Annotated in this window: 44 protein-coding genes, 1 tRNA gene and 1 pseudogene (3 of these 46 cut by a window edge); 13 read left to right on the top strand and 33 right to left on the bottom strand. The window is 72.2% G+C overall.

Annotated elements, in window-relative coordinates:
* From Aru02nite_RS01290 to rpsA, 5 genes are all read right to left on the bottom strand, one after another.
* Positions 1-1110 carry the 5' portion of a sensor histidine kinase gene (locus Aru02nite_RS01290; protein WP_203654168.1) on the bottom strand. It extends 9 nt beyond the left edge of the window, so only the first 1110 of its 1119 coding nucleotides appear in the window; the start codon lies at positions 1108-1110; the stop codon falls past the left edge of the window.
* A gap of 35 nt (positions 1111-1145) precedes the next feature.
* Positions 1146-1859: an ABC transporter permease gene (locus tag Aru02nite_RS01285; RefSeq protein WP_203654167.1), complete on the bottom strand. Its 714-nt coding sequence runs from the start codon at positions 1857-1859 to the stop codon at positions 1146-1148.
* The gene (locus tag Aru02nite_RS01280; RefSeq protein WP_203654166.1) at positions 1859-2758 is read right to left on the bottom strand and encodes an ABC transporter ATP-binding protein; all 900 of its coding nucleotides are present in this window, start codon (positions 2756-2758) and stop codon (positions 1859-1861) included. Before Aru02nite_RS01280 ends, Aru02nite_RS01285 begins: the two co-directional genes overlap by 1 nt.
* 1712 nt (positions 2759-4470) lie before the next feature.
* The gene (coaE, locus tag Aru02nite_RS01275; RefSeq protein WP_203654165.1) at positions 4471-5652 is read right to left on the bottom strand and encodes a dephospho-CoA kinase; all 1182 of its coding nucleotides are present in this window, start codon (positions 5650-5652) and stop codon (positions 4471-4473) included.
* A 113-nt stretch (positions 5653-5765) separates the two neighbouring features.
* Entirely contained in the window at positions 5766-7292 is a 1527-nt protein-coding gene (rpsA, locus tag Aru02nite_RS01270) for a 30S ribosomal protein S1 (RefSeq protein WP_203654164.1), read from the bottom strand.
* A 613-nt stretch (positions 7293-7905) separates the two neighbouring features.
* On the opposite strand from rpsA, the gene Aru02nite_RS01265 reads away from it, so the two are divergent.
* From Aru02nite_RS01265 to Aru02nite_RS01255, 3 genes are all read left to right on the top strand, one after another.
* Complete coding sequence (locus Aru02nite_RS01265; protein ID WP_203654163.1) at positions 7906-8703, top strand: class I SAM-dependent methyltransferase; 798 nt, start codon at positions 7906-7908, stop codon at positions 8701-8703.
* 281 nt (positions 8704-8984) lie between these two features.
* Complete coding sequence (locus Aru02nite_RS01260) at positions 8985-11006, top strand: MFS transporter (protein WP_239076265.1); 2022 nt, start codon at positions 8985-8987, stop codon at positions 11004-11006.
* Between the two features lie 24 nt (positions 11007-11030).
* The gene (locus tag Aru02nite_RS01255) at positions 11031-11855 is read left to right on the top strand and encodes a M55 family metallopeptidase (protein ID WP_203654161.1); all 825 of its coding nucleotides are present in this window, start codon (positions 11031-11033) and stop codon (positions 11853-11855) included.
* A gap of 81 nt (positions 11856-11936) precedes the next feature.
* Here Aru02nite_RS01255 and Aru02nite_RS01250 read toward each other — a convergent pair whose 3' ends face one another.
* The 11 genes from Aru02nite_RS01250 to Aru02nite_RS01200 form a co-directional block, all read right to left on the bottom strand.
* The gene (locus Aru02nite_RS01250) at positions 11937-13598 is read right to left on the bottom strand and encodes an APC family permease (RefSeq protein ID WP_203654159.1); all 1662 of its coding nucleotides are present in this window, start codon (positions 13596-13598) and stop codon (positions 11937-11939) included.
* A gap of 1459 nt (positions 13599-15057) precedes the next feature.
* Positions 15058-17814: a DNA polymerase I gene (gene polA, locus Aru02nite_RS01245; protein WP_203654158.1), complete on the bottom strand. Its 2757-nt coding sequence runs from the start codon at positions 17812-17814 to the stop codon at positions 15058-15060.
* A 64-nt stretch (positions 17815-17878) separates the two neighbouring features.
* On the bottom strand, positions 17879-18631 hold the full coding sequence (locus tag Aru02nite_RS01240; RefSeq protein ID WP_203654584.1) for an amino acid ABC transporter ATP-binding protein: 753 nt from the start codon (positions 18629-18631) through the stop codon (positions 17879-17881).
* Between the two features lie 77 nt (positions 18632-18708).
* Positions 18709-19674: an amino acid ABC transporter permease gene (locus Aru02nite_RS01235; RefSeq protein WP_203654157.1), complete on the bottom strand. Its 966-nt coding sequence runs from the start codon at positions 19672-19674 to the stop codon at positions 18709-18711.
* A 5-nt stretch (positions 19675-19679) separates the two neighbouring features.
* Positions 19680-20606, bottom strand: a complete 927-nt coding sequence (locus Aru02nite_RS01230; RefSeq protein ID WP_203654156.1) for an ABC transporter substrate-binding protein — start codon at positions 20604-20606, stop codon at positions 19680-19682.
* A gap of 41 nt (positions 20607-20647) precedes the next feature.
* Positions 20648-21358, bottom strand: a complete 711-nt coding sequence (locus Aru02nite_RS01225) for an ABC transporter ATP-binding protein (protein WP_203654155.1) — start codon at positions 21356-21358, stop codon at positions 20648-20650.
* Complete coding sequence (locus tag Aru02nite_RS01220; protein ID WP_203654582.1) at positions 21348-22088, bottom strand: ABC transporter ATP-binding protein; 741 nt, start codon at positions 22086-22088, stop codon at positions 21348-21350. Before Aru02nite_RS01220 ends, Aru02nite_RS01225 begins: the two co-directional genes overlap by 11 nt.
* A 52-nt stretch (positions 22089-22140) precedes the next feature.
* Positions 22141-23187 (bottom strand): branched-chain amino acid ABC transporter permease, encoded by a 1047-nt coding sequence (locus Aru02nite_RS01215; RefSeq protein ID WP_373324836.1) that lies wholly within the window; start codon positions 23185-23187, stop codon positions 22141-22143.
* Positions 23188-23282: 95 nt separating this feature from the next.
* A complete protein-coding gene (locus tag Aru02nite_RS01210; RefSeq protein ID WP_203654153.1) occupies positions 23283-24233 on the bottom strand; it encodes a branched-chain amino acid ABC transporter permease in 951 nt (316 codons plus the stop codon).
* A 145-nt stretch (positions 24234-24378) separates the two neighbouring features.
* On the bottom strand, positions 24379-25539 hold the full coding sequence (locus Aru02nite_RS01205) for a branched-chain amino acid ABC transporter substrate-binding protein (RefSeq protein WP_239076263.1): 1161 nt from the start codon (positions 25537-25539) through the stop codon (positions 24379-24381).
* Between the two features lie 229 nt (positions 25540-25768).
* Positions 25769-26422, bottom strand: coding sequence for an ANTAR domain-containing response regulator (locus Aru02nite_RS01200; protein ID WP_203654149.1), 654 nt, complete (start codon positions 26420-26422; stop codon positions 25769-25771).
* Positions 26423-26579: 157 nt separating this feature from the next.
* Between Aru02nite_RS01200 and Aru02nite_RS01195 the strand changes: the two genes are divergently transcribed.
* From Aru02nite_RS01195 to Aru02nite_RS01180, 4 genes are all read left to right on the top strand, one after another.
* A tRNA-Leu gene (locus Aru02nite_RS01195) sits at positions 26580-26666 on the top strand.
* Positions 26637-27476, top strand: coding sequence for a sigma-70 region 4 domain-containing protein (locus Aru02nite_RS01190; protein WP_239076262.1), 840 nt, complete (start codon positions 26637-26639; stop codon positions 27474-27476). The genes Aru02nite_RS01195 and Aru02nite_RS01190 overlap by 30 nt, the downstream gene beginning before the upstream one ends.
* Before the next feature lie 97 nt (positions 27477-27573).
* On the top strand, positions 27574-28536 hold the full coding sequence (locus Aru02nite_RS01185) for an ATP-binding cassette domain-containing protein (protein WP_203654148.1): 963 nt from the start codon (positions 27574-27576) through the stop codon (positions 28534-28536).
* Positions 28533-29324, top strand: a complete 792-nt coding sequence (locus Aru02nite_RS01180; RefSeq protein ID WP_203654147.1) for an ABC transporter permease — start codon at positions 28533-28535, stop codon at positions 29322-29324. The genes Aru02nite_RS01185 and Aru02nite_RS01180 overlap by 4 nt, the downstream gene beginning before the upstream one ends.
* On the opposite strand, the gene Aru02nite_RS01175 is transcribed toward Aru02nite_RS01180, so the two are convergent.
* On the bottom strand, positions 29325-32552 hold the full coding sequence (locus Aru02nite_RS01175; protein ID WP_203654146.1) for an ATP-binding protein: 3228 nt from the start codon (positions 32550-32552) through the stop codon (positions 29325-29327).
* Between the two features lie 456 nt (positions 32553-33008).
* Here Aru02nite_RS01175 and Aru02nite_RS01170 point away from each other — a divergent pair, with 456 nt between their 5' ends.
* Complete coding sequence (locus Aru02nite_RS01170; RefSeq protein ID WP_203654145.1) at positions 33009-33701, top strand: hypothetical protein; 693 nt, start codon at positions 33009-33011, stop codon at positions 33699-33701.
* Between the two features lie 52 nt (positions 33702-33753).
* Here the strand turns inward: Aru02nite_RS01170 and Aru02nite_RS01165 are convergent, their stop codons facing one another.
* Together Aru02nite_RS01165 and pyk are read right to left on the bottom strand one after the other, a co-directional pair.
* The gene (locus Aru02nite_RS01165) at positions 33754-34728 is read right to left on the bottom strand and encodes an acyl-CoA thioesterase (protein WP_203654144.1); all 975 of its coding nucleotides are present in this window, start codon (positions 34726-34728) and stop codon (positions 33754-33756) included.
* A gap of 1 nt (position 34729) precedes the next feature.
* Positions 34730-36163: a pyruvate kinase gene (gene pyk / locus Aru02nite_RS01160; RefSeq protein ID WP_275408567.1), complete on the bottom strand. Its 1434-nt coding sequence runs from the start codon at positions 36161-36163 to the stop codon at positions 34730-34732.
* Between the two features lie 308 nt (positions 36164-36471).
* On the opposite strand from pyk, the gene Aru02nite_RS01155 reads away from it, so the two are divergent.
* Positions 36472-36771, top strand: coding sequence for a CD225/dispanin family protein (locus tag Aru02nite_RS01155; RefSeq protein ID WP_203654141.1), 300 nt, complete (start codon positions 36472-36474; stop codon positions 36769-36771).
* 385 nt (positions 36772-37156) lie between these two features.
* On the opposite strand, the gene Aru02nite_RS01150 is transcribed toward Aru02nite_RS01155, so the two are convergent.
* From Aru02nite_RS01150 to Aru02nite_RS01140, 3 genes are all read right to left on the bottom strand, one after another.
* Complete coding sequence (locus tag Aru02nite_RS01150; RefSeq protein WP_239076260.1) at positions 37157-37522, bottom strand: UCP033725 family protein; 366 nt, start codon at positions 37520-37522, stop codon at positions 37157-37159.
* A complete protein-coding gene (locus tag Aru02nite_RS01145; protein WP_203654139.1) occupies positions 37519-38508 on the bottom strand; it encodes an SseB family protein in 990 nt (329 codons plus the stop codon). The genes Aru02nite_RS01150 and Aru02nite_RS01145 overlap by 4 nt, the downstream gene beginning before the upstream one ends.
* Before the next feature lie 151 nt (positions 38509-38659).
* Positions 38660-39922 (bottom strand): APC family permease, encoded by a 1263-nt coding sequence (locus tag Aru02nite_RS01140; protein ID WP_203654137.1) that lies wholly within the window; start codon positions 39920-39922, stop codon positions 38660-38662.
* 103 nt (positions 39923-40025) lie between these two features.
* On the opposite strand from Aru02nite_RS01140, the gene Aru02nite_RS01135 reads away from it, so the two are divergent.
* Complete coding sequence (locus Aru02nite_RS01135; RefSeq protein ID WP_203654135.1) at positions 40026-40487, top strand: Lrp/AsnC family transcriptional regulator; 462 nt, start codon at positions 40026-40028, stop codon at positions 40485-40487.
* 43 nt (positions 40488-40530) lie between these two features.
* Here the strand turns inward: Aru02nite_RS01135 and Aru02nite_RS01130 are convergent, their stop codons facing one another.
* Complete coding sequence (locus tag Aru02nite_RS01130; RefSeq protein WP_203654133.1) at positions 40531-42003, bottom strand: glutamate synthase subunit beta; 1473 nt, start codon at positions 42001-42003, stop codon at positions 40531-40533.
* Complete coding sequence (gltB, locus tag Aru02nite_RS01125) at positions 41996-46576, bottom strand: glutamate synthase large subunit (RefSeq protein WP_203654132.1); 4581 nt, start codon at positions 46574-46576, stop codon at positions 41996-41998. The genes Aru02nite_RS01130 and gltB overlap by 8 nt, the downstream gene beginning before the upstream one ends.
* Before the next feature lie 343 nt (positions 46577-46919).
* Here gltB and Aru02nite_RS01120 point away from each other — a divergent pair, with 343 nt between their 5' ends.
* Together Aru02nite_RS01120 and Aru02nite_RS01115 are read left to right on the top strand one after the other, a co-directional pair.
* Complete coding sequence (locus Aru02nite_RS01120) at positions 46920-47744, top strand: GNAT family N-acetyltransferase (protein ID WP_203654131.1); 825 nt, start codon at positions 46920-46922, stop codon at positions 47742-47744.
* A gap of 105 nt (positions 47745-47849) precedes the next feature.
* Positions 47850-49022, top strand: coding sequence for a phospholipase D-like domain-containing protein (locus tag Aru02nite_RS01115; protein WP_203654130.1), 1173 nt, complete (start codon positions 47850-47852; stop codon positions 49020-49022).
* Positions 49023-49050: 28 nt separating this feature from the next.
* Here Aru02nite_RS01115 and Aru02nite_RS01110 read toward each other — a convergent pair whose 3' ends face one another.
* Positions 49051-49881, bottom strand: coding sequence for an LLM class flavin-dependent oxidoreductase (locus Aru02nite_RS01110; RefSeq protein ID WP_203654129.1), 831 nt, complete (start codon positions 49879-49881; stop codon positions 49051-49053).
* An 81-nt stretch (positions 49882-49962) separates the two neighbouring features.
* Complete coding sequence (gene lgt / locus Aru02nite_RS01105; protein ID WP_239076258.1) at positions 49963-51060, bottom strand: prolipoprotein diacylglyceryl transferase; 1098 nt, start codon at positions 51058-51060, stop codon at positions 49963-49965.
* Positions 51061-51179: 119 nt separating this feature from the next.
* Here lgt and Aru02nite_RS01100 point away from each other — a divergent pair, with 119 nt between their 5' ends.
* Positions 51180-51635: an NUDIX hydrolase gene (locus Aru02nite_RS01100; protein ID WP_203654127.1), complete on the top strand. Its 456-nt coding sequence runs from the start codon at positions 51180-51182 to the stop codon at positions 51633-51635.
* Positions 51636-51651: 16 nt separating this feature from the next.
* Here the strand turns inward: Aru02nite_RS01100 and trpA are convergent, their stop codons facing one another.
* On the bottom strand, positions 51652-52470 hold the full coding sequence (trpA, locus tag Aru02nite_RS01095) for a tryptophan synthase subunit alpha (RefSeq protein ID WP_203654125.1): 819 nt from the start codon (positions 52468-52470) through the stop codon (positions 51652-51654).
* The gene (gene trpB / locus Aru02nite_RS01090) at positions 52467-53690 is read right to left on the bottom strand and encodes a tryptophan synthase subunit beta (RefSeq protein WP_203654123.1); all 1224 of its coding nucleotides are present in this window, start codon (positions 53688-53690) and stop codon (positions 52467-52469) included. The genes trpA and trpB overlap by 4 nt, the downstream gene beginning before the upstream one ends.
* A gap of 8 nt (positions 53691-53698) precedes the next feature.
* Positions 53699-54502: an indole-3-glycerol phosphate synthase TrpC gene (gene trpC, locus Aru02nite_RS01085; RefSeq protein ID WP_203654579.1), complete on the bottom strand. Its 804-nt coding sequence runs from the start codon at positions 54500-54502 to the stop codon at positions 53699-53701.
* 220 nt (positions 54503-54722) lie between these two features.
* The gene (locus tag Aru02nite_RS37520; RefSeq protein ID WP_203654121.1) at positions 54723-55643 is read right to left on the bottom strand and encodes a Trp biosynthesis-associated membrane protein; all 921 of its coding nucleotides are present in this window, start codon (positions 55641-55643) and stop codon (positions 54723-54725) included.
* A complete protein-coding gene (locus Aru02nite_RS01075) occupies positions 55643-57175 on the bottom strand; it encodes an anthranilate synthase component I (protein WP_203654119.1) in 1533 nt (510 codons plus the stop codon). The genes Aru02nite_RS37520 and Aru02nite_RS01075 overlap by 1 nt, the downstream gene beginning before the upstream one ends.
* Before the next feature lie 122 nt (positions 57176-57297).
* Positions 57298-57671, bottom strand: a pseudogene (gene hisI / locus Aru02nite_RS01070) (phosphoribosyl-AMP cyclohydrolase) (its annotated part continues 43 nt past the right edge of the window); the annotation flags it as partial.
* A protein-coding gene (locus Aru02nite_RS01065) for a hypothetical protein (protein WP_203654115.1) crosses the window boundary here: on the bottom strand, positions 57669-57671 show its final stretch. It continues 861 nt past the right edge of the window; the window shows 3 of its 864 coding nt (coding positions 862-864); its start codon lies beyond the right edge, outside the window — the gene reads right to left on this strand; it ends in the stop codon at positions 57669-57671. The pseudogene hisI and the gene Aru02nite_RS01065, both read right to left, overlap by 46 nt.

Below are 57671 nucleotides of genomic sequence, written 5' to 3'. Positions count from 1 at the left end.
GCCGGCCGGCAGTTCGGCGCGCAGCCGGTACCAGCCGTCGGCGCGCTCGGTGACCAGCGTGCCGCCGGCGGCGGTGACGCGCTCGCGCAGCCCGGTCAGGCCGTTGCCGTACCCGGTGTCGGGGCCGGTGCCGCGGCCGTCGTCGCTGACCTCCACCACCACCGTCGCCCCGGTACGGACGACGATGCGGGCGGTCGCCGCGCGGGCGTGCCGTACCACGTTGGTGACGCCCTCACGGACCACCCAGCCGGCGACGTCGGCGGTCCGGGCGGGCAGCTCCCCCGCGTCCGGCGCGGACAGTACGCAGTCGACGCCGGCCGCGGCCAGCAGCGACCGCGCGGTCGACAGCTCACCGGGCAGCGACGAGTCGCGGAAGCCGGACACCGTCGCCCGTACCTCGTCCAGCGCCTCGCGCGCGATCCGCCCCGCGTCGGCCATCTCGGCCGCCGCCCGCTCCGGATCCGCCGGTACCAGGCGGCGCGCCAGGTCCGACTTGAGCGCCACCGCGGCGAGCCGCTGGCCGAGTACGTCGTGCAGGTCGCGGGAGATGCGCAACCGTTCGTCGGCCACGGCCAGCCGGGCCAGCTCGGCCCGCGCCCGCCGCAGCCGCACCATCGCGATCAGCATCCAGTAGAACATCGAGACGAACAGGCCGACCGCGCCGACCGACGCCACGTACCCGGCGAGTCCCGCGCCCCGGTCGCCTTCGTAGACGGCGACGGCGGTCGCGACGGCCAGCACGGCCAGCTCCGCCGGCACCCACCAGCGCTGCGGCAGGTGCCCCGGCAGCGTCGCGATCAGGTAGTACGGGAAGGCGTAGCGCCAGGGCGCGCCGATCGGCACCGTGAGCAGCAGGCTCACCGCGACCAACCCGACCAGCGCGTACGGCGCGGCCAGCTGGAACGGGCGGACCATGCCGACCGACACGAGCCGCACGTACAGCAGGACGAACACGGCCAGCCCCAGCACACCCAGCGCCAGGTTCGCCGTCGACGGCGGATCCGTCACCATCGCCACGATCACCGGGACCAGGTAGCCCAGCCAGCAGCAGGCCAGTACGGTGGCCAGCCGGCGCCGCCGGGGCGTCCAGTCGAAGTGGTCGATCGTCATCGCGGTCAATGGTGCCCCACCCCTGTCACGGCCGGTCAGGACGCCCGGCGGAAACGCCACCCGGCCAGCGCCAGCAGCGCCACCAGCCACCCGGCGAACACCAGCGCACCCGCCCCGAACGGCTGGTGCCCGTCCAGCACCCGCCACGCCAGCTCGCCCGCCCGGTACGACGGGAGGCCCTTCGCCACCGCCGCCAGCCAGCCCGGGAACAGCTGCACCGGCATCCACAGCCCGCCGCCGATCGACAGCGCGAACAGCAGCACGATCGACACCCCGTTCGCGACCTCGTCGCGCGCCGAGTACCCGATGGCGATGCCGAGCGCGGTGAACGGCAAGGTCGCCAACCACAGCAACGGCACCAGCAGCAGCCACGTCGACACCGGCAGGCGCACCCCGTTGACGGCGAAGCCGGCCAGCATGACCAGCAGGATCACCGGCAGCGTCAGCAGTACCGAGGCGGCCAGCTTGATCACCAGGTACCCGGCGGGGCGCAGCGGCGTCAGCGCCAGCGTGCGGGTCCAGCCCCGGGTCCGTTCGGTGGCGATGCGGGCGCCGACCCCCGTCAGACCCGCGCCCATCGCCCCGTACAGCGCCATCGACACCATGTACTGCGCCGCCCAGTTGCTCGCGCCACCCCCGAACACCTGCGTGAACAGCAGGTAGAAGCCGACCGGGAAGCCGACCGTGTACAGCAGGAACGGCACGCTGCGCAGCGTCCGCCGGACCTCCAGCAGCAGATAGGTACCCATCAGTGCGCCTCCGCGCCGGTCAGCTCCAGGAACGCGTCCGTCAGCGCCGCCGCGTTCACCTCGACGTCATGAGCCAGCGGGTACGCCGCCAGCAGCGCCCGCAGCGTCGCGTCCGAATCGTTGCTGCGCAGTACGACCGCCGCGCCGTGCACCTCGACCGACGACACTCCGGGCAGATCCCGCAACGCGTCCGGGTCGGCGTCCGGCAACGTGCACCGCACCTGCCGCGCCGACCCCATCGCCCGGATCGCCGTCGTCGGACCGTCCGCCACCACCCTCCCCCGGTCGATCAGGACGATCCGGTCCGCGACCTCGTCCGCCTCCTCCAGGTAGTGCGTACTGAACAGCACCGTCCGGCCCTGCCCCGCGTACCGCCGCACCCCGGCCCAGAAGTCCCGCCGCGCCGCCACGTCCAGCCCCGCCGTCGGCTCGTCCAACACCAGCAGGCTCGGATCACCCACCAGCGCCAACGCGAACCGCACCCGCTGCTGCTGCCCGCCCGACAACCTGTCCGTACGCCGGCGCAACAGCTCCGACACCCCCGCCGCGGCCGCCACCTCCGCCACCGGCAACGGATGCGGCTGCAACGCGGCGATCGCCCGCAACAGCTCCCCCACCGTCGCGTTCGGCAGCAACGCACCCGCCTGGAGTACGGCGCCGACCCGGCCCTCGTCCAACGCCCGGCGCGGCGCCATGCCGTACAACGACACCTCGCCCGCGTCCGGCGCCCGCAACCCCACCATGATGTCCACCGTGGTCGACTTGCCGGCCCCGTTCGGACCCAGCAGCGCCACCACCTCGCCCGCCGCGATCGTCAGGTCGACGCCGGCCACCGCCGTCACGTCGCCATACCTCTTCCGTACGCCGCGCAGTACGACGGCGTCACCGCTCCCACTCACGCCCACCAGCGTCCCGTCCCCGCCGTACCCGAGGTAGTGCCGTACCACCACCGATCCCCCATGACATCTGTCAGATCCGCGTACGGGCCGACGCGGACGCGGGGTCGGCGTGGGCGGCGTGGGCGGCGCGGGGCCGGCGGGTCGGCGCGGGCGGTGCGGGCGCGGGGCTGGCGGGTCGGTGCGAGCGCGATCGGCACGGGCGCGGGGTCGGCGTGGGCGGCGCGGGCCCGGACGCGATCGGCACGGTGCCGGCCGGCGCTCGGCGCGGTCGACGTGGGCGCGGGGTCGGCGCGGTCGACGCGGGCGCGGGGCCGGCGGGTCGGCGCGGGCGCGATCGGCGCGGTGCCGGCCGGGTGGGTGCGGGCAGTCCGGCGCAGGCCGGGTGAGTTGGTGAAGTTCCGTGGGCGGTTCTGCGGGCGCCGCTCTGGTCGGGACTGCGGGTGGGCGCCGCGGTGCGGTTGTACGGCGGCGCCGCGGCCCGGTCGCGATGCTGTGGGTGCGGCGCTGCTGGTGTGGCGCTGCCGGTGTGGCAATGCGTGCCCGGCCTTGCGCACGCGACGCTGCGGGTGCGCCTCTGCAGGTACAACGCTCCGGGCGTGCTCTGCGGATGGGGTGGCATGGGTGTAGGCGGAACGGTGCTGTGGTCTCGGGCACCGCACTCACGGGCTTTCTAGGTAGCTGGTTTCATGTCCGCGGCGCGTGCGGCGTGCAAGCCACCGCACCACCGCACCACCGCACCACCGGGCCGCCGGGCACCGGGCCACCGGGCCACCGGGCCACCGGGCCGTAGGAACGACGATCCGAGCCGGCGCCATCAGCCAACGGTCCCCCGCATCACAGCGATTCCCGAAACCGTTGGCATCAACCGGCGCGGCGAGACCCGCGCCTGCCTGCCGGTGAAGCCGCGTGAAGCGGCGGAAACGTTGCCACGAAGCCGAACCAGCCCGCGCAAGGGCACGACGGGGCCGCCTCGTTCACGAAGACCGGACAGATTAGCCAGCACCAGATCATCGGAGCCCGCTGGTAGACCGAACCGAACTGGCGCCGCGCAAGGCCAGCCATCGCCGCCCACCGGAATCGGCACGAGACGGCGTCCGCAGTCCGCCTGTGACCAACCGAGACGGTGTCCGCAGTCCACCCGTTGCCGAACCCGCGACGGCACCACCCAGAACCAGGCCACCACGTCCTGCACGCAGACCGAACCGGGACGACGCCACCCAGAACCCGGCCACCACGTTCTACCCCCAGACCGAACCGGGACGGCGCCACGCGATACCAGGCCACCACGTCCTGCCCGCAGACCGAGCCGGGTCGGCGCCACGCACGGGCATGACAATGCTGCCGAACCGAAGTACTTCCTCGCGCCCGGCCGGTTGCACGACCGGCTCGTCGCGGTGGCGCGGGACAGCGGTGCGGTGGCAGTGGCCGACCGCGTACGTTCCTCCACAGTGGACCAGGGCGACCGGCGGTGCGCGGCCACCTCGGGTGGATCCCAAGCCAGACAGGGGATCCGTGTCCCGTCCGACGAGGGCACGCCCCGCAAACACCGCGCCCACCCACGGCCCAGACCCGAAGGCGCCACGCCGCGCCACAGCGCCCCGGCACAGCCCTAACCGACACGGCCGTACGACCAGCGCACCGACACACCGAGCCATGCCGTACCCGGGCGACGCGGCGCACGGCCGGGCCCGGGCAGTACCGGATGACGGTGGTCAGGCGGACCAGGCGGTCTCGGCGGTCCAGCGGTCGAGTTCGGGCAGCGCCCGGGCGAACCAGGGATCCTTCAACTCGGCGTACTCCGTGGTCGTGGCGCCGGTGTCGGCGAGCCGGCGTTTGAGCGCGGCGTAGCTGGCGAGGGCGGCGGGTTCGGCGCGCAGCCAGTCGCGGAACGCCAGCGCGTACCGCCAGGCGGGTGACGCGGCGGTCCGGACGTGCAGTTGGACGAGCCGGCCGGGGTCGGCGGAGCCATGGAATCGCTTGACCAGCAAGGCTTCCGGGGCACCGCCGGGTGGCGGGCCGTCCCACCAGTCGCCGGCGTACCGCGGGAGGCCGGTGGCGGCGAGCAGGTCGGCGAGGTCGTCGGCGGCGGCGAGGTCCGGTACGACGAGTTGCAGGTCGAGCACGTCCTTGGCGGCGAGTCCGGGCACGGAGGTGGAGCCGATGTGGTCGAGCCGCAGGTACCGGTCGCCGAGCGCGTGCCGGATCCGGGCGGCGACCCGTTCGTACTGCTGCGGCCAGGTCGGATCGGGTTCGGCGATGTGCAGCGTCTCGGGCCGGCGCACGGGGTTGCGTTCCCGCACGTTCCGCTCGTACGGCACCAGCCGCGTCGACCACAGCGTGTCCACCGCCGCGGCCAGCGCCTCGCGGGTACCGGAGTTGTCGAGCAGGACGTCGGCGGCGGCGGCGCGTTGCGCGTCGGTGGCCTGGGCGGCGATCCGGGCGTCGGCCGCCTCGGCGGTCATGCCGCGCGCGACCAGCCGTTCGCGCCGCACCGCCGGGTCCGCCGCCACCACCAGCACCAGGTGGTACGTCGGCGTCAGCCCCGTCTCCACCAGCAGCGGTACGTCGTTGACGACGACCGCGTCGGCCGGGGCCGCGGCGATCAGCTTCGCCGCGCGGGCACGGACGAGCGGGTGCACGATCGCCTCCAGCCGGCCCCGCGCGGCCGGATCGGCGAACACGATCTGCGCCAGCCGCGCCCGGTCCAGCCCGTCCGCACCGACCACGTCCGCACCGAACTCGGCCGCCACCGCCGCGATCCCCGGCGTACCGGGGGCGACGACCTCGCGCGCCAGTACGTCGGAGTCGACGAGGACGGCGCCGCGCGCCACCAGCAGCCCGGCCACCTCGCTCTTGCCGGCGCCGATCCCGCCGGTCAGTCCCACCCGCAGCACGGCCGCAAGTCTGCCAGCCGTCGCCGTGGGGCCGCCGCCGACTCCCCCGGACACGACGGAGCCCCGCCGGACCAGGTCCGACGGGGCTCCGCTTCGTACGTGCTACCGGCCGATCAGCCCTTGCCGCCGGCCAGCTTCTCGCGGAGCGCGGCCAGGGCCTCGTCCGTGGCCAGCGTGCCCGCCGGCTCGGCACCACCCGCGGCCGGGGCGCTCTGCGCCGGCGCGCTGCTGGTGCTCGCGCCCGCGCTCGCCGCCGGGGCCTCGGCCGCCGCGGCGGCCTCCGCCTCGCGCGACTCCGTGATCTGCTTCATGTGCTGCTCGAACCGGGTGTGCGCCTCGGCGTACTCCCGCTCCCACGTCTCGCGCTGCGAGTCGTAGCCCTCCAGCCACTCGCCGGTCTCCGGGTCGAAGCCCTCGGGGTACTTGTAGTTCCCCTCGGCGTCGTACTCGGCGGCCATGCCGTACAGCGTGGGGTCGAAGTGCTCCTCGCCGGTGTCGACGAAGCCCTCGTTGGCCTGCTTCAGCGACAGCGAGATCCGACGGCGCTCAAGGTCGATGTCGATGACCTTGACCATGACCTCCTTGCCGACGGTCACGACCTGCTCCGGCACCTCGACGTGGCGCTCGGCCAGCTCGGAGATGTGCACCAGGCCCTCGATGCCGTCGTCGACGCGCACGAACGCACCGAACGGAACCAGCTTCGTGACCTTGCCCGGCACGATCTGGCCGATCTGGTGGGTCCGGGCGAACTGACGCCACGGGTCCTCCTGGGTCGCCTTGAGCGACAGCGACACGCGCTCGCGCTCCAGGTCGACGTCCAGCACCTCGACCTCGACCTCCTGGCCGACCTCGACGACCTCGGACGGGTGGTCGATGTGCTTCCAGGACAGCTCGGAGACGTGCACCAGACCGTCCACGCCGCCCAGGTCGACGAACGCACCGAAGTTGACGATCGAGGACACGACGCCCTTGCGGACCTGCCCCTTCGCCAGCTTGTTGAGGAACTCGGTGCGCACCTCGGACTGGGTCTGCTCCAGCCAGGCGCGGCGCGACAGAACCACGTTGTTGCGGTTCTTGTCCAGCTCGATGATCTTCGCTTCGAGCTCGCGCCCCACGTACGGCTGGAGGTCGCGCACGCGCCGCATCTCCACCAGGGAGGCAGGCAGGAAGCCACGCAGACCGATGTCCAGGATCAGGCCACCCTTGACCACCTCGATGACGGTGCCGCGAACCACGCCGTCCTCGTCCTTGATCTTCTCGATCGTGCCCCACGCCCGCTCGTACTGCGCGCGCTTCTTCGAGAGGATCAGCCGGCCCTCCTTGTCCTCCTTCTGGAGAACCAGGGCCTCGATGTGGTCACCGACCGACACGACCTCGTGCGGGTCCACATCGTGCTTGATGGACAGCTCGCGGGAGGGGATCACGCCCTCCGTCTTGTAACCGATGTCGAGCAGGACCTCGTCCCGGTCGACCTTGACGACGGTACCTTCGACGATGTCGCCGTCATTGAAGTACTTGATCGTCTCGTCGATGGCGGCGAGGAACGCTTCCTCGGAACCGATGTCGTCAACGGCGATCTGGTTGCCGCCGGCCTTGCTGGCCGCGGCGATGTTCGAGGTGGCCTCGACACTGCTCGTCATGTGGGAGATTGCTCCGTCGGGTGGGTGTTCGGTCGGTCTGCGCGCCCCGAGGTCAGTCCAACCGGACGGACGATCAGCAGCCGACGTACGAGATCATGATGGTGAGGATCCCTTTGTGACCACCGGACCGGGCTCCGGATGACGCGGGCCTGCTCCCTGCCGAGACACGCAGACCCCGAGCGCATCCGCCAGCCTACCGTGCGCCATACCATAAGGTCCAACCCTCCCCCAAAACCCCAGCTCCACGTGATCCGGATCGACACCGGATCCGCCCAACCAGGCCGGATCCGCGTACCACGGGAGTGTCGGACGCGGGTGTCCGCCGGGTGTCCGCCGACCGGCATGTTCCACCGAATCCGGCATTCCGCCCCCGGGTACGACGCACGCGGCACCGCGACGGTGTGCGCGACGACACGTTCACCGGCGACGAGGCCACACGGGACGATTCCGTACATCCGTGGTGTTCCGGACCGTGGCGGCCGATCGGACACCGCGCGCCGTGGGCGTCGATGTCCACTGTGGACGGTGCCGGCGACCTGAATCCGTCCACAGTGGAGCGTCGGCCCGGTGGGTTGGCCGGCGTCGGCGCGCGGGCGGGCTCTACGGTGGGCGGGTGGCAGATCGGGTGGGACGGCGGGCGGTCGGCAGTGCGGCGTCCCGACGGGCGAGCCGGCACTGGTGGGACGCCGACGCCGCCAGCTACCAGGCGGAACACGGCCGGTTCCTGGGCGACGCGGACTTCGTGTGGTGTCCCGAGGGCCTGACCGAGTCGTCGGCCGGGCTGCTCGGCGACGTCACCGGCCGGCGGGTACTGGAGGTCGGCTGCGGCGCGGCGTCCTGTTCGCGCTGGCTGGCGCGGCAGGGGGCGTACCCGGTGGCGTTCGATCTGTCGGCCGGGATGCTGGGCGAGGCGCGCGCCGCCGCCGGGCGTACCGGGACGCGGGTGCCGCTGGTACAGGCCGACGCGGAGGCGCTGCCGTTCGCGGACCGCAGCTTCGACGTGGCGGCGACCGCCTTCGGCGCGGTGCCGTTCGTGGCCGACCCGGGTGCGGTCATGCGCGAGGTGTACCGGGTGCTGCGGCCCGGCGGACGGTGGGTGTTCGCCGTGACGCACCCGATGCGCTGGATCTTCCTCGACGACCCCGGGGAACGCGGCCTCGTCGCCGTCCACTCGTACTTCGACCGCACGCCGTACGTGGAGTACGACGAGCGCGGGGTTCCGACGTACGTGGAGCACCACCGGACGCTGGGCGACCGGGTACGCGACCTGGTGTCGGCCGGGTTCACGCTGACCGACGTGGTCGAACCGGAGTGGCCCGACGGGCACGAGCAGCTGTGGGGGCAGTGGAGTCCGCTGCGCGGCCGGCTGTTCCCCGGTACCGCGATCTTCGTGGCGCACCGCCCGGACTGAGCGCACCGCCCGGGCTGAGCGCATCCCGGGCTTGGGCGCACCCCGGGCTTGGGCGCACCCGGCGCTGGGTGCGCCGCCCGGACTGAGCGCGGCGCCGGCCGGCAGGAGTCGGCGCGTCCGCGGCGATCCCCGCCGTACCGGGGGGGTCGGGGTGGGACGGCGCCGGCACGGCACTGGTGTCGGGGATCGGCGCGGGTGGATGCGGGCGGGCCCGGTGGCAGGTCGCTTGCTGTTCCGCCGATTCCGCCCGGACCGGACCCGCGCGTGGCTACCGTGAGCGCGTGAGTGCCGACACGGCGGAAACCGTCGCCCCGCCCGAGATCACCGGGAGTCGACGGTGGCTGATCATCAGCGGCCTGCTGGCCTGCATGCTGCTCGCCGCGCTGGATCAGACGATCGTGTCGACCGCGCTGCCGACGATCGTCGCGGACCTGGGCGGCGTGGCGCACCTGTCCTGGGTGGTCACCGCGTACCTGCTGGCGGCGACGGCGACGACGCCGCTGTGGGGCAAGCTGGGCGACCAGTTCGGGCGCAAGCGGCTGCTGCAGGTGGCGGTCGTGGTGTTCCTGATCGGCTCGGCGCTGTCCGGGCTGAGCCAGAACATGGGGATGCTGATCGCGTTCCGGGCGTTGCAGGGGCTCGGCGGCGGCGGGCTGATGGTGCTGTCGCAGGCGACCGTCGGCGACGTCGTACCGCCGCGTGAACGTGGCCGGTACCAGGGTGTGTTCGGGGCGGTGTTCGGCGCGTCGAGCGTGATCGGGCCGCTGCTCGGCGGGTTCTTCGTGGACAACCTGTCGTGGCGCTGGGTGTTCTACATCAACCTGCCGATCGGGGCGCTCGCGCTGGTGATCACGGCGCTGGCACTGCCGGCGCACCTGACGCGCGACCGTCCCGCGATCGACTACCTCGGCATCGTACTGATCGCCGGCGCGGCGGTGTCCCTGGTGCTGTTCACCAGCTGGGGCGGCACCGTGTACCCGTGGGCGTCGTGGCAGGTGATCGGCGTGGCCGTACTCGGGGTGGCGTTGATCTTCGCGTTCGTCGCGGCGGAACGCCGGGCCCGGGAACCCGTACTGCCGCTGCGGCTGTTCACCACCCGGGTGTTCTCGGTGGCGTCGGTGATCGGCTTCGTGGTCGGCTTCGGTATGTTCGGCGCCATCACGTACCTGCCGATCTACCTGCAGGTGGTGACGGGCGTCGGGCCGACCGAGTCGGGGCTGCGGATGCTGCCGATGATGGTCGGCGTGCTGCTCACGTCGATCGTCAGCGGGCAGCTCATCACGCGCACCGGCCGGTACAAGGTGTTCCCGGTGGCGGGGACGGCGATCATGGCGATCGGCCTGTACCTGCTGTCCCGGCTGGGCGTGGACACCGGGTTCTGGGCGGCGTCCGGCGCAATGTTCGTGCTGGGGTTCGGGCTGGGCATGGTCATGCAGGTGCTGGTGCTCGCCGTACAGAACGGCGCGGACTACAAGGACCTCGGCGTGGCGACTTCCGGCGCGACGTTCTTCCGGTCCATCGGCGGCTCGTTCGGGGTGGCGGTGTTCGGCGCGGTGTTCGCCAGCGCGCTCACCTCCAACCTGGCGAAGTACGTGCCGGCCGGTGCGCTGCCGGGCGGCAGCGAGCAGGCGGCGGCACCGTCCCGGGCGGCGCTGTCGAAGCTGCCGCCGCAGATCCTCGACGACGTGGTCCACGCGTACGCGCAGAGCATCCACACCGTGTTCCTGTGGGCGGTACCGGTGGCGCTGCTGGCGTTCGCGTTGACGTTCCTGCTGCCGGAGGTGCCGCTGCGGGCGACGAGCCGCGCCACCGACCCCGGCGGTACGCCGAACGCCCGGGACTCGTGGAACGAGCTGGAACGCGCGCTGACCGTACTGGTGCACCGGGAGGACGCGACCAAGGTGTACGGCTGGCTCGCCGACCGGGCGGGGCTGGCCGTGTCGCCCGGCGCGTGCTGGCTGCTGTGCTGGCTGGGCCGGCATCCGTCGCCGAGCCCGGCGGAGCTGCCGCGGCGCGAGTCGCTCGGCGCCGGCCGGGTCACCGGCTGGCTGGGCGAGTTGCAGGACGCCGGCCTCGTACGGATCGGGCACGCGGTCACCCTCACCACCGACGGCCGCGACGCGCTGGACCGGCTCGCCGACGCCCGCTGCGCCGGCCTGGAACAGCTGCTCGACGGCTGGGAGCCCGACCTGCACCCGGACCTGCGCGCACGCCTCACCGTACTGGCGCACGACCTGCTCGGCGCCGAGTCGGGCCGGTCCGTCTCGCCGGCCGAACCGGGCGAGGTCGCGACCCGCCCCTGACCGCCGCGAGGGGACACTGTCGACATGAAGGTATTCGTGTCGGTGGACCTGGAAGGTGTCGCCGGGGTCGTCGACTGGGCGCAGATCACCCGCACCGGGGAGGACTACGCGCTCGGCCGCCGGCTCGCGCTCGCCGAGGTGAACGCCGCGATCGAGGGCGCGCTCGCCGCCGGCGCCACCGAGATCCTCGTCAACGACGCGCACTCGGTGATGCGCAACCTCGCCCCGGACGAACTTGCCGGGCAGGCCAGCTACCTGTCCGGCCGGTACAAGCCGCTGTACATGATGCAGGGGCTCGACGCGAGCTTCGACGCCGTGCTGTTCCTCGGGTACCACGCGGCGATGCCGACGCCGGGGATCCTGTCCCACACGTACAACCCGGGTGCGGTGCACGACGTGCGGATCAACGGGACCGTGGCCGGCGAGTCCGGGCTCAACGCGCTCGTCGCGCAACACCACCGGGTACCGGTCGCGGTCGTCACCGGCGACCAGTACGTGGGGCCGGAGGCGGCGCCGTTCTGCCCGGGCGTCACGCCGATCGTGGTGAAGGAGTCCACCAACCGGTACGCCGCGACCAGCCTGCACCCGGAGCGGGCCCGGCGCGCGATCCACGACGGCGTACGCGCGGCGCTGGCCGGCCTGGCGGGGCTCACGCCACCCGCGATCGACCTGCCGGTACGGATCGAGGTCGACCTCGTCTCCCCCGACATGGCCGAACAGTCGGCCTGGATCCGCGGCGTGACGCGCACCGGCACCCGCACCGTCGCGTACACCGAGGACGACGCGCTCACCGCGTTCCGCACGTTCATGACGCTGGTGTACCTGACCCGGTCGCTCGTCGAACGCTGACGCCCGGCCGGGCGCGCGACGGGGGCGTACACGCGGACGGCCCCGACGCGAACGCCGGGGCCGTCGCAACTGCGCGCCGGGTCAGGCCATGCCGACCTCGACCTCGTCGTGCGGGGTGTCGCTGATCATCGACTGCATCCGCTCCCGGGAGAACCGGGTACGCCAGGCCAGCCAGTAGATGAACACGCTCCACACGGCGTTGACCGCGAAACCCCAGCCGAGCGCGATGATGCCCAGGCCGTTGCCGTAGTCGCCGATGAAGCTGATGAAGGCCAGACCGGCCAGCCACACGATCGTCCAGTAGCCGTGCTTGAGGTCCAGGCCGCCGATCGGCTTGATCTGCTTGGTCGCGGTGAACACCGCCAGCAGCACCAGACCGATCAGGATCGCGACGAAGAACTTCCAGTTCGTCGACCAGCCCGCCCAGTACACGATCAGGTTGGACGAGTAGAAGGCGAGCAGCGGGATGACGTGGCCGCCCGGCACCTTGAACGGGCGCTTCGCGTCGGGCAGTTCGGTGCGCATCGCCGCCCACACCAGCGGGCCGGAACCGAACGACAGCACCGTCGCCGAGGTGACCAGGCCGACCAGCTGCTGCCAGCTCGGGAACGGCAGCAGGAAGATCAGACCGAGGACGAACGTCACGATCGTGGCCACCCACGGCACACCGTTGCGGTTGATCTTCGCCAGACCGGACGGCGCGTTGCCGTTCTTCGCCATCACGTACCCGAGGCGGGAGGTGACGGCGTTGTAGATCAGGCCGGTGTCACCGGGCGAGACGATCGCGTCGATGTACAGCACGACGGCCAGCCAGCCCAGGCCGATGATCGTGGCGATCGCGGCCAGCGGGCCGAAGTCGTTGGCGAACGCCAGCTTCGCCCAGCCGTCGGAGTGCATCAGGTCGCTCGGCCGCACCGCGCCGATGAACGCGACCTGCAGGCCGATGTAGATGATCGTCGTGATCACCACGGAACCGATCACCGCGAACGGCACGTTCCGCTTGGGGTTGCTGGTCTCACCGGCCAGCTCGATGCCCTGCCGGAAACCCAGGAACGAGAACGTGATGCCGGCCGTGGCGATCGCGGTGAAGATGCCGTGCGCGCCGGCCGGTGCGAAGTGGTGGCTCGTGAAGTTCGCCCCGTGGAAGGCGGTCACCGCGAACGCGACGATCACCAGCACGATCACGGCCAGCTTCCACCACACCATGACGTTGTTGATCTGCGCGAAGAACTTCACGCCGATCACGTTCACCACGCAGAACAGCGCCAGCAGCAGGATCGCCACCACGATGCCGATCGGCTTCAGCGTGTGCACCGTCTCGCCGTTCACCATGTGCTCGGCGGTGAAGCCCGAGTAGTACTTCGTCGCGTACTGCAGGACACCGGTGACCTCGATCGGCGCCACCACCGCCGCCGCGAGCCAGGTGATCCAGCCCATGGTGTAGCTCGCGAACGAGCCGAACGCGTACTGCGGGAAGCGGATCACGCCGCCGGTCACCGGGTACATCGTGCCCAGCTCGGCGAACGTCAGGCCGATCAGGATGATCATCACGCCGGCGATCAGCCAGGAGAAGATCGCCGCCGGGCCCGCCTGCTGCGCCGCGTTCAACGCGCCGAACAGCCAACCCGAACCGATGATCGATCCGATCCCGGTGAACAGCAGACCGATGCGCCCGATGTCCCGCCTCAGATGGTGCTTTGTCGCCGTACCGCTGTCCGAAGACGGCTCAGCCGCTGTCGTCACCTACGACCTCCTCTACCAACCGGCGCCGTCGTTGGCGCCGGCGACCCGGGTACTGCCGCCCACCTCGGCCCACTGCCCGGTTCGACCGTTCGTACCTGCCGGCGGGGTCGGCTCGTCGCCGAAGCGAGATGCCCCCTTAGCCGATCTTGTCGCACCATACTGCGATTCGTGCGGCCCGCCAGATCCCGGGGACACCCATCCCGCAACGACTCGGTAACGCCATCGTCATCGCGTACCCCGGCCAGGCCCCCGGCATTCCTCCGTACGACCAGCAGAAACCACCGGCACCATCGCGCACACCACCCGTGACCGGACCACACCGCCCGTCACCCTCCGGTACGCCAGCGCATCGTCACCGCGCACGTCTCGCCCAGGTAACAGCCCGCGCGACCCGCCCCGAACCGGACACGGGCGCTGCCGTACTGCCTGGTTCGGGCGGGAACGGACCGCCGCGGGACCAGCCGGCACCGACCGTCGGTACGGGCCCGCCCCGCGAACTGGGCCCGACGCGGCCAGCGCGCCGACACCTTGGTGCGATCGCGCGGCCACACGGCACGGCGGTTCGCGACGGAACGCGCGGCCCGGGCGCGGCGGCATTGTGCGGTGCCCGCGGAGTGCGCCCGGCGAACGCCGATACAGCGCGCTGCGGACGGACGGTGCGGCGCAACGGAGTCGGCCACCGCCGCCCGACTGCGCGCGGGCACCCGATCAAAGGCTGCCGACGCGGCGCGAGCGGCGCGGCGCAACAGAATCCGACCACGGACGCACGACTGCGCACGGGCGCCCGAATGCGCGCGGGCACCCGAACAACGGCGGGCCACGCCGCGCCACCCGGCTGAAAGGCGCGCGGTGACGTGCGAACGTTGCGGCCCAACGGAACCCGACCACCGTCGCGCAACGTGGCAACGCAACCGCCACCGCCACGCAAACGTGGCGGCACAACGGAACCGACCACCGTCACGCGAACGTGGCACCTCACCGGCGCCCGGCCACCGCTCCGAAAACGTTGCGGCGCAACGGAATCCGGCCACCGCCACCCGACTGCGAGGGCGCAGTCCGGACGCACGGCGCGCAGCGGCGTGCGAACGTCTCCGGCCCAACCGAACCCGACCACCGCGCGAACGTGGCAAAGGAACCGGCCACCGCCCACGCGAACGTGGCAGTGCACCGGCACCCGGCCATCGCTCCGAAAACGTTGCGGCGCAACGGAATCCGGGCACTGACGCCCGAATACGCACGAACACACGAACAAAGGCGGGCCACGCCGCGACACCCGGCTGTCGACCCTACGCACGTTGCGGCGCAACGGAATCCGGCCGCCGCCGCACGACTGCACAGGAGGTGTCCGGACACGGACTGCGCCCCGATGCGCGGACGGTGCGGCGCAACGGCCACCGCCGGCGCGTCGGCGGTGACGTGCCCGCGCGTACCAAGGAGAGGTGTGTGCGCGGGCGAGGTGTCAGTGGCCGGCGGTGGCCCAGTCGGATCCGGAGCCGACGGAGACCGAGAGCGGTACGGACAGCGCCTGCGCCTCGCCCATCTCCGCGCGGACCAGGGCTTCCAGCTCGGCGCGCTCGCCGGGTGCGACGTCGAAGACGAGTTCGTCGTGGACCTGGAGCAGCATCCGCGAGGTCAGCCCGGCTTCCCGGATGCGGCGGTCGACGCGCAGCATCGCGATCTTGATGATGTCGGCGGCGGAGCCCTGGATGGGCGCGTTGAGCGCCATCCGCTCGGCCATTTCGCGCCGCTGCCGGTTGTCGCTGGTCAGGTCGGGCAGGTAGCGGCGGCGGCCGAGCATCGTCTGGGTGTACCCGTCGCGGCGGGCCTGGTCGACGACGCCGCGCAGGTAGTCGCGCACGCCGCCGAACCGTTCAAAATACTCGTCCATCAGGCCGCGGGCCTCGTCGGCGGTGATGCCGAGCTGGCCGGACAAGCCGTACGCGGACAGCCCGTACGCGAGGCCGTAGTTCATCGCCTTGATCTTGCTGCGCTGGTCGGGCGTGACCTCGGCGGCCGGGACGGAGAAGACCCGGGCGGCGGTGGCGGCGTGGAAGTCAGCGCCGGTGTTGAACGCCTCGATCAGGGCCTCGTCGCCGGACAGGTGCGCCATGATGCGCATCTCGATCTGGCTGTAGTCGGCGGTGAGCAGCTCGTCGAAGCCGGAGCCGACCACGAACGCGCGGCGCAGCCGCCGGCCCTCCTCGCTGCGGATCGGGATGTTCTGCAGGTTGGGGTCGGTGGACGACAGCCGGCCGGTCGCGGCGACGGTCTGCTTGAACGTGGTGTGGATGCGGCCGTCGTCGCTGACCGACTTCAGCAGGCCCTCCACCATCGACCGCAGCTTCGACACGTCCGCGTAGCGCAGCAGGTGCGGCAGCACGGGGTGCTGGGTCGTCAGGTACAGCGTCTGGAGGGCGTCGGCGTCGGTGGTGTAGCCGGTCTTGGTGCGCTTGGACTTGGGCAGCCCCAGCTCCTCGAACAGCAGCTGCTGCCGCTGCTTCGGCGACCCCAGGTTGAACTCGCGGCCGACCACGTCGTACGCCGCCTGGGCGCTGGCCTTCACCTCGCCGGCGAAGTGCGCCTCCAGCTCGCTGAGGTAGTCGGTGTCGGCGGCGATGCCGGTGCGCTCCATGGCCGCCAGTACCCGGCTGAGCGGCTGCTCCATGTCGGTCAGCAGCTCCAGGCCGCGGCTCACGCCGTCGTCGCCGGCCTGCGCGGCCAGCTCGGTACGCAGCGCCTCGGCGAGATCGAGGGTCGCGCGGGCGCGCAGCATGAGCTGCTGTTCGGCGGCCCGGTCGCCGAGCGCGTCGCCCAGCCCGTCGAGGGTGAGCTGGCCGTTGTCCGGCTCCTCGGCGCGCAGCTCCCGGTGCAGGTACCGCACGGACAGGTCGGCGAGGTCGTAGCTGCGCTGGTCCGGCCGCACCAGGTACGCCGCGAGCGCGGTGTCGGTGGCCAGCCCGGCCAGCTGCCAGCCGTGCGCGGACAGCGCCAGCAGCACCGGTTTCGCGTCGTGCAGCACCTTCGGCCGGTCCTCGTCGGCGAGGAACGCGGCGAGCGCCGCGTCGTCCGACTCGTCCAGCGTCGTCGGGTCGATGTGGCAGGCCGCGGAACCCTCGTCGACGGCCAGCGACAGCGCGGCGAGCGTGCCCGTGCCGCGGCCGAACGCGCCGGACACCGCGACACCCACCGGCGTACCCGGTGTGGCGTGCGCGGACAGCCACCCGGCCACCTCACCCGCGCCGAGTACGCTGCCGGTCAGGTCGAAGCCCTCCTCGGCCTCCGGCTCGGGCGCGGCGAGGTAGTCGTACAGCCGCTCGCGCAGCACCCGGAACTGCAGCGTGTCGAACACCTGCGCGACCTGCTCGCGGTCCCAGCCGTGCCAGGCCAGGTCGTCCGGCTCGACCGGCAGCGGAAGGTCGTCGACCAGCCGGTTCAGCTCGTGGTTGCGCAGCACGTCGGCCAGGTGCGCACGCAGCGACTCGCCGGCCTTGCCCTTGATCGCGTCGACGGACGCGACGATCCCCTCGATCGACGCGTACTGACCGATCCACTTGGCGGCGGTCTTCGGGCCGACGCCGGGCACCCCGGGCAGGTTGTCGCTGGACTCCCCGACCAGCGCGGCCAGATCCCGGTACCGCTCGGGCGGCACACCGTATTTGTCCTCGATCGCGGCCGGCGTCATCCGGGCCAGCTCGGACACGCCCTTCTTCGGGTACAGCACGGTGACGTGCTCGTCGACGAGCTGGAACGCGTCCCGGTCACCGGTACAGATCAGCACCTCGAAGCCGGCCGCCGCGGCGCCCCGGGCGAGCGTCGCGATGACGTCGTCGGCCTCGTAGTCCTCCTTGGTCACCTGGACCACCCGCAGCGCCTGCAGCACCTCGCCGATCAGGCTGACCTGGCCGTGGAAGTCGGTCGGCGTCTCCGACCGCCCCGCCTTGTACTCCGCGTAGCGCTCCGTACGGAACGACCGGCGGGACACGTCGAACGCGACCGCCAGGTGGGTCGGCTGCTCGTCACGCAGCACGTTGATCAGCATCGAGGTGAAGCCGTAGACCGCGTTGGTCGGCTGGCCGGTGCTGGTCGAGAAGTTCTCCACGGGCAGCGCGAAGAATGCCCGGTAGGCGACGGAGTGCCCGTCGATGAGCAGCAGGCGCGGCCTGGTCGTGTCGGACGCGGCGGTCGGTACCCGGGAGTCGCTGGCTGGTGCGGTCACCCCGTGACTCTAACGTCGACCCCCGACGAAACCGCCGGGCACCACCGCACATCGACGGGCGTCGTCAGAGCACCTTCGACAGGAACGACTTCGTCCGCTCGTGCCGCGGGTTGGCGATCACCTGGTCCGGCGGCCCGGCCTCGACGACGACCCCGCCGTCGATGAACACCACGGTGTCGGCGACCTCCCGGGCGAACCCGATCTCGTGCGTCACCACCACCATCGTCATACCCGACCGGGCCAGGTCCTTCATCACGTCCAGGACCTCGCCGACCAGTTCCGGGTCGAGCGCGGAGGTCGGCTCGTCGAACAGCATCAGCTTCGGGTCCATCGCCAGCGCCCGGGCGATCGCCACCCGCTGCTGCTGACCGCCGGACAGCTGCGCCGGGTACGTCTCGCCCTTGTCGGCCAGGCCCACCCGGGCCAGCAGTTCGTCGGCCCGCGTCCGCGCCTCGGTCCGCCGTTTGCCCTTGACCTGGCAGGGCGCCTCCATCACGTTCTGCCGGGCGGTCAGGTGCGGGAACAGGTTGAACCGCTGGAACACCATGCCGATCCGGCTGCGCTGCTCCGCGATGTCCCGCTCACGCATCTCGTGCAGCCGGTCCCCCGACTGCCGGTAGCCGACCAGTTCGCCGTCCACCCAGACCCGACCGGCGTCGATCTTCTCCAGGTGGTTGATGCAGCGCAGGAACGTCGACTTCCCGCCGCCGGACGGCCCGAGCACGCACGCCACCGACCCGGCCGGTACGGCGAGGTCGATGCCGCGCAACACCTCCAGCCGCCCGAACGACTTGTGCACGTTGTCGGCCAGCACCATGCAGTCGGCTGGCGGGGGCAGGTCGGTCGACCCGGCCGGGCCGGGCGGCTCGGGCTGGTCGGACACTTCGGCATCGCTCATTCTTCGACGACCCCTCCCGGCGCGCCGGCCCCGCGCGTCCGCAACCGCATGCGGGCCCGCCCCGTCGCACCGAACCCGCGGGAGAACCGCTTCTCCAAGAAATACTGCCCCACCATCAGTACCGACGTCATCGCCAGGTACCAGATGCAGGCGGCGACCAGCATCGGGAAGATCAGGTACGTCCGCGCGCCGATGTGTTGCAGCTGGAAGAACAGTTCGTTGGTGACCGGCACGTACGCCACCAGCGAGGTGTCCTTGAGCATCGCGATCGTCTCGTTGCCGGTCGGCGGGACGATCACCCGCATCGCCTGCGGCAGTACGATCCGGCGCAGGACGGTCGGGCGCCGCATGCCCAGCGCCTGCGCCGCCTCCGTCTGCCCCGGGTCGACCGCCTGCATGCCGGCCCGCACGATCTCCGCCATGTACGCGCCCTCGGACAGCGCCAGCGCCAGCAGCCCGGCCACGAAGCCGTAGATCAGCGACGACCAGTTCAGCCCGAAGATCCGGGCGTGGAAGTCGGTCACCCCGAACAGCTGCCCGATCTGGTGGTCGAACGGCAGCCCGAACTCCAGCCTGCCGTACAGGATGCCCAGGTTGCCGAACAGCACGCACAGCACCAGCCGCGGAATGCCGCGGAACGCCCAGATGTACAGCCAGGCCGCGCTGGAGAGCACCCGGTTCGGCGAGAGCCGCATGATGGCCAGCACCACGCCCAGCACGATGCCGATGACCATCGCGCAGATGGTCAGCTCCATCGAGGTCAGCGCCCCGCGCGCGACCGGCGTACTCAGGATGTTCTGGGCGATGAAGTCCCAGTGGAACGCCGAGTTCGTCACCAGCATGTTGACGAACATGGCGGTCAACAGCACGATCACCGCGACCGCGATCCACCGGCCGGGGTGACGGACCGGAACCGCCCGGATGGCTTCCGGGCGGTTCCGGATCGATGTCGTGGAGGACATCCGGGTTATCCCGTGACGCTCGGGTTGACCGTCGGGTTGTCGATCTTGCCGTCCTGGACACCCCAGTTGGTCAGGATCTTCGCGTACGTCCCGTCCGAGATCAGCTCCTTCAGCGCGCCCTGGATCGCCTCGGCGAACGCGAGCTGGTCCTTCTTCACGACGTACCCGTACGGCGCGGCCTCGTAGATCGAGCCCAGCTTCTCCATCTGGCCGCCGGTCTTCTTCACCGCGTACGCCACGACCGGCGAGTCGGCCAGCATGGCGTCGTCCTTACCGGACACCACCGACGCGGTCGCCTGGTCCTGCGCCTCGTACTGGTCGATCGAGATCGCCTTCTTGCCGGCGCTCACGCACTTCTTCGAACGGGCCGTGATGTCGTCGACCTGCACCGTGTCGGTCTGCACCGCCACCTTGTGCCCGCACGCCGTGTCCTGCGTGATCTTCGACGGGTTGCCCTTCTTGGTGGCCCACCAGGTGCCGGCCGAGAAGTACGACACCATGTTGGCCTGCTTGAGCCGGTCGGCGTTGATCGTGAACGACGAGACACCCGCCGTGTACTTCCCCGACTCCACGCCCGCGATGATCACGCCGAACTTCGCCGACTCGTACTTCGCCTTCAGGCCCAGCTTGGCCATCACCGCGTTGAACAGGTCGACGTCGAAACCCTGCACCGTCTTGCCGTCCGCGGCCAGGAACTCACTCGGCGCGTACGTCGAGTCGGTGCCCACGGTGACCGTGCCGGCCTGCTTGATCGCCGCCGGCACCTTCGCCGACAGCGCCTTGTCCGCGGTCACCTTCGGTGCCGGCGACTTCGGGCCACTGCTGCTGTTGCTGCCGGTCGAGCCGTTGCCGCAGCCCGCCACCAGGGCGAGCGCGACCATGGCCGCGCCCGCCACGGCAAGCCGGACACCGGATCCGGTCTTCCCCCTCATGACACCCTCCACATGTTCGTCGCAGTCCGCCGGCCCGCCGCTCACGCGACCCCGAGATACGCCTCCTGTACCGCGGGGTCGGCGAGCAGTTCCTCCCCGGTGCCGGACCGTACGATACTTCCGGTCTCCAGGACGTATGCGCGGTGCGCCAGGGAAAGTGCCTGTTGGGCGTTCTGCTCCACCAGAAGCACCGTGGTGCCCTGGCCGTTGATCTCCTTGATGATCGCGAAGATCTGCTGGATCAGCATGGGCGCCAGACCCATCGACGGCTCGTCCAGCAGCAGGATCTTCGGCCGCGCCATCAACGCCCGGCCGATCGTCAACATCTGCTGCTCACCGCCCGACATCGTCCCGCCGAGCTGCTTACGCCGCTCCGCCAGCCGCGGGAACAGCGTGAACACCCGCTCCCGGTCCTCTGCGATCATCGCCGCGTCCCGCCTGGTGTAGCAGCCGAGATCCAGGTTCTCCATCACGGTCATGCCCGGGAAGATCCCCCGGCCCTCCGGCGCCTGCGAGATGCCCTGCACCACGCGCCGGTCGGCCCGCATCCGGGTGATGTCCCGGCCCTCCAGGAAGATCTTCCCCCGGTGTGCCGCCCGCAGTCCGGAGATCGCGCGCATCGTCGTGGTCTTTCCGGCACCATTCGCACCGATCAGCGCCACGATCTCACCCTGCTCGATGCCCAGGCTGATCCCGTGCAGCGCCTCGATCCGGCCGTACGACACGACCAGGTCCTGCAACTCAAGCAGCATCTTCGGGCACCCCCAGGTAGGCCGCGACGACCTTCGGATCGGCCCGGACCGCGGCCGGCGCCGCGTCCGCGATCTTCCGGCCGAACTCCAGGACCACGATCCGGTCCGTCACGCCCATCACCAGGCGCATGTCGTGCTCGATCAACAGAACGGTCTGGCCCCGGTCCCGGATCCGCCGGATCAACGCCAGCAGCTCCTCCTTCTCCGCCGGGTTGAAGCCCGCCGCCGGCTCGTCCAGGCACAGCAGCTCCGGACCCGTCGCCAGCGCCCGCGCGATCTCCAGCCGCCGCTGGTCACCGTACGGAAGGTTGCGCGCCAACGAGTTCGCCGCGTGCGGAATGCCCATGAAGTCCAGCAACTCGAACGCCTGGGTCCGACCGTCGCGTTCCTCCCGGCGGTGCCGCGGCAGCCGCAGCAACGCACCCGGCACGCTCGTCCTGTGCCGCGCGTCCCCGCCGACCTGGACGTTCTCCAGCGCCGTCATCTCCGGGAACAACCGGATGTTCTGGAACGTCCGGGCGATGCCCAACCGCGTGATCTGGTGCCGGCTGCGGCTCACCAGCTTCTGACCGTTCAACCGCACCTCGCCCGAGGTCGGCTGGAACACGCCGGTCATCACGTTGAAGCAGGTGGTCTTGCCGGCACCGTTCGGCCCGATCAGGCCGAGGATCTCGCCCCGGCGTACCTCGAAGCTGATGTGGTCCAACGCCGTCACGCCACCGAACTGCATCGTGACGTCGTCCACCTCCAACAACGGAGGCCCGGCCACACCCGTCGTCGCGTCAGGCACCCGCGGTCACCTCCTCCTCGGCCTCCCGTTTACGGTCGGCCAGTTCCACCGCGCGTCTCCGACTCGGGATCAGGCCCTGCGGCCGGAAGATCATGATCGCGATCAGCGCCAACCCGAAGAACAGGAACCGGTACTCCGCGGCACCGCGGAACCGCTCCGGCAGGTACGAGATGAGCACCGCACCCAGCGTCACGCCGGCCAGGTTGCCCGCACCACCGAGTACGACCGCCGCCACGAACAGCACCGACGTCAGCACGTCGAACGAGTTCGAGTTGATGAAACCCTGCCGGCTGGCGAACAGCGCGCCGGACAGGCCACCCAGCCCCGCGCCGATCGCGAACGCCCACAGCTTGAACTTGAACGACGGCACGCCCATCAGCTCGGCCGCGTCCTCGTCCTCCCGGATCGCCAGCCACGACCGGCCGACCCGGCTGTTCTCCAGCAGCTTCACGCCGAACATGCAGATCAGCACGACCGTCAACGCCAGCCAGTAGAACGGGCGGGTGTCGATCACGCCGAACAGCGGCGACCCGTCCGGGAACTTGCCGGGCGGCGCCGGCACGTTCGGGATACCGATCTGGCCGTTGGTGATCGACCAGTTCACGGCGATCAGCCGCACGATCTCGCCGAACCCCAACGTCACGATCGCCAGGTAGTCACCGCGCAGCCGCAGCGTCGGCCCACCCAGGATCACGCCCGACACCATCGACACCGCGATCGCGATCGGGATCAACATCAGCCACGGGTACTTCGTCGCCAACGGCGACGCCGGTGAACCGAAGATCGCCACCGAGTACGCGCCGACCGCGAAGAACCCGATGTACCCCAGGTCCAGCAGGCCGGCGAGCCCGATCACCACGTTCAGACCCACCGCGACCAGCACGTACACCGCGACCGTGAACAGCACCGACGCGAAGTTCGTGTCCGGGGTCGGGATCAGCGGGATGGCCAGGTTCGGCAACAGGTAGAAGAACACCGCGACCGCGGCAAGCGCCGCGATCCGTACCACCAGCGGAAGTGCCCGCCAGCGCGACCGGATACCGGCCAGGCCGGCCACCCGCCGCTCGTCCACCGTCCGCAGACCGTCGACGAACCGGCCACCCGCGCTCCGCCGCGGAGCGTCGCCACCCGTACTCATGCGCGCGCCTTTCCGAGCGACTCACCCAGCAGACCGGTGGGCCGGAACATCAGGATGATCACCAGCACCGCGAACGCCACGACGTCCCGCCACGACGTACCGAACAGGGCGGAGCCGTAGTTCTCCACCAGGCCCAGCGCCAGGCCGCCCAACAGCGCACCGCGCAGATTGCCGATACCACCGAGCACCGCCGCGGTGAACGCCTTGATGCCCAGCAGGAAGCCGATGTCGGCGCGGGTCACGCCGATCTTCAGGTTGTACAGCAGCGCCGCCGCGCCGGCCATCACGCCACCGAGCACGAACGTCAGCACGATCACGCGGTTCTTGTTGATACCCATCAACGCGGCGGTGTCGGAGTCCTGCGCCACCGCGCGGATACCACGACCCAACCGGGTCCGGTTGATGAACTGGTCCAGCACCACCATCATCACGATCGCCGCGACGATCACGCCGAGGTCCAGGTTCGTGATGTGCGCGTCGCCGATCGTGACCAGCGTCGTCGTCTTGAACAGGTCCGGCATGCCGAACTGCTGACGACCCGTCGCGATGCCGACCGCCTCGCTGATGGCCAGCGACGCGCCGATCGCGGTGATCAGGAAGACCAGCCGGGGCGCGTTGCGCCGACGCAACGGCCGGTACGCCACGAACTCCACGGCCAGCGCCGTGACACCCGACCACACCGCCGCACCGACCAGACCGACCAGCAGGTACACGATCATCATCGGTACCGAAGGGATCGGGTTGTTCTCGTGCAACCCGACGAGCTGCCAAGCGAACAGCGCACCGAACGTCCCCATCATGAAGACCTCGGAGTGCGCGAAGTTGATCAGCTTGAGCAACCCGTACACCAGGGTGTAGCCCAGGGCGATCAATGCGTAGATCGCACCTTGGGAAAGACCGGTGACCGTCAGATCACCGATGTTGGCAAAAAGGAACTCGAAGTTCACCTACGCTCCAGGGCGGCAGGGCACCCGGTGCCGACCGGCACGCGCGTACGGCGTCCGGCCGGACCGGATCCGACCGACGCGCGACGAGCCGGCACCACGGGCACAGAGGGGCCGTGGGGCCGGCGGCTCGCCGGCCCCACAACGATCAGCTCGTGGCCTTGATTTCGGTGTCCTTGACGATCTCGCCGCCCTTGATCTGGTACGACCAGATCACGATCTCGGACTTGGCGATCTCGCCGTTCTTGTCGAACTTGATGTGCTTGGTGACGCCGTCCTTGTCGTACGAGTTGACGAAGCTCAGCATCGCCGCCCGCGACGTCTTGCCGGCCTTGATCCCGTCCAGGAACACGTTCGCCGAGTCGAACGCCTCCGGACCGTACGTGCCCGGCTCCTTGCCGAACTTCTTCTTGTAGTCGGCGAAGAACGTGCCCTTGGCCTCGTCACCCGGAATGCACGGGCAGGTCACCACGGAACCCTCGGCCGACGCCTTACCGGCACCCGCCACGAAACCCGGGTCCTTCACGCCGTCGTCCGACACGAACTTGGCGTTCACGTTCGCCGCACGCAGCTGCTTCACGAACGGGCCCGCCTCCGCGTAGTACCCGCCGTAGAAGATCGCGTCCGCCTTCGACGCCTTCACCTTCGCCACGGTCGCCTGGAAGTCCGTCTGCTTCGGCTGCACCGTGTCCGTACCGCCGACCATGCCGCCCAGGCTCTTCTTCACCTGGTCCGCCAGACCCTTGCCGTACGCCGTGGTGTCGTCGATGACGAAGACCTTCTTCGCCTTCACCGTGTCCTTGATGTACGACGCCGCCGCCGGACCCTGCGACGCGTCGTTACCCAGCATCCGGTGGAAGACCTTCCACCCCTTCTGGGCCAGCGTCGGGTTCGTCGCCGACGCCGTGATCAGCGGCAGGTTGCCCTGCTCCAGGATCCCGTCCGCCGCCTCCGACTCACCGGAGAACGCCGGGCCGACGACGCCGACCACCTTCGGGTCCTGCACCAGGTTCTGCGCCAGGGCCGGCGCCTGCTTCTCGTCGCCCTGCGAGTCCTTCTGCACGAGCGTGACCTTGCAGTTGGAGTTCTTCGCGTTGTACTGGTCCACGGCGAGCTTCGCGCCGTTGTAGATGTTGATGCCGAGGTTCGCGTTCGGGCCGGTCAGTGCGCCGAAGAAGGCGATCTTCGAATCGCACTTGCCGGAAGCGGTGGTGGTGCCGTTCCCGTTGTTCGAACACGCCCCCATGGCACCGGCAACGAGCAGCGCCACCGGTAGCACCGCAAGCGACCGCTTGATCCTGCTGTTCAAGGCTCCCAGTCCTCCTCCGTCGGCGCCCCGATCACGCCCGGGCCCGAAGGCCACTGGACACGATGCGAGACGCTGCGCCCACATACAGCCTGTGGCGCGGAAAGCTATCCCAGTTCCACGCCCCGCGGTAGGGAACACACCCCCGCGACGTACCAAACCGTTATCTGGACGCGGCCCCGACGGACGCGCAAGACCGCAGGTCAGCGGCCTGCCAAGCCGGAAACCAAGGTCATTGTGTAGGGGAGGTAACGGTGGAGGAGGAACCAGACTCCGGACCGTCGGTCGCGCCGTCACCCTCCGCCATGATCCGCTCGGCAACCTGACGCATCGTCAGCCGATGATCCATCGCCGCACGCTGGATCCACCGGAACGAATCCGGCTCGGTCATCCCGTACCGGGTCATCAGCAGACCCTTCGCCCGATCGATGACCTTCCGGGACTCCAACCGGTCCGACAGCGAGGCCACCTCGGACTCCAGCGCCGACAGCTCCGCGAACCGCGACACCGCGATCTCGATCGCCGGCACCAGGTCGCTCTTCTGGAACGGCTTCACCAGGTACGCCATCGCACCCGCCGCGCGCGCCCGCTCCACCAGGTCCCGCTGGCTGAACGCGGTCAGGATGACCACCGGCGCCAACCGGTCGCCGGCGATCTGCTCGGCCGCCGCGATGCCGTCCATGATCGGCATCTTCACGTCCAGGATGACGAGATCCGGCCGCGTCTCCTGGGTCAACCGCACGGCGGTCTCGCCGTCCCCGGCCTCCCCGACGACCTCGTAGCCCTCCTCGGCGAGCATCTCCGCGAGGTCCAGCCGGATCAGCGCCTCGTCCTCGGCGATCAGCACCCGGCGCCTGCGGACCTCGCCCGCATCCTGCCCACTCACGACTCGGCCTACCTCCGGTCCCGGTCAAGTCCCCGACGCACCCGGCGTCCCCACCGGCCCCGTCGGCCAAGCCCACAGCCTAGCCGGTACGCTTGTGCCGCCTGGATCTGAGGATCCGGGACACAAGCAGGTAACATGTCCGGTCAAACGGACACATGCCGAGATGGTGGAATAGGCAGACACGAAAGCCTCAAAAGCTTTTGTCCGAAAGGGCGTGCGGGTTCGAGTCCCGCTCTCGGCACCACCGAACCGACCGGAATCGTCAGACCCCGGTGCGACCATCGCTTTCGTGCATCCCCCCGAGAAATACGCGAGCGCCATTCTCCTGCGCGATTCCGGGACGCCGCTCGCCGAGATAGCCCGACAGCTCGAGGTACCGAAGGGCACCGTCGCGCATTGGCTCTACGGCGTCCGCGCCCGGCAGATGGCCGCGCGGCGGAGATCGGCGCCCGTACGCCGCTGTGCAGGTTGTTCCGGTGATCCCGCGCACCTGGCCGACGCGCCGGCGTACGCCTACCTGCTCGGGCAGTACCTCGGGGACGGGCATCTCGTGACGAGCGCCCGGGTGCCCGTGTTGCGGGTGTACTGCGCGCTCGACTATCCGGACATCATCGACGAATGCCGGCGCGCGATGCTGCGGGTCCACGCGAGGTCGGTCAGCGTCGTGCCGCGGCGGGGATGTGTTGCGGTGCAGAGCTATTCGACGCACTGGCCGTGTCTGTTCCCACAGCACGGTCCGGGCATGAAACACCAGCGCCGAATCGAACTGGCCGACTGGCAGCGGGGCGTCGTCGACACCTGGCCGGAACCGTTCCTGCGCGGGCTGATCCACGCGGACGGGTGCCGTTCACTCAACACCGTGGTCACCCGCGGAAAGACGTACCGGTATCCGCGGTACTTCTTTTCGAACGAGTCGGTGGACATTCTGCGGATCTGCGGTGAGGCGTTGGACCGGGTGGGGGTGGAATGGCGGTTCACGCGGCGGAACTGTCTGTCGGTGGCGCGCAGGGAGGGTGTGGCGCGGCTGGACTCGTTCGTCGGCGCGAAGAGCTGAGCGCCGGGCTCAGCCGGATGTGCGCGCGGTGTCAGCGGTCGGCGCGATGGTGGCGTGGTGACGACCGAGGGAGGCGCGGCGGTGCGCGGGTGCGGCGATGTACGCGATTGAGGCCGAGGGGCTGGTGAAGCGGTTCGGCGCGACGACGGCGCTGGACGGGGTGGACCTGTTCGCGCGTTCCGGCACGGTACTGGGTGTGCTGGGGCCGAACGGGGCGGGCAAGACGACGGCGGTGCGGGTGCTGGCGACGTTGTTGCGGCCGGACGCGGGGTCGGCCCGGGTGGCCGGGTTCGACGTGGTGCGCCAGGCGCACGAGGTACGCGGGGTGGTGGGCCTGACGGGGCAGTACGCGGCGGTGGACGAGGAGCTGACGGGCACGCAGAACCTGCTGCTGGTGGGTCGGTTGTTGGGGCTGTCGCGGCGGGACGCGCGGCGGCGGTCGGCGGAGCTGCTGGAGCGGTTCGGGCTGGCGGACGCGGGTGGCCGCCGGGCGAAGACGTACTCGGGGGGCATGCGGCGGCGGCTGGACCTGGCGGTGAGCCTGGTGGGGCGGCCGGGTGTGCTGTACCTGGACGAGCCGACGACGGGGCTGGATCCGCACAGCCGCAACGAGTTGTGGGGCATCGTGCGGGGTCTGGTGGCGGACGGGTCGACGGTGCTGCTGACGACGCAGTACATGGACGAGGCGGACCAGTTGGCGGACGACATCGCGGTGATCGACCACGGGAAGGTGATCGCGACGGGGTCGCCGGACGAGTTGAAGGCGAAGACGGGTGGTCAGACGCTGGAGATCCGGCCGGCGGATCCGGACGCGGTGGAGCGGGTGGCCGTGGTGGTGGCGGAGCTGACGGGGGTGGCCCCGACGGTACGGGGGCAGCGGCTGTCGGCGCCGGTGGCCGACCCGGCGGTACCGGCGGCGGTGTTGCGGCGGTTGGACGAGGTGGGGGTTCCGGTGCTGGAGCTGGCGTTGCGGCTGCCGAGCCTGGACGACGTGTTCCTGTCGTTGACGGGGCACGCGACCGGTGACGCGAACGGGAACGGTACGGGGAGGGTGTCGTGACCGAGGCGACGATCGCGCACCGGGTGTCGCCGGTGCAGGCGGCGCGGCACAGCCTGACGCTGGCGTGGCGGAACCTGGTGCAGTTGAAGTCGAACCCGGGCGAGCTGGCCGGGTTCGTGATCCAGCCGCTGATCTTCATCGTGCTGTTCGTGTACGTGTTCGGTGGGGCGATCGCGGGCGACAGCGCGTCGTACCTGCAGTACGCGTTGCCGGGGTTGATCGCGCAGTCCGGGGTGTTCTCGATCATGGCGACGGGCGCGGGGCTGAACCAGGACATCACGAACGGGGTGTTCGACCGGTTGCGGAGCCTGCCGATCGCGCGGTCGGCGCCGTTGGTGGGGCGCGCGATCGGGGATCTGGTGCGGTTCGGCGCGTCGCTGGTGATCCTGCTGGGGTTCGGGATGGTGCTGGGGTTCCGGATCCACACCGGTCCACTGTCCACTGTGGCCGGTCTGGCGTTGGTGGTGCTGTTCGGTGTGGGGCTGTCGTGGGTGTCGATGCTGATCGGCCTGTTGGCGAAGTCGGCGACGACGGTGCAGCTGTTCTCGGGTGTGCTGATGTTCCCGATCACGTTCGGCAGCAACGTGCTGGTGCGGACGGAGACGATGCCGGGGTGGCTGCAGTCGTGGGCGAAGGTGAATCCGGTGTCGCACCTGTCGACCGCGGTACGCGGGCTGTTGACGGGTACGCCGGTGGGCTCGTCGGTGTGGTGGTCGCTGGCGTGGACGGTGGCGTTGACGGTGGTGTTCGCGCCGCTGGCGATCCGGGCGTACCGGCGGAAGGTGTGATCAGTTGGTGAGGGGCACGCCGAGGTAGGCGCAGACGCCGGCGAAGTCGAGGTCGGCGCCTTCCGCGGCGGCCCGGTCGTACTCGGCGGGGCCGAGGGCGGCGCGGGCGGCGTCGGCGGCCTCGCGCAGGGCGGGCAGCCGGTGGGGGGAGGCGGCGGCGAAGCCGCCGAGGAGGACGGCGACGCGGCGGGGGTCCTGCTCGCCGGTGGCGAGCACGAGGGTCTCCACCAGGTACGCCATCATGGGCAGGTCGCGGCTGGGCGCGAGCCGCCGGATCCCTTGGTACACCAGGGATTCGGCCTCGGCGGTGTCGCCGTTGTCGTGGGCGAGCCGGGCGAGCCCGTTGTACGCGAAGGCGCCGACCTGGGGTGGCCGGGAGCCGGGGTTCTCGTCGGACCAGCGCAGGATGCGGTGGTAGCAGTCGCGTGCGGCGTCGTACCGGCCGCGGGCGCGGTGCACCTCGCCGGCGACCATCTCGGCCTGGAACCACCAGTCCTGGCCGCGGTGCCGGTCGCCGGGCGGGAGGCTGGCGCGCAGGGTGTTGGCTTCGGCGAGTTCGCGTTCGGCGGTGTCGACGTCCCCGGCGCGGATGTGGATGCCGGCGAGGCGGACGAGGAAGCCGGGTTGCTCGCCGCGCGGGATGAAGTGGCGGGCGACGTCCCAGGCTTCGGCGAGGACGTCGGCGGCGCGGTCGAGGTCGCCGAGGGCGACGAGGTGTTCGCCCTGGCCGACGAGGGCGGCGGAGAGGCCCCAGCGTTCGCCGAGGTCGCGGAACCGGGCGACGGCCTGGTCGGCGTCGCGGGCGGCGGCCTCGGGCGTACGCAGGACGTCGTGGGTGATGTTGGCGCGCAGCATCTGTGCGGCGGCGGCGGTCCAGCGGTCGGCGCCGTCGACGAGTTCGCCGAGGCGGGCGCGGGTGCGCTCGTGGTCGCCGGCGAGCAGGGCGGGGAAGCAGCGGGCGAGGGCGAGCGGCGGCGGGAGCGGGCCTTCGGCACGGGCGGCGTCGGCGAGCCGTTCGAAGCGTTCGATCTTTCCGCGTACGCGTTCGCGGTGGTTGACGTACTCGCCGAGGGAGTCGAGCTGCGAGCCGAGGTAGCACAGCGCGTACGGCGCGGCGAGGCCGGCGGGCGGTTCGTCCGGGGCGATGCGCATGACGTCGTGCAGCAGGCTGGTGGCGTCGGTGGCGTACCCGAGGAGGAACCAGTACCAGAGCATGGTGCTGCCGAGACGCAGGGCGGAGTGCGCGTCGCGGGCGTCGATGGCGTACCGCAGGGCGGTGACGAGGTTGTCGTAGTCGGCGGTGAGGCCGGCGATCGCGGTGTCCTGTTCGCTGGTGCGCAGCAGCGGTTCGAGCCGTTCGGCGAGCGCCAGGTGGTACGCGAGGTGCGCGTCGCGGGTGGCGCGGGTCTCGCCGGCGTCGGCGAGCCGGTCGGCGCCGTACGCGCGGAGTGTCTCCAGCATCCGGTAGCGGCCGTCCTCGCCGGCGTCGACGAGGGACTGGTCGACGAGGCCGGTGAGCGCGTCGAGGACGGCGTCGGCCGGCAGCGGCCCGCCGGGGCAGACGGCGTCGAGGGCGTCGAGGCTGGCGCCGCCGGCGAACACGGACAGCCGGCGGGCGAGGGCGCGTTGCGGTTCGTCGAGCAGGTCCCAGCTCCAGGAGACGACGGCCTGGAGGGTCTGGTGCCGGCCGGGTGCGGTGCGGTCGCCGGCGGTGAGCAGCCGGAACCGGTCGTCGAGGCGCTCGGCGACCTGCGCGGGGGTCAGCGTACGCAGGCGGGCGGCGGCGAGTTCGAGGGCGAGCGGGGCGCCGTCGAGGCGGCGGCAGATCTGGGTCACGGCGGCGACGTTGCCGGCGTCGACGGTGAAGCCGGACCGTACGGCGGCGGCCCGGTCGGCGAGCAGCCGGACCGCGGCGGTGGTACCGGCGGTGTCGGCGTCGGCGCCCTCGGCGGGCAGTTCGAGCGGGGGTACCGGGTAGAGCTTCTCGCCGGTGATGCCGAGCGGGGCGCGGCTGGTGGCGAGGATCCGGACGCCGGGGCAGTGCGCGAGGACGTCGTCGGCGAGCCGGGCGGCGGCGTCGACGAGGTGTTCGCAGTTGTCGAGGACGAGCAGCAGGCGCCGGTCGGCGAGCAGGGCGCGCAGGTGTTCGGCGCGGTCCCGGACGGCGGGCGCGGTCCGGGTGGCGGCCGGCAGGCTGGGTGTGGTGGCGCCGGACAGGCTGGGTGCGGTGGCGCCGAGCGCGGCGAACACCGCGTGCGGTACGTCGACGGGGTCGGCGACGGGGGCGAGTTCGACGAACCACACGCCGTCCGGGTACCGGTCGAGCAGCCCGCCGGCGGCTTCACCGGCCAGCCGGGTCTTGCCGGTACCGCCGGGGCCGACGAGGGTGACGAGCCGGGTGTCGGCGAGCAGTTTGCGGATCTCGCCGGTCTCGCGGTCGCGGCCGATGAAGCTGGACACCGCGGCGCGCAGGTTGGTGGCGCCGGTGGGTGTGGTGTCGCCGCTGGGTTCGCCGCGCAGCACGGTGAGGTGGACGGCGGCGAGGTCGGCGGACGGGTCGATGCCCAGCTCGTCGGCGAGGGCGCGCCGGGTCGTCTCGTACGCGGCGAGGGCGTCGGCCTGCCGGCCGGCCGCGTACAAGGCGCGGACGGTGAGGGTGCACAGCCGTTCGTCGAGCGGGTGGTCGGCGGCGGGGCCGGCGACGAGCAGCGCGGCGTCCTCCGCCATCCCCGCCCCCAGGTACGCCTCGGCGAGGTCGCCGGTCGCGGTGAGCCGGTCGGCGGCGAGTCGGGTGGCGACGGGTGCGGCGAACGGTGCCGTCACGTCGGCCAGGGCGGGGCCGCGCCAGAGGGCGAGCGCGTCGCGCAGCGCGTCGACGGCGCCGACGGGGTCGCCGTCGGTGAGCCGGCGGCGACCGGTGGCGGCGAGGTCGGCGAAGCGTCCGGTGTCGACGTCCGTGGCGGCCAGGTCCACCTGGTACCCGGCGGGCAGCGAACGGATCGCCACCGGTACGACCCGGCGCAGCCGGGACACCAGCGACTGGAGCGCGTTGGCCGCCCCGGCTGGTGCCTCCTCGCCCCACAGGGCGGCGACGATCCGGTCGACGCCGACGGGGCGGCCGGGGTGCAGGGCGAGCAGCGCGAGCAAGGCACGCAGCCGCGCGCCGGTCACGGCGACGTCGGCGTCCCCGTCGGCCACCTCCAGTGGCCCGAGCAGCCCGATCCGCACAGCGATCCCTCCCCCGCCGCCCGATTCTCCCCGACGGTCCCGACCGGGCGTGCCGCACCCCGCCCGCCGGCCCGGTTCCGGCGGGCTTGACGGTCCCCGACAGAATGGGGCGCCATGAACGCCGTGCCTGGATCGCCGGACGCCTCGCAGCCGCCCTTCGGTCAGCGGCCGCAGGAGCCTGCCGCGTTCCCTCCGTTCGACCAGACCATCGGGTACCCGCCTTCTGGTCCGGGCCGGCCCGGGGTGGACGTTCCGGGTGCGGTGCCGCCCGCTTCCGGCGCTGGGCCCGTTCCGGCGCTACAGCCCGGGATGCCAGTGCTCGGGGCCGGTCCGCAGCCGGGGATGCCCGCGGCCGGTGCGCCGTGGACGACTTCCGGGTACGGCGGGCCGCCGCCTGGTTTCCCTCCGCCGCCGCCCGGCGGTGGTTCGGGGCGGCCGGGCTGGGTGGTGCCGCTGGTGGTGGTCGTGGCCGTACTGCTGGTGGGTGGGCTCGTCACCGGTGGCATCGTGTTCGCCGCGCGGCTCGGCGGCGCGCCGCAGCACGGGTCGGCGCCGCGCGGTGCCGCGAGCGGGGGCGCGTCCGGGAGTGCCAGCGCGTCGCCCAGCGCCGCCGCGACGTACGCGAAACTGCCGGACGGGTGCGCGATCGGTGCCGCGCTTCCCAAGCGTGCCAAGGGAGTCCGGGCGGACGGGTCGAACTCGTCGGACCAGCAACGGCTGTGCCAGTGGGAGTCGTTGACCACGGCGCGCGGTGTGGCGCTGAACGTGACGCTGACGCTGGCGTCCGACGTGGCGACCGCGCGCGGCTCGTACCGGAACGATCTGGACTACGCCGGGGACGAGAGCGCCAACGGCGGGGACGAGGGGAACGTGCGCCGGCTGCCGAAGCTCGGCGACGAGGCGTTCGCGGCGGCCGTCGCGGGGCCGATCATCTCGGGCAAGACCGAGGCCGACGCGATCACGTATCCGTTGACCGGGGCGAAGGTGGTCGCCCGGGACCGCAACGTGCTGGTGGTCGTCGAGTACCGGGCGGCGGTGTACGACGAGCCCCGCACCGGGAACACGCTGCACGGCCACGGCATGACGTACGACGAGTCGCGGTCCGCGGCCACTGCCGTGGCGCGCCATTACCTGAGCCTGCTGGCGTAGCCGCGGCCGGTGGCGCCGGCATGGGTTGTGCTGCTGGACAACGTGGCTGCGGTCAGGAGCCGACGCGGCGGAGCAGACCCTCCTGTACGACGGTCGCCAGGTGCCGGCCGTCCGCGGCGAAGATGCGCCCGGTGGCGAGGCCGCGGCCGTCGGCGGCGGACGGGCTCTCGCAGTCGTAGAGGAACCAGTCGTCGGCGCGGAACGGCCGGTGGAACCACACCGCGTGGTCGAGGCTCGCCCCGGCGAACCCCTCCGGCCCCCAGACCTCGCCGTGCCAGGACAGTACCGAGTCGAGCAGCGTCAGGTCGCTGGCGTACGTCAGGGCGCAGGCCTGGATGAGCGGGCTGTCCGGCAGCCGCCCGGCGATGCGCATCCACACCCGCTGGTGCGGCGAGGCGGGCCGGTCGCCGCTGGGTACCCAGCCGGGCTCGCCGACGTACCGCACGTCGATGGACTGCGGGACGCGCGACCAGATCCCGAGCCGTTCCGGGTAGCGGGCGAGCCGCTCGGTCAGCGTCGGCACGCTCTCGGGCGGCGGTACGTCGGACGGCATCTGCGTCTGGTGGTCCAGCCCGCGCTCCGGTGTGTGGAACGAGGCGGACATGAAGAAGATCGACTTGCCGTGCTGGATCGCGGTCACCCGGCGCACCGAGAACGAACCGCCGTCCCGGATCACCTCCACCGAGTACACGATCGGCACGGTGGGGTCGCCGGGGCGCACGAAGTAGCCGTGCAGCGAGTGCACCGGCCGGGCGGCGTCGACCGTACGCCCGGCGGCGACCAGCGCCTGCCCCGCGACCTGCCCGCCGAACACCCGCTGCGGCCCCACCTCGGGGCTGCGCCCGCGGAAGATGTTGACCTCGATGGGTTCCAGGTCGAGCAGGCCGAGCAGGTTGTCGACGGCGGCCTGCCCGGTCAGCGGCGCGGCGCCGCCCGGCCCGGCCGGTTCGGCGGGACCGCCGGCAGCACCCGTCCGGGCCGGACCCTCGTTGCGGTCCGGCCCGGACGGGTCGTGCTGGTCGGGCATGTCAGGCCGGGTCGGCGAGCGAGCCGAGGCGGTGCACCCGCAGCGTGTTCGTCGAACCCGGCGTACCGGCGGGGGTGCCCGCGACGATGACGACGGAGTCGCCGGCGCGGCCGTGCCCGAGGTCCTGCAGGGCGTGGTCGACCTGGCGGAACATGTCGTCCGTGTGGTGCACGAACGGCACCAGGAACGTCTCCACGCCCCAGCTCAGCGCGAGCTGCCGGCGCACCTTCTCCTCCGGCGTGAACGCCAGCAGCGGCAGCGGCGAGTGCAGCCGGGCGAGCCGCCGCACCGTGTCGCCGGTCTGGCTGAACGCCACCAGCGCCTTCGCGCCGATCACCCCGGCCGTGTGCGCCGCCGCGGCCGTGATCGCGCCGCCCTGCGTACGCGGGTCGTGCTGGAGACCGGGGCACGTGAACTCGCCCGACTCGGCGTACTCCACGATGCGGGCCATCGTCCGCACCGTCAGCACCGGGTACCGGCCGACGGACGTCTCGGCGGACAGCATCACCGCGTCCGCCCCGTCGAGTACGGCGTTGGCGACGTCGGACGTCTCCGCGCGGGTGGGCCGCGAGTTCTCGATCATCGAGTCGAGCATCTGGGTGGCGACGATGACCGGCTTCGCGTTCTCCCGGCACAGCTGCACCGCGTGCTTCTGCACCATCGGTACCCGCTCCAGCGGCAGCTCGACGCCCAGGTCGCCGCGCGCCACCATCAGCCCGTCGAACGCGTCGACGATCGCGTCGAGACGGTCCACCGCCTCCGGCTTCTCGATCTTCGCGATGATCGGGACGCGGTTGCCCAGCTCGTCCATGATCTCGTGCGCCGGCTTGATGTCGTCGGCCGACCGCACGAACGACAGCGCCACCAGGTCGACCCCGAGGCCCAGCGCGAACCGCAGGTCCTCGGCGTCCTTCTCGCTCAGCGCCGGGACGCTGATCGCCACGTTCGGCAGCGACAGGCCCTTGTTGTTGGAGACCGGGCCGCCCTCCACCACCAGGCAGGTGATGTCGTCACCGGTCACGTCGGTGACCTCCAGGGCCAGCTTGCCGTCGTCGACGAGCAGCCGGTCCCCGAAACGCACCTCCGCCGGAAGCTTCTTGTACGTCACCGACACCCGCGCGGCGGTGCCCTCGACGTCCTCGGCGGTGATGACGACCGTGTCGCCGGTGTTCCACTCAGCCTTGCCCTCGGCGAACGTGCCGAGGCGGATCTTCGGCCCCTGGAAGTCGGCGAGGATGCCGACCGCCCGCCCCGTGGCCGCGGCGGCCTCACGCACCATGTGGTACACGGCCTCGTGGTCGGCGTGGCTGCCGTGGCTGAAGTTCAGCCGGGCCACATCCATGCCCGCCTCGACCAGTCCCCGCATCCGCTCCGGCGTGGCGGTGGCCGGACCGATGGTACAAACGATCTTCGCTCGACGTGTCACGCCCGTCAGGCTATACCTGGCCGCGGCCGGGCTGTGGCGCCCGTCCCACCCTCTGCGAACAGCCCAAACGCCGTAACCTTGTGGACACCCGACAGCCACCGGAAATCCCTCGGCAACATCGCCGGTACGCCGAAGATCCCACCGCCCGACACCCCGACCTCCCGTGGATCACGGCCCGGTCACTGCCCCGCCGTACCCGGTCCGGCGCCGCATCCCGTCAACACGGCCCGTCGGCCACGAGCCGTCGTCGTACGGAATTGGCGGGACGAAGGAGGACGATCATCGCGGAACGGCATGGCTGGCGCACTCTCGGTACGATGACGCCCGACAACGGCACGGACCCGGGGCGGTGGCCGATGAGCGACGGTTTCGACGGCTACGCGCCACGCGGCGGCGACTCCCCCGGCCTCTGGCTCGGCCTCTCGATCGCCTCCACCGTCTGCTGCTGCCTGCCGTTCGGCATCGTGGGCATCGTGTTCTCCGCACTCGCGATGGGCGCCCGCGACCGCGGCGACGCGTACGAGTTCGAGCGGCAGATCGTCCGCGCCCGCGGCTGGACCATCGCGGCGATGGTGTGCGGCGTCATCCTCGCCGTCGTCTACTCCCTCGACCGCTGACAAGCGTGTTGGCCCCGTTGCGCCAAGTTCCTCCCCGGTACGGGCAAGGTCGGGAACGCCTGGGGAACTGCCCGCCACCGAGCGCCAGGCAGGCCGGAACGAGCACTACGGGTACGGGACCGTCGATCCGGGAGGCGTCGACGGCGAAGGTCGACCGGAACCCTCTCGGCGAGGTGGGCGGACCGTCCGCGCGGGCGTCGGCGTCCCGCGACCCGACACGCACCCTGGCCTCGACCGGTACCGGCGGCAGCGGTGGTGCCGTGCCGTGGATCGTCGGCGGCGTGGTCCTGGTCGGTGACGACGGGAGCGGTGCGAACGTCCGCGGCGGACCCAGGCGCGCTCCACCAGGACACGACGGTCCCGGCGACGAACGGCTCGTCGGGGGTCACGACAGGGCGGTCTCGTGGAGATCGAGGAGTTCCTGGCGAGTGGTCCAGATCTGGTAGACGCCCTTGTCGACGCGTTCCATGCCGAGGGACTCGGCGACGTCGGCGCGACCGCCGGTGTACTCGATGCGGATGTGGTCGCCGTGCTCGTAGAGCGCCTTGACGGGGACGCCGCGCCAGGTGCCGATGGTCGACACGTACGCACCGTTGACGTCCTCGTCGGTGACGTCGCGCTCGTACCGGCCGGGGGCGGTCTGGCGGAAGCCCTCGGCGGGGGCGTCGGTGTAGATGAGGAGGCGGGCGCCGTCGGTGTTGGCTGGGTAGATCTGGTCGCGCCAGACCAGGAACATGCCTTCGCGGATCACGCGGTACCTCCGGCGGGACGCTGCCAACGGGCGGCGGACGAGCTGTAGACAGCGACGAGGTCCTGACGGCCGTGCCGGTCGATGCGGTACATCTCGGCGCCGGAGGTCAGGCGGGTGCTGTCGACCTTCCATTCGGGGATGGGGATCGACGGATGCGGCGCGAACCCGTTGCCGGCGAACGGCGCGTGCTCGACGACCCAGCCCTTGTCTCCCCAGACGGGAAGGTGGCTGGCGTCGGTGCCGCCGAACGGGACGCGGAACACGCTGGCGACGACGGACCGCCACCGGATGACCCACACGTACTCGTCGTCGGGGTCGAACGGCGACCCCTCGTACGTCAGGCCGAGGCCGGTGACGATGTCGCGGACGGTGGCGAGCGGGGCGGCGTCGGCGGCCTTGTAGACGTAGCCGGCGACCAGGTCGTACCCGTCGTCGAGGTAGCGGCGCACCTGGTCGGGCGGCAGTACCTTCTGCATGACGCTGGGTGTGCCGTTGCCGGCGTCCGGGCCGGTGGCCGTGTCGGGGGCGACCTCGGTACGCATGGTCGGCTTCGTCGGGCGTTCGGCGGGTGACTCGACCGGCCGTGACGGTCGCTCGTCGCCGGCGGGCGCGGGCCCGAGCGCGGCGCGTACCTGGTCGACCGGGAAGATCGCGCCGACCGGCAGGTTCACGTCGACGCCGAGCTGCCAGGACGCGTCGGGCCACTGGTCGAGCAGGGTCGCCAGCGTGACCTTGCGGAACGTGGTGAACGCCCCGTCGGTCGCGGCGAGCATCGCCGTCCCCGACGTGTACGCGGCGAGCACCCGCGTGTCGCCGGACGGGAACGTGGCCCAGCGGAGGGCGTCCCCGCGTACCGCGGCGTCGGCGTCGATCGGCAGCAGCAGTTCGCCGTCGGCGAGCACGCGCAGGTAGCCGGCGACGTCGTGGGCCTCGACCGCGGCGGCCAGGGCCGCTTCCCGCTCGGTACCCGGGATCCAGTCGGTCATCGCTGTCCTGTCCGGTGTCGACGGTGTTGGCGTGTTCGGTGCGGTCGTGGTCGTCCGCGGCGCGCGCGCCGCTTCGGCCGTACCGGCGCCCCCTCGCCTGCGGGCAGCCTACCGACGATCCGCAATCGGCCGGGTGCCCGCGACGTACTCCTCAGCGCACCGGTCCGGCCGTGGAGGTGCGGCGGTCCGGGTGCGTTCGGCGGGCGCGTTTCGCGCGGTGGGCGTGGTGGAAGGCGGCGCCGGCGACCCCGACGACCACCGGGTACGCCAGCAGGGGGCCGGTGGCGGCGAGGACGGCGAGGGTGGCGGCGCCGCCGACGAGCGCGCCGTACCAGGTGGGGGTGCGGCGCGGGAGGAGGAGGGCGGCGGCGAGCATGCCGGCGGTGACGACGGCGGCGAGGCAGGCGGCGGTGGCGCGCAGCAGCGTGTCGAGCGGCAGCCGCAGGTACGCGTCGGCGCCGAGTACGGCGGCGGTGAGGACGGCGAGCAGGGTGAGGCTGCGCCGTGGCGTACCGGCGAGTGCGTGGGGCAGGGCGCCGTCGCGGGCGAGGGCGGCGCCGAGCCGGGCGGCGCTGGCCAGGTACGTGTTGATCGCGCCGAACGCCAGCAGTACGGCGGCGACGGCGGTGACGGGGCGGGCGGCGGGGCCGATGCCGTGCGCGAGCAGCACCGTCAACGGCACCGGCGTACGTCCGGCGGCGGGGCCGAGCACGGTCACCGTGACCAGGGCGAGACCGAGGTACAGGACGGTGACGGCGACGAGCGCCAGCGCGGTGACCCGGGGCAGGGTCCGCCGCGGGTCGCGGAACTCGGCGGACAGGTGCGTGCCGGCCTCCCAGCCGGCGAAGCCGAAGAACAGCACGCCGGCGGCGGACAGCACGGACCCGGCGCCGTGCGGGGCGAACGGGGTCAGGTTGGCGGCGCGGGCGTCCGGCGCGGCGACCGTCACGGCGACGACGAGCAGCGCGACGAGTACGGCGACCAGGGCGGTCTGGAGGGCGCCGGACAGCCGCAGCCCGAGCGCGTTCGCGGCGAACGCGGCGGCCAGCAGCAGCGCCGCGGTCGCCACCGTGCCCGGATACCCGCCGAGCCCGACGTACTGTGCGCCGACGACGGCGCCGGCCACCGTGCCGACCGGTACGACGAGGTAGAACCACCAGCCGACGGCGGCCGCGGCGCGCGGGCCGAGGGCGCGGCGGACGAAGCTGGCGACGCCCCCGCCGTCCGGGTACCGGGCGCCGAGCGCGGCGAACGCGGCGGCGATCGGGCCGCTGACCGCGAGCAGTCCGGCCCAGGACAGGATCGACGCCGGCCCGGCCGTACGGACCGCGAGGGCGGGCAGCGCAAGGACGCCGGGGCCGAGCACCGCGCCGACGTACATCGCGACGCCGGCGGGTGTGCCGAGCTTCGCCATCCGTTCCCCCTCGTCCGATCGACCGGCGGCAACGCTAGCCATCCGCCCGGACGTTTCCGGCGCGTACCGAACATCGTTCGGGGATGCTGGAAAGATCGTGGGCATGGACGAACGAGATTCGGCGCTGGTCGAGGAGTTGCAGCGCGATGCCCGGCAGACCAACCGCGAACTGGCCCGGCGCCTCGACATCGCCCCCTCGACCTGCCTGGAACGGGTCCGGTCGCTGCACGAGCGCGGCGTGATCCGCGGGTACCACGCGCAGGTGGACATGGCGGCGCTGAACCGCGGCGTGCAGGCGTTCGTGTCGGTGCAGATCCGGCCGCTGAGCCGGGCGGTGATCGACGGCTTCCAGGAGTTCGTGACGGGGCTGCCGCAGGTGGTGTCGGTGTTCGTGGTGGCGGGCGGCGACGACTTCCTGGTCCACGTGGCGGTGCAGGATCTCGAACACCTGCACGCGTTCCTGGTGGACCGGCTGAGCCGGCGGCGGGAGATCGTCAGCTACCGCAGCTCGGTCATCTACCAGCAGGCGCACAACACCGTACTGGCCGCGCTCCCCGACCGCTGAACGGTACGGGCCGGCCCGGTCGTCCCGGGCCGGCCCGTACGCGTCAGCGCGGGACGGCGAGCGGCTGCGCGTCGGCGGTGACCGGCGCGGGCAGGTCGCCCGGAACCCCCAGGTACCGGTGGATCGCGGCGGCGGCGGCGCGGCCCTCGGCGATGGCCCACACGATCAGCGAGGCGCCCCGGTGGGCGTCGCCGGCGGTGAACACGCCCTCGGCGGCGGTCTGCCAGTCGGCGCCGCAGTCCAGGGTGCCGCGCGGCGAGCGGGCCACGCCCAGCGAGTCGAGCAGCGGCGAGGGCTCGGTGCCCTCGAAGCCGATCGCCAGCAGGACCAGGTCGGCGGGCAGTTCCTGCTCGCTGCCGGGTACGGGGGTGACGACGCGGCGGCCGTCGACCCGGGTGACCTCGACCTTCTGGATCCGGATGGCGCGGACCCGGCCGGTGCCGTCGTCCACGAACTCCTCCGCGGCGGCAGCGAACTCGCGGGTGCCGCCCTCCTCGTGCGCCGGGTACACGCGCAGGATGGTCGGCCAGGTCGGCCACGGGTCGCGTTCGCCGGCGCGGGTCGCGGGCGGCTCCGGGTACAGGTCGAGCTGGGTGACGCTGGCGGCGCCCTGCCGGTGCGCGACGCCGAGGCAGTCGGCCGCGGTGTCGCCGCCGCCGATGATGACGACGTGCCTGCCCTCGGCGCTGATCGCCGGCGTCTGTCCACTGTGGACGGCGCGGTTCGAGGCGACCAGGTGCTCCATCGCCAGGTGTACGCCGGACAGGCCACGCCCGGTGGTGTCGGTGTCCCGGCCGGCCAGCGCGCCCGTCGCCAGCAACACCGCGTCGTACTCGGCGCGCAGCTGCTCGGCGGTCACGTCGACGCCGGCCTCGCAGCCGGTCACGAACCGTACGCCCTCGGCGGTGAGCTGGTCGAGCCGCCGGTCGATGTGCTCCTTCTCCAGCTTGAAGTCGGGGATGCCGAAGCGGAGCAGGCCACCGGGGCGCTCGTCCCGCTCGTACACGACGACCTCGTGGCCGGCGCGGGCAAGCTGCTGCGCGGCGGCCATCCCGGCCGGTCCGGATCCGACGACCGCGACGCGCTTGCCGGACGGCGCGGGCGACGGCTGCGGCGCGACCAGACCGTCGTCGTACGCCCGGTCGATGATCTGGACCTCGATCTGCTTGATGGTGACCGGATCGTCGGCGATGCCGAGGACGCAGGCCGCCTCGCAGGGTGCCGGGCACAGCCGCCCGGTGAACTCCGGGAAGTTGTTCGTGGCGTGCAGCTGCTCGATCGCCGCCGCGTGCGCCCCGGTACGGGTCAGCTCGTTCCACTCCGGGATCCGGTTGCCGAGCGGGCATCCGTTGTGGCAGAACGGAATCCCGCAGTCCATGCAGCGGGTCGCCTGCGCCTTCAGCGCGTCCTCGTCGTGGCTGGTGTACACCTCGCGCCAGTCGGAGATGCGCACCGGTACCGGTCGCTTCGGCGGCAGCGCCCGGCCGTGCTGGAGAAAGCCCCTCGCGTCAGGCACCTGCCACCTCCATGATCGCCGTGTCGACGTCGGCGCCGGACCGCTCGGCCGCGGCGATGGTCTCCAGGACCCGCTTGTAGTCGCGGGGCAGCACCTTCGTGAACTGTTCGACCGCGGCGGTCCAGTCGGCCAGCAGCTCGGCGGCGAGCGTCGAGCCGGTCTCCGCGTGGTGCGCGGAGACGAGCGCGTGCAGCCGCTGCTGGTCCGATGTGGACAGTGGCTCCAGGCCGACCAGTTCGCGGTTGACGAGCGCCGGGTCCAGGCGGAACACGTACGCGGTGCCGCCGGACATGCCGGCCGCGAAGTTGCGCCCGGTCCCGCCGAGCACCACCACCTCGCCGCCCGTCATGTACTCGCAGCCGTGGTCGCCGCAGCCGTCGACGACGGCGACCGCGCCGGAGTTGCGGACCGCGAAGCGTTCCCCGACCACGCCGTCGGCGTACAGCTCGCCGGCGGTGGCGCCGTACAGGACGGTGTTGCCGGCGATGATGTTGTCGCGCGGGTCGAACGGCGCCGCCGCGTCCGGCCGGATCACCAGCCGGCCGCCGGACAGGCCCTTGCCGACGTAGTCGTTGGCGTCGCCGAACAGCCGCAGCGTCACGCCCTTCGGCAGGAACGCGCCGAACGACTGCCCCGCCGTACCGGTGAAGGTGAAGGTGATCGAGCCGTCGTCCAGCCCGTCCGGGTACCGGCGGGTCAGCTCGGAGCCGAGCATGGTGCCGACGGCGCGGTCGGTGTTGCGGATCGGCAGGGTCGCCGACACCGGCTCCCGGGTGTCCAATGTGGACCGTGCCAGCTCGGTGAGCTTGACGTCGAGCACGGACTCCAGCCCGTGGTCCTGCTCCCGGGTACGGCGGCGGGCGCCGTCGCCGGCCGGCTCCGACGCCAGGATCGGCGACAGGTCCAGCCCGGACGCCTTCCAGTGGTCCACCGCCGGCGCCACGTCGAGCAGCTCGACCTGGCCGATCGCCTCGTCCAACGTACGGAAACCCAGCTGTGCCAGGTGTTCCCGGACCTCCTCCGCCAGGTACCGGAAGAAGGTCTCGACGAACTCGGGCGTGCCGGTGTACCGGGCGCGCAGCTCCGGGTTCTGGGTGGCGATGCCGACCGGGCAGGTGTCGAGGTGGCAGACGCGCATCATGACGCAGCCCTGCACGATCAGCGGCGCGGTCGCGAAACCGAACTCCTCGGCGCCGAGCAGCGCCGCGACCACCACGTCCCGGCCGGTCTTGAGCTGGCCGTCGACCTGGACGGTGACCCGGTCGCGGAGTCCGTTGCGCAGCAACGTCTGCTGCGCCTCGGCGAGGCCCAGCTCCCACGGGCCGCCGGCGTGCTTGAGCGAGTTGAGCGGCGAGGCGCCCGTCCCGCCGTCGTGGCCGGAGATGAGCACCACGTCGGCGTGCGCCTTCGCGACACCGGCGGCGACCGTACCGACGCCGACCTCGCTGACCAGCTTCACGTGGATGCGCGCGGCCGGGTTGGCGTTCTTCAGGTCGAAGATGAGCTGCGCCAGGTCCTCGATCGAGTAGATGTCGTGGTGCGGCGGAGGCGAGATCAGCCCGACGCCCGGCGTCGAGTGCCGGGTGCGCGCCACCCACGGCCACACCTTGTTGCCGGGCAGCTGGCCGCCCTCGCCGGGCTTCGCGCCCTGCGCCATCTTGATCTGGATGTCGTCCGCGTTCACCAGGTACTCGCTGGTCACGCCGAACCGGCCGGACGCGACCTGCTTCACCGCGCTGCGCCGTTCGGCGTCGTACAGCCGGTCGCGGTCCTCGCCGCCCTCGCCGGTGTTGGACTTGCCGCCCAGCCGGTTCATCGCGATCGCCAGGTCGGTGTGCGCCTCGGCGGAGATCGAGCCGTAGCTCATCGCGCCGGTCGCGAACCGCCGCACGATCGCCTCGACCGGCTCCACCTCCGACAGCGGCACCGGCGTACGACCGTTGGTACGGAAGGAGAACAGCCCGCGCAGCGAGCCGGACTCGGCGGCCAGCCCGTCCACCGCCGCGGTGTACTTGCGGAAGATGTCGTACTGCCGGGACCGGGTCGAGTGCTGGAGCAGGAACACCGTCTCCGGGTTGAACAGGTGCACCTCGCCCTCGCGCCGCCACTGGTACTCGCCGCCCACGTCGAGCACCCGGTGCGCCGCCTCCGCCGGGTTCCGCGGGTACGCGCGGTCGTGCCGCGCGGCCACCTCGGCGGCGATCTCCGCCAGGCCCACCCCGCCGATCCGCGACGTGGTACCGGTGAAGTAGCGCTGGACGAGCTTGTCGGCGAGCCCGATCGCCTCGAACACCTGCGCGCCGGTGTACGACGCGACGGTGGAGATGCCCATCTTGGACATGATCTTCAGGACGCCCTTGCCGAGGCCCTTCGCGTAGTTCGCGACGGCCTTCGCCGGCTCGATGCCGGTGATGGTGCCGGCCGCGATCAGGTCCTCGATCGTCTCGAACGCCAGGTACGGGTTGACCGCGGACGCGCCGTACCCGAGGAGCACGGCGACGTGGTGCACCTCGCGGCAGTCACCGGACTCCACCACCAACGACACCTGCGTACGGGTCTGCTCGCGCACCAGGTGCTGGTGTACGGCGGCGGTGAGCAGCAGCGACGGGATCGGCGCCAGGTCGGCGGTCGAGTCCCGGTCGGACAGCACCAGGATGCGGACCCCGTCCTCGATCGCCTCCGACACGTGCCGGCAGATCTGCGTGATGCGGGCCTTGATGCCCGCCGCGCCGTCGGCCACCCGGTACAGGCCGGAGACCCGGACCGCCTTGAAGCCCGGCATGTCGCCGTCCTCGTCGACGGACAGGATCTTCGCCAGCTCGTCGTTGTCCAGCACCGGGTGCGGCAGCACGATCTGCCGGCAGCTCGCCGGGGAGGCGTCGAGCAGGTTGTGCTCCGGCCCGATGGTGGTGGCGACGCTGGTGACCAGCTCCTCCCGGATCGCGTCCAGCGGCGGGTTGGTCACCTGCGCGAACAGCTGCGTGAAGTAGTCGTACAGCAGGCGGGGACGCTTCGACAGCACCGCGACCGGGGTGTCGGTGCCCATCGACCCCAACGGCTCGGCGCCCTTGGTCGCCATCGGCGCCAGCAGGATCTTCAGCTCCTCCTGGGTGTACCCGAAGGTCTGCTGGCGACGGGCGACGCTGTCGTGCGTGTAGACGATGTGCTCGCGGGCGGGCAGGTCCTCCAACCGCATCAGCCCGGCCGTCAACCACTCGTCGTACGGCTCGGCCGCGGCCAGCTCGCCCTTGATCTCGTCGTCGGTGACGATCCGGCCCGCGGCCGTGTCCACCAGGAACATCCGGCCCGGGGTGAGCCGGCCCTTCGCCACCACGGTCGCCGGGTCCAGGTCCAGGACGCCGGCCTCGGAGGCGAACACCACGGTGTCGTCGTCGGTACGCCACCAGCGCGCGGGACGCAGGCCGTTGCGGTCCAGTACCGCGCCGATGACGGTGCCGTCGGTGAACGACACGCACGCCGGCCCGTCCCACGGCTCCATCAGACACGCGTGGAACTGGTAGAACGCGCGGCGGGCGGCGTCCATCCGCGGGTCGTTCTCCCACGCCTCGGGGATCATCATCAGTACCGAGTGCGGCAGGCTGCGCCCGGCCAGGTGCAGGAGTTCCAGCACCTCGTCGAAGGTGGCGGAGTCGGAGGCCCCCGGCGTACAGATCGGGAAGAGGCGCTTGATGCGGCCCGGCAGCAGCGTCGAGGACAGCAGCGCCTCGCGGGCCGCCATCCAGTTGCGGTTGCCGCGGATCGTGTTGATCTCGCCGTTGTGCGCCACCAGCCGGAACGGGTGCGCCAGCGGCCACGACGGGAACGTGTTCGTCGAGAACCGGCTGTGCACCAGGGAGATCGCCGAGGTGACCCGCTCGTCGGACAGGTCGGCGAAGAACCGGCCCAGCTGCGGCGGCGTGAGCATGCCCTTGTAGACGATCGTCCGCGACGACAGGGACGGGAAGTACGCGGGCACGCCGCGCTCCCGCGTCTCCCGTTCGGTCTGCTTGCGCACGCAGTACGCGACGCGCTCCAGCGCCAGGCCGGACAGCGGCGTGCCGTCCGACATGTCGTGCGCGGCGAGGAACACCTGCCGGATCCGCGGCATCGCGCGCCGCGCCGTCTCCCCCAGCTCGCCCGGGTCGGTCGGTACGTCCCGCCAGCCGAGCACCTCGGCGCCCTCGGCCACCGCGTACTTGGCGACGATCCGCTCGGCGCGCGCCGCGTCCGCATCGTCCCCCGGCAGGAACACCAGCCCCGTCGCGTACCGGAGGCTGCCGTCGGGGGCGGCGGCGGGCAGCTCGCACCCGGCGACCGCGCGGCAGAACGCGTCGGGCACCTGGAGCAGGATGCCGGCGCCGTCACCGGTGTTGGGCTCCGCGCCGGCGGCGCCGCGATGCTCCATCCGGACCAGGGCGGACAGGCCGCGGGTGACGGTCCGGTGCGAGCGCCGGCCACGCGCGTCGACCACGAACGCGACACCGCAGGCGTCGTGCTCGTACGACGGGTCGTACAGGCCGGTGGCGGGGACGCCGGTCCCGGTCGCGGGGACACCGGTGGCGGGCAGCGTCATCGGGCCTCCAGGGTCGTGAGTACGCCGGGATGCCTGTGGCCGCCCGGCGGGAAAAATGCATGCTGAGGCGGGACGGCGTCGGCCCGATACGTGACATTGGAGTTTACGAGACCCCCCGGCGCGGACACCGGGTCACCTCTTCGTGAAAGATCTCACCACTCCCAGTTCCTCGAACGGTATCAACCGGGAGGCTCGAACGCCTGCCGAGCGCAGTGGAGATTGACACAGAGTACCGGTGGGCACGCCCGGTACCGGACCGTGCCGGCCCGTACGGCGCCGGGCGTCCGGATCCCGGAGCAGTGCCGTCGCGCGCGGGGCGTACCGCTGGCTAGGCTCACCGTTCGTGACCGACCTCGACACCGGCCTGCTCGCCACGCTGGAGACCTTCTACGACGCCGTACCCCGGGACCGGGCACGGGTGGAACGGATCGGCCCGTTCGACCTGTTCGTCCGGGACGGCGAGGGGCACCCGTTCTACGCCCGCCCCGCGCTCGGCACCCCCGCCGGTACGGCCGCCGACGTCGCCGCGGTCCGCGCCCGGCAACGCGAGCTGGGCGTACCGGAGGCGTTCGAGTGGGTGGACGAGACGACGCCGGGCCTGATCGGGCCGGCCGAGGAGGCGGGGCTCGCGGTACAGCGGGCGCCGCTGATGGTGCTGCCGGCGGGCGTGACGCCGGAGCCGGTCGCCGGGACCACGGTGCGGCTGCTCGACCCGGACGACCCGGGCTTCGCCGCGGACCTGGCCGCCTGGCACGCGGTCGGCGCGGTCGCCTTCGCCGCACACGGTACGGCGGTGGGCGAGGCCGGTACGGCCGAGCGGGACGCCGCGTACACACCGGTGTCGGCCGCGGCGCTGGCCGTCGAGGCGGACCTGATCCGCGCCGGCCGGCACGTCCGGGCGCTGGTCGACGGGCCGGACGGGCCGGTCGCGATCGGCACCGTACAGCGGGTCGGCGCGGTGGCCGAGGTCGCCGGCGTCGGTACGCTGCCGTCCGCGCGGCGCCGCGGCCTCGCCCGCGCGGTCACCACCCGGCTGGTCCGCGCGTCGCTGGCCGCCGGTACCGGACTGGTGTTCCTGGCCGCCGACTCGGCGGACGTGGCCCGCATCTACGCGCGGATCGGCTTCCGCCACACCGCCACGGCCTGCATCGCCGAACCCGCCGCCTGACCGGCCTGCGGTACCGCCGGTGCGCATGGCGCAACGGTGTGGTGCCCGGGCGGGTCGCGGCACCAGGCTGGTCCGCGCCCCGACACCTCCCGACGAGGAGTACCCATGCGCGGACGCGTGATCGCGGCGGCCGTACTGCTGGCCGCGCTCGTCCTGCCCGGCGCCGCCCCCGCCGCGGCACACCCCGACGACCACCATCCCCGACCGCACGCGGCGCCGATCGCCACCGGCGCCGTGTTCAACGACCCGTACGGTGACGCCGCGGCGCAGGACGCGGTGAAGGACCACATCCTCGGCGCCGTCGCGAACACCCAGCCCGGCCGGCTGATCCGGACCTCCATGTACGCGCTGACCGACCAGGACTACACCGACGCGCTGGTCGCCGCGCACGACCGCGGCGTGCAGATCCGCGTCGTCCTCGACGCGAAGTACAGCACCTCGGCGGCGGCGCAGAACCTGATCGCCGCGCTCGGCACCGACATGACCACCACCTCGTGGGTACGGGTGTGTCACCAGGGCGGCGCGTGCATCGCGTACGGCGGCGTGAATCCCATCAACCACAACAAGTTCTTCCTGTTCTCCCGGATCGGCGACCCGGGAGTGGCGGAGGACGTGGTCATCCAGGCGTCGGCGAACGCGACCGCGCTCAACACCGAGAAGTACTTCAACAACGCGTACACGGTGGTGGGCAACACCCCGCTCTACACCGCGTACGTGCAGTACTTCAACGACCTGGCCGCGATGGTCGGCAACAACGACTACTTCACCAGCGGCACGGTCGGCGCCGAGAAGTACTACTTCTTCCCGCAGGAGACCGGTGACGTCGTCGTCGACATCCTCGGCAACGTCGGGTGCACCGGCAACAGCACCGTCGGTACGCCCGGCGACCACCGCTCGATCGTCCGAGTCTCGGCGTACGCGCTGCACCGGGCGGGGGTGGCGGACGCGCTGGTTTCCCTTGCGGCGCAAGGATGTCGCGTCGATATCGTCTACACCGACAGCAACCAGGTCGCGACCCTCACCGGCCACGCGAACCTGACCCTGCGCCACCTCAAGACCGCCGACGGGTACCTGGTGCACTCCAAGTACTTCCTGGTCGAGGGCAACTACGCGGCCCACCCGGACACGAAGTGGGTGTGGACCGGCTCGCACAACCTCGACTTCTCCTCGCTGCGGGAGAACGACGAGGCGCTGCTGCGCATCGAGGGCGCCGCGGCGCACGACGCGTACCGGGCGAACTTCGCACGGTTGCAGGAGGTGGCCGTGCCGGTGTCCTGACTCCGGAGAGCGTGCGCGCGGCGGCGGCTCAGGTCAGCGCCGTCACGACCCGCTCGAACAGCCCCTGGTCCATGGCGAACTGCGTGTCCGGCACGGGCCAGTGCACGACCAGCTCGGTGACGCCCAGCTCCGCGTACCGGCCGGCCAGGTCGACGAAACCGGCCGGCGAGTCCGGCAGCGGGCCGAACCCGGTCAGTACCACGCGGTCCAGCCCGGCGGGGTCGCGGCCGGCGTCCGCGCAGGCCGCGGCCAGCCGGGCGATCTCGTCGGCCGGGTCGTCCGCGGTCGTCACCCAGCCGTCGCCGTACCGGGTGGCGAGGGCGAGGCCGCGCGGACCGGTCGCCGCCACGTACAGCGGGACGCGGGGACGCTGCACGCAGCCCGGCACCATCCGCGCCTCGTGGGCAGAGTAGTACCGGCCGGTGTCGGTGGTGGTGGGCTCCCGCAGCAGCCGGTCCAGCAGCGGCACGAACTCGGCGAACCGGTCGGCGCGCTCCCGCGGCGACCACGGCTCGGCGCCCAGCACCCGCGCGTCGAACCCGGTGCCGCCGGAGCCGACGCCGACGGTCAGCCGGCCGCCGGACACGTCGTCGACCGACATCAGATCCTTCGCCAGCGGTACCGGATGGCGGAAGTTCGGCGAGGTGACCATGGTGCCGAGCCGCAGCCGGCTGGTGACCGTGGCCGCCGCGGTCAGGGTCGGCACCGCACCGAACCACGTCCCGTCCCGGAACGGCTCCCGCCAGGACAGGTGGTCGTAGGTGTACGCCGCGTGGCAGCCCAGCTCCTCGGCCCGCCGCCACACGTCCGCCGCCACGGCCCACCGGTAGATGGGCAGGATGACAGTACTGACCCGCATGGCCACACGGTACGGCCCGCGCCCGCGCCGCACCGTCGATCATGGGGATCGTCACCCCGGTACGCCCAGCGGGCGTGACACCTAGCGGGCGTGCTTCTCCCGGTCCGCGGCGTCCGCGTCGGCACGGCCCGCGTCGGCGTCGGCAGGATCGGCGGCGGGCTCGTCGTCGGCACGGCCGGCTGCGGCAGGCTCGGCGGCGCGCTCGTCCGGCAGGTCGCCGGCGTCGTCGTCCCCGGAGCCGGGATCGTCCGTGCCGTCGTCCGGCCGGTCGTCCGCCCCCTCGACCTCGGTCTCCTCCGCCTGCACCCCGGTCGCCCCGGTACCAGCGGCGCCGGTGCCCTCCGGTACGACGGTGAGGTTGCCGTCGGAGTCGGTGACGAGGTCCTTGCGCGGCCCTCGGACGAGCAGGAAGTACGCGGCGGCGCCCAGGAACACCAGGATGCTGACCCAGTCGTTGACCCGCAGACCCAGGAACTCGTTGGCGTGGTCGATGCGCATCATCTCGGTGAAGAACCGCCCGAAGACGTAGAGCATCACGTACAGCGCGAAGCCCCGGCCGCGGCCGAACCGGTACCGCCGGTCGAGCCGCCACACCACCAGCGCCACCAGCAGATCCCAGACGCTCTCGTACAGGAACGTCGGCTGGTACGTCGCGTACTGGTCCATGCCGAGCGGTCGGTGCGCCGGGTCGATCTCCACCGCCCACGGCAGTGACGTGGGCCGACCGTACAACTCCTGGTTGAACCAGTTGCCCCAGCGGCCGACCGCCTGCGCGACCGGCAGCCCCGGCGCCAGCGCGTCGGCGACCATGGTCAACGGGATGCCGCGGCGGCGGCAGGCGATCCACGCGCCGAGCGCGCCGCCGGCCACCGCACCCCAGATGCCGAGCCCGCCGTTCCAGATCTTGAAGATGCCGACCCAGTCCTTGCCGGCCGCGAAGTACAGCTCCGGGTCGGTGATCACGTGGTAGATCCGCGCCCCGACGATCCCGAACGGCACCGCCCACACCGCGATGTCCAGCACCGTCCATGCCGGCGCGCCCCGCGCCCGCAGCCGCGTCTCGGTGATCCAGCAGGCGAGCACGATGCCGATGACGATGCACACCGCGTACGCCCGGAGCGGGAGCGGGCCGAGTTGCAGCACACCCGTCGACGGACTCGGGATGGAGGCAAGGTTCACAGTTGCCCAACGTACCGGCTGGGCGGCGGACGCTCGCCCCCGCCCACCCGGCACGTACCGACCGGAACCGAACCGCGACCAACGGGCCGCGGTGCACCATTCCGGCCTACCATCCGGAAATGGACTCCCTCACCTCCGCGGTCGCGGCGGTCGTCACCGACCCGGGCGGCCGCGTCCTGCTGTGTCAACAGAGCCAGGGGCACCGGCTGTGGGGCCTGCCCAGCGGGCGGATCCAGCGCTGCGAACATCCGGCGCACGCGGTGACCCGGGACCTACAGGCGGCGACCGGGCTGCACGTCGACGTCGTCGACCTCGTCGGGCTCTACCGGCTCACGGGCCCCGCCGACGACGCCGACGGTCCGCTGCCCGACGTGGTCGTGCACGTGTTCCGGGCCCGGATCGTCGGCGGCGAGGCGTCGGTCAACGCGCCCGACATGATCCGCCGGATCGGCTGGTACGACCCGGTCGACCTACCCGAGCCGCGCACCCCCACCGTCCGCCGGGTACTCGCGGACGCCACCGCCGGCCGCTCCGGCGTCGTCGCCGACGTGCACCGGCACGCCGCACCGGCCTGAACCGGGGCGCGCCGGATCAGCGTCGTACGCCGGCGGCCAGGTCGGCGGTCAGGTCGCGCAGCGCGGCGCGGCCCGTGGCCGGCTCCACGTCGAGCAGGCAGCGCACCAGCGCACTGCCGACGATCACACCGTCGGCGAAGCCGGCCACCTCGGCGGCCTGCGCACCGTTGCTGACGCCCAACCCCACACCCACCGGTACGGAGTCGGGTCCGGCCGCGGCGCGCACCCGGGCGACGAGCGCCGGTGCCGCGTCGCTGGTCTCGGCCCGGGCACCGGTCACGCCCATCACGCTCGTCGCGTACACGAAGCCGCGGCAGGCGGCGGTCGTCTCCGCGATGCGCCGGTCGGTGGAACTCGGCGCCACCAGGAACACCCGGTCCAACCCGTACTCGTCGGACGCGGCCAGCCAGTCGTCCGCCTCGTCGGGGATCAGGTCCGGCGTGATCAGCCCGGCACCGCCCGCCGACGCCAGATCCCGCGCGAACGACGCGGCACCCTGCCGCTCCACCAGGTTCCAGTACGTCATGACCAGCGTCGGCACCCCGGTCGCCGCGACCGCCTCGACGGTTCGGAACACGTCCGCGACCCGGAACCCGGCCGCCAGCGCCTGCTCGCTCGCCCGCTGGATGACCGGCCCGTCCATCACCGGATCCGAGTACGGCAGGCCGATCTCGATGACGTCGACGCCCGCGTCGGCCATCACCCGGCAGGCCTCGATCGCGCCGTCCACCGACGGGAACCCGGCCGGCAGGTAGCCGACGAGCGTCCCGCGGCCCTCCGCCCGCGCCTTGCCGAACGCGACGGACGCGCTCTGCGCCGACGACTCGCCGCTCATGACTGCACCGCTCCCTCGTCGAGCACGTCGAACCAGGTGCCGGCGGTCTGCACGTCCTTGTCGCCGCGGCCCGACAGGTTCACCACGATGACCGGCTCCCGGCCCAGCTCCGCCGCCAGCGCCGGCGCGATCCGCAGCGCACCCGCCACCGCGTGCGCGCTCTCGATCGCCGGGATGATCCCCTCCGTACGGCACAGCAGCCCGAACGCGGCCATCGCCTCGGCGTCCGTCACCGGCTCGTACGTCGCGCGCCCGGTGTCGTGCAGCCACGCGTGCTCCGGCCCGACCGACGGGTAGTCCAGCCCCGCGGAGATCGAGTACGACTCGATGGTCTGGCCGTCCTCGTCCTGCAGCAGGTACGACCGGGCGCCGTGCAGCACGCCCACCGCACCCACCGACATCCGGGACGCGTGGCGGCCGGACTCGACGCCCTTGCCGCCCGCCTCGAACCCGTACAGCCGGACGTCGGGGTCCGGCTCGAACGCGTGGAACAGGCCGATGGCGTTGGACCCGCCGCCCACGCACGCCGCGACCGCGTCCGGCAGCCGGCCGACCGTCTCCAGCGACTGCGCCCGCGCCTCGCGCCCGATGCCCGCCACGAACTCACGCACCATCGCCGGGAACGGGTGCGGCCCCGCCGCCGTACCGAGCAGGTAGTGGGTGTCGTCGACGTTGGCGACCCAGTCGCGCAGCGCCTCGTTGATCGCGTCCTTCAGGGTGCGGCTGCCGGTGGTCACCGGGATCACCTCGGCGCCCAGCAGCCGCATGCGCGCCACGTTCAGCGCCTGGCGCTGCGTGTCCACCTCACCCATGTACACGACACAGTCGAGGTCCAGGTACGCGCAGGCCGTCGCGGTCGCCACGCCGTGCTGGCCGGCGCCCGTCTCCGCGATGACCCGCCGCTTGCCCATCCGCTTCACCAGCAACGCCTGACCCAGTACGTTGCGGATCTTGTGCGCGCCGGTGTGGTTCAGGTCCTCGCGCTTCAGCAGGATGCGGGCACCCGCCTCCGCGGACAGCCGACGCGCCTCGTACAGCGGGCTCGGGACGTTCGCGTACTCCCGGAGCATGGCGTCGAACTCGGCGGCGAACGCCGGATCGTCCATGGCCTTACGGAACTCGGTCTCCACCTCGTCGAGCGCCGCGACCAGCGCCTCCGGGATGAACCGACCACCGAACCGACCGAAGTGACCGGACTCGTCGGGACCAGTGGACTGCATCGTGCTCCTTACCGGGCGGGACGCGGTGTCGCGGGGTGCGAACCGGCGGTGACCAGCTCGGCCACCGCCTCCCGCGGGCTCTTCTTCGTGACCAGACCCTCGCCGACCAGGACGGCGTCCGCGCCGGCCGACGCGTACCGGATGAGGTCGTGGGTGCCGCGCACGCCGGACTCGGCCACCTTCACCACGCCCGACGGCAAACCCGGCGCGATCCGCTCGAACACCGACGGGTCGACCTCCAGCGTGCGCAGGTCGCGGGCGTTGACACCGATCACCTTCGCGCCGGCCTCCAGCGCCCGGTCCGCCTCGGTCTCGTCGTGCACCTCGACCAGCGCGGTCATGCCCAGCGACTCGGCCCGCTCCAGCAGGCCGACCAGCGCGTTCTGCTCCAGGGCGGCAACGATCAGCAGGATCAGGTCGGCGCCGTGCGCCCGCGCCTCGTGCACCTGGTAGCTGGAGACCACGAAGTCCTTACGCAGCACCGGAACCTGCACCGCGGCCCGCACCGCGACCAGGTCGTCGATGCTGCCGCCGAAGAACCGCCGCTCGGTCAGCACGCTGACACAACGCGCCCCACCGATCGCGTACTCACTGGCCAGGTCGGCCGGGTCGGGGATCTCGGCGAGCTGCCCCTTCGACGGGGACGACCGCTTCACCTCCGCGATCACGCCCACCCCCGGCGCGCGCAGCGACGCGAACGCGTCCAGCGGCGGCGGCGCGGCGGCGGCCAGTGCCTTGATCTCGTCCAGCGGCACCTGCTGCTCGCGCCGGTGCACGTCCTCGCGGACTCCGGCGAGGATCTCGTCCAGCACGTTGCCGGCGGGCGCCCCCGGGGAAACCGGCCGCTGTCTCGCGTCTGCGTCCACCGCGGACTCCCCTCGTCGGCTCTGTCCGGCACCGCCGGCCGTACTCAGCGACCCACGGGGCCGGCGGGCCAGCCCGGCGGGTCCTGGGCCGATGTTATGCGGCTCGGTCGATGCCGCCCCGACCGGGGTGTCGGCAGGTTCACAGGGTGGATGTCACAGCCGGTGGTCAGCGGTTCGTCGGGTCGTCACCGGCGTCCAGCGCGTCCCACACCTTCGACGGGTCGTCGTCGGCGTCCACCCGACGGGGCGGTCCCGCCGGCCGTTCGTACCGGGAGCCCATGGTCGGCCAGGACCTGCCGCGGCGTACGGCCAGGTAGCCGACCACGGCCACGAGCAGGCCGCCGACCAGCGCGGTGATCGCCCAACCCGGCCCGGTGGCACCCGGATCGCCGGCCGCCGCGTTCAGCCCGTACCCGGCGCCCGCGGCCACCCCGAGACCCGCCAGTACCAGCAGGATCCCCACCAGCAGCCGGCCGATCCGCCGGGTGGCGACCAGCGCACCGGCACCCGCCAACGAGATCAGCGCCAGCGCCGGCACCACCGGAACGAAGTCCGCCCCGGTACGCGCGGTCCGTACCGGTTCCAGCGGTGCCGGGCGCGGCGTCACGTCCACCGCCCAGCTCTTCGACGACGCGTACAGCGCGAGGGCGGCGCCCGCCGTGCACAGCAGTACGGCGAGCACGAGCTGGCCCCGGGTGGACCGCCGCGCCGACCCCACCTGCCCGGTACCACCAGCGGCGCCGCTGCCCTCCGCGTCGCCGCCACCTTCCGCGTCGCCGCCACCTTCCGCGTCGCCGCTACCGGACGCGCTTTCCCTTGCGGTACCGGCCTTTCCGGTCGACGCGTCGTTTCCACTCGACGCACCGTTTCCACCCGACGCAGCGGGGTCGGTCGACGCATCGTCCCCGGGCGGCGCGCCGTCTCCGGTCGACGCACCGTCTCCGGGCGACGCGACGTTTCCACCCGACGCACCGGGCCCGGTCGACGCAGCGTCCCCGGGCGGCGCAGCGTCCACTGTGGGCGCGGCGGGGTCGGCCGGTACGGCGGTCGGATCGGTACCGGGGCGGTCGGTGTCGGGGTCGGGCATCAGCGGGCCTGCCGCAGGGTCTCGGCGGACGCGATGGCGGCGAGGACCGCGGCGGACTTGTTGCGGGTCTCGGTGTCCTCGGCGTCGGGGTCGGAGTCGGCCACGATGCCGCCGCCGGCCTGCACGTACGCCCGGCCGTCGCGGATCAGCGCGGTACGGATGGCGATGGCCATGTCCAGGTCGCCGGCGAAGTCGAGGTAGCCGACGGTGCCGCCGTACAGGCCGCGCCGGACCGGTTCGAGTTCCTCGATGATCTCCATCGCGCGGACCTTCGGCGCGCCGGACAGCGTGCCCGCCGGGAACGTGGCGCGCAGGGCGTCGAACGCGGTGCGCCCCTCGGCCAGCTCGCCGACGACGGTGGACACGATGTGCATGACGTGGCTGTACCGCTCGACGGTGAAGAACTCGGGCACCTCGACCGTGCCGGGCACGCACACCCGGCCGAGGTCGTTGCGGGCCAGGTCGACGAGCATCACGTGCTCGGCGCGTTCCTTCGGGTCGGTGAGCAGTTCCTCGGCGAGGCGGCGCTCCTCCTCGGGCGTACCGCCGCGGGGGCGGGTGCCGGCGATCGGGTGCATCAGCGCCCGCCGCCCGGTGACCTTGACGTGCACCTCCGGGCTGGACCCGACGATGTCGAAGGCCTCGTGCCCGCCCGCGCCGTCGACGCCCCCGAACCGCACCAGGTACATGTACGGCGACGGGTTCGTGGCCCGCAGCACCCGGTACACGTCGAGCGGGTCGGCAGCGGTGTCCATCTCGAACCGTTGCGACGGCACGATCTGGAAGCACTCCCCCGCCCTGATCGCCTCCTTCGCCGACTCCACCGCCTTCTGGTACCCACCGGCCGGCGTACGCCCCGCCAAGTGCACCGGCGGGACCTTCTCCACCGTCGACACCATCGGCGGGGTGGGCCGGGTCAGCGCCGTGGTCATCGCGTCCAACCGCCCCACCGCCTGGTGGTACCCCGCGGACAGCTCGGCCGGCCCCGCGTCCGGCGGCAGGACGGCGTTGGCGATGAGCAGCACCGAGCCGTCCACGTGGTCGAGTACGGCGAGGTCGGTGGCGAGCAGGAAGCCCAGGTCGGGGAAGCCCAGCTCGTCGGCGGCCAGCTCGGGCAGCTTCTCGAACCGGCGGACCACGTCGTACGCGAAGAAGCCGACGAGACCGCCGGTCAGCGGCGGCAGGCCCGCGACGGGCGGCGAGGACAGCGCGTCGACCGTACCGGTGAGCACCTCCAACGGATCCCCGTCCACGGGTACGCCGGCCGGCGGCTCGCCCAGCCAGCGTGCGGCGCCGTCGACGACCGTGAGGGTGGCGGCGCTGCGTACCCCGACGAACGAGTAACGCGACCAGGTCCCGGCCGCCTCCGCCGACTCCAGCAGGAACGTGCCGGGGCCGCCGGCGAGCTTGCGGTACACCCCGATCGGGGTCTCGCAGTCGGCCAGCAGCCGGCGCGTCACCGGTACCACCCGGCGCTTGGCGGCCAGCTCGGCGAACGTGGTCTCGTCCGGGCTCACGGCTCCGGTCGTCACCGGATGCTCCCTTCGGCGGGGTCGGTCCGCTCGGCGGCGGCCTGGTCGTACACGGTCCCGTGGGTCGGGGTATCGCGGGTCGCGGCCTCCGGGGATGCGGATGCGGGCTCGGCGGTCGCGGGGCGGGCCGAGCCATCCGAACCAGCGGCCGGCGGGGTCAGCTCGCGGCCGTCGAAGCAGGTACGCGTCCCGGTGTGGCACGCGGCGCCGACCTGGTCGACCCGCAGCAGCAGCGCGTCGCCGTCGCAGTCCAGCGCCACCGACCGGAGGTACTGCACGTGCCCCGACGTGTCCCCCTTGGTCCAGTATTCGCGCCGGCTGCGCGACCAGTACGTGACGCGCCCGGTGTCGAGGGTGCGCCGCAGCGCCTCGTCGTCCATCCAGGCGAGCATCAGCACCTCGCCGGTGTCGTACTGCTGGGCGATGGCGGCCACCAGACCGTCCGGGTCGCGCTTGAGCCGGGCGGCGATGCCAGGGTCGAGACTGCTCACGGTCA

The organism is Actinocatenispora rupis, from assembly GCF_016861975.1.
GTDB classification, from domain to species: domain Bacteria; phylum Actinomycetota; class Actinomycetes; order Mycobacteriales; family Micromonosporaceae; genus Actinocatenispora; species Actinocatenispora rupis.
The sequence above is the reverse complement of the archived record's forward strand: the minus strand, read 5'-3'. Positions and strand labels throughout refer to the sequence as shown.

Bases quoted from the DNA above. Each gene is read 5' to 3' on its own strand.
- Aru02nite_RS01285 (WP_203654167.1), bottom strand. From the start codon at position 1,859: ATGGGTACCTATCTGCTGCTGGAGGTCCGGCGGACGCTGCGCAGCGTG.
- rpsA (WP_203654164.1), bottom strand. From the start codon at position 7,292: ATGACGAGCAGTGTCGAGGCCACCTCGAACATCGCCGCGGCCAGCAAG.
- Aru02nite_RS01255 (WP_203654161.1), top strand. From the start codon at position 11,031: ATGAAGGTATTCGTGTCGGTGGACCTGGAAGGTGTCGCCGGGGTCGTC.
- Aru02nite_RS01240 (WP_203654584.1), bottom strand. From the start codon at position 18,631: ATGGTGCTGGCCGACAACGTGCACAAGTCGTTCGGGCGGCTGGAGGTG.
- Aru02nite_RS01235 (WP_203654157.1), bottom strand. From the start codon at position 19,674: ATGTCCTCCACGACATCGATCCGGAACCGCCCGGAAGCCATCCGGGCG.
- Aru02nite_RS01230 (WP_203654156.1), bottom strand. From the start codon at position 20,606: ATGAGGGGGAAGACCGGATCCGGTGTCCGGCTTGCCGTGGCGGGCGCG.
- Aru02nite_RS01225 (WP_203654155.1), bottom strand. From the start codon at position 21,358: ATGCTGCTTGAGTTGCAGGACCTGGTCGTGTCGTACGGCCGGATCGAG.
- Aru02nite_RS01220 (WP_203654582.1), bottom strand. From the start codon at position 22,088: ATGCAGTTCGGTGGCGTGACGGCGTTGGACCACATCAGCTTCGAGGTA.
- Aru02nite_RS01185 (WP_203654148.1), top strand. From the start codon at position 27,574: ATGTACGCGATTGAGGCCGAGGGGCTGGTGAAGCGGTTCGGCGCGACG.
- Aru02nite_RS01165 (WP_203654144.1), bottom strand. From the start codon at position 34,728: ATGCCCGACCAGCACGACCCGTCCGGGCCGGACCGCAACGAGGGTCCG.
- Aru02nite_RS01155 (WP_203654141.1), top strand. From the start codon at position 36,472: ATGACGCCCGACAACGGCACGGACCCGGGGCGGTGGCCGATGAGCGAC.
- Aru02nite_RS01145 (WP_203654139.1), bottom strand. From the start codon at position 38,508: ATGACCGACTGGATCCCGGGTACCGAGCGGGAAGCGGCCCTGGCCGCC.
- Aru02nite_RS01140 (WP_203654137.1), bottom strand. From the start codon at position 39,922: ATGGCGAAGCTCGGCACACCCGCCGGCGTCGCGATGTACGTCGGCGCG.
- Aru02nite_RS01135 (WP_203654135.1), top strand. From the start codon at position 40,026: ATGGACGAACGAGATTCGGCGCTGGTCGAGGAGTTGCAGCGCGATGCC.
- gltB (WP_203654132.1), bottom strand. From the start codon at position 46,576: ATGACGCTGCCCGCCACCGGTGTCCCCGCGACCGGGACCGGCGTCCCC.
- Aru02nite_RS01115 (WP_203654130.1), top strand. From the start codon at position 47,850: ATGCGCGGACGCGTGATCGCGGCGGCCGTACTGCTGGCCGCGCTCGTC.
- Aru02nite_RS01110 (WP_203654129.1), bottom strand. From the start codon at position 49,881: ATGCGGGTCAGTACTGTCATCCTGCCCATCTACCGGTGGGCCGTGGCG.
- Aru02nite_RS01100 (WP_203654127.1), top strand. From the start codon at position 51,180: ATGGACTCCCTCACCTCCGCGGTCGCGGCGGTCGTCACCGACCCGGGC.
- trpA (WP_203654125.1), bottom strand. From the start codon at position 52,470: ATGAGCGGCGAGTCGTCGGCGCAGAGCGCGTCCGTCGCGTTCGGCAAG.
- trpB (WP_203654123.1), bottom strand. From the start codon at position 53,690: ATGCAGTCCACTGGTCCCGACGAGTCCGGTCACTTCGGTCGGTTCGGT.
- Aru02nite_RS37520 (WP_203654121.1), bottom strand. From the start codon at position 55,643: ATGCCCGACCCCGACACCGACCGCCCCGGTACCGATCCGACCGCCGTA.